This window comes from Streptomyces sp. NPDC002754 (assembly GCF_053592315.1).
In genome coordinates, this window is record NZ_JBSFVM010000022.1 from 1 (window position 1) to 55,062 (window position 55,062).

Here is a 55,062-nt window from a genome sequence, read left to right on the forward strand (position 1 = left end):
ACCTCCTCGCCTGGAAAGATCGCCTCAATCGCCGGCGGGGCTTGAATTATCACGCCCCGCCGGCGATTGAGGCGCGTCTTTCCAGCCCCTGCGGCGATTGAGCAGGCCTTTCAAGCCGGTGCGGCGGTACGAGCATTTCAAGCCGGTGCGGCGGTACGAGCATTTCAAGCCGGTGCGGCGGTACGGGTATTTCAAGCCCCTGCGGCGATTGAGCAGCGGGGTCCGGGGCGGAGCCCCGCGGCCGTAACGACGGGTGGGCCCAAGGGGCTACGGGCGGCCGAACAAGGGGGCCAGGATCATGTGGGCCGCGCCCACCACCGCCTGGGTTTCGCCGCCACGGGCCGCCCGCACGGGCACCGCGGAGCCACGTGCCGCGACGACCCGTTCCACCCCGCGTACGAAACGCTCCTCGTGCGCCACCACCACCCGCCCCCCAAGCAACACCGCATCGATATCCAGGAGGCTCACCAAATTCGCCGCCCCCTCCCCCAGCACCCGCGCCGCCTCATCGAGCCCCCGCCCCGTGCCGGAGGCAACCGCCGCGAGGCAGATCGCCTCGATACAGCCCCGGTTGCCACAACCGCAAAGCGGACCGTCCAGCTGGATCACCTGGTGGCCGAACTCCCCCGCCCCGGTACGCGCACCCCGGTACAGCGCACCGTCGAGGACGAGCCCCGCACCGAGCCCCGTACCGAGGTGGAGGTACGCGAAGGAGCGTTCCCCTTCGCCCTCCCGCGCGAGGCCCAATGCCGCCGCGTTCGTGTCCTTGTCCACGACGACCGGCAGACCGAGCCGCTCCGCGAGCGCGTCCCGCAGCGGGAAACCGTCCCACTGCGGGAACCCGGTGACCCGGTGCAGCACCCCGTCGGCATGGTCGAGCGGCCCCGGCACCGCGACGCCAACGCCGAGGACGGTCCGCCCCCCGTCCGCTTCGAGCAGCGCGTCGACCTCACAGACGGCGGCCCCGAGCACCGCGTCGGCCCCCGCCCCGAGGTCGAGCGGGACCCGCCGCGCCGCGACGACGGTGCCCGACAGATCGGCGAGCACGGTGAGCAGCTCGTCGCGGTCCAGGTGCAGGCCGACCGCGTGCGCGGCGCCCGCGAGCAGCCGCAGGACGGTGCGCGGCTTGCCCCCGGTGGAGGCCCGGCGGCCGGCTTCCACGGCGAGGCCGTCCTCCCTGAGCCGCGCCGTGATCTTGCTGACGGCCTGCGGGGTGAGCCCTGTGCGCTCGGCCAGCTCCAGCCGGCTTATCCCCGCTTCCCCCGCCGTACGCAGCAGATCGAGCACCAGCGCCGCGTTGTGCCCGCGCAGGGCGCTCAGGTTCGCGCCCACCGTCGCCGCCATGGTCCTCCTCACATCTATAGCCACCAGTCCATTGTCCCCCGCGCTTGCACTTTGGCAACACCGTTGCTTAAGTGGAGGCATGACTGGTACGAGTGCTGCCCTCCGCGTGGGCCTGGTCGGCTACGGCCTGGCCGGCTCCGTCTTCCACGCCCCGCTGATCGCCGCTACCGAGGGCCTGACCCTGGACACGGTCGTCACCTCGAACCCCGAGCGCCAGGCGCAGGCCCGCGCCGAGCACGGTGACGACCTGCGCTTCGTCGCCTCCCCCGACGACCTGTGGGAGCACGCCGACGACCTCGACCTGATCGTCATCGCGTCCCCGAACAAGACACACGTACGGCTCGCGAAGGCCGCCATCGCGGCGGGCCTCCCGGTCGTCGTCGACAAGCCGGTCGCGGGCACCGCGGCCGAGGCCCGCGAGCTGGCCGAGCTCGCCGACAAACAGGGCGTGCTCCTCTCCGTCTTCCAGAACCGCCGTTGGGACAACGACTTCCTGACCCTCCAAAAGCTGCTCACGGACGGCGAGTTGGGCGACGTCTGGCGCTTCGAGTCGCGCTTCGAGCGCTGGCGCCCGCACCCCAAGGGCGGCTGGCGCGAGTCCGGCGACCCGGAGGAGATCGGCGGCCTCCTGTACGACCTCGGCAGCCACGTCGTCGACCAGGCCCTGGTCCTGTTCGGCCCGGCCGTCTCCGTCTACGCCGAGTCGGACGTGCGCCGCCCCGGCGCCGAGGCCGACGACGACACGTTCCTCGCGATCACCCACGCGAACGGGGTGCGCTCGCACCTCTACGTCTCCGCCACCACCGCCCAACTCGGCCCACGCTTCCGCGTATTGGGCTCGCAGGCGGGCTACGTCAAGTACGGCCTCGACCCGCAGGAGGCGGCGCTGCGCGACGGCAAGCGTCCGGCGGCCGGTGAGCCGTGGGGCGCCGAGGACGAATCGCTGTGGGGCCGGGTCGGCTCCGGCGAGTCCCCGCTGACGGGTGGCGGCCGCCCCCTCGCGACGGTCGACGGCGACTACCCCGCGTACTACGCCGCCATCGCCGCGGCACTGCGCGACGGCACCCCGAACCCGGTGCCCGCCACTCAGGCCGCCGCCGCGCTCGACGTCCTGGAGGCGGCCCGCGTCTCGGCCCGCGACGGTGTGACGGTGACCCTGTGACGACCCCTCAGAAAGCGAACCCCGAAAACGCCCCGCAGATCCCGGAGTTGGAGGACCAGGAGCGCCGCCTGGCCCTGAACTCCTTCACGTACGACGACGCCTGGACCCTCGGCAACCTCCTCGTCGACCTGGCCCGCGAACGCCGGGCGCCGGTCGCCATCGACATCACGCGCGGCGGCCAGCAGCTGTTCCACGCGGCACTCCCGGGCTCGGCCCCGGACAACGACGCGTGGATCGCCCGCAAACGCCGCGTCGTCGAGCGCTACCACGCCTCGTCCTACCTGGTCGGCAGCCGCTTCCGGGCCAAGGGGACAACCTTCGAGGCCGCCTCCCGCCTCGACCCGGACACCTACGCGGCCCACGGCGGCGCATTCCCGATCACGGTCCGCGGAGCGGGAGTCATCGGCACGGTGGCGGTCTCCGGCCTCCCTCAGATCGAGGACCACAAACTGGTGGTGACAGCCTTGGAGCGATTCAGCAAATCAAGCCCCGACGGCACTTGAGCCATTCAGACCCCGGCGCCGGTTCAGCAATTCAGACCCCGGCGCCGGTTCAGCAATTCAGACCCCGGCGCCGGTTCAGCAATTCAGACCCCGGCGCCGCTTGAGCAATTCAAGCCCCTCCGGCGATTGAGGAGCGGGGTCCGGGGCGGAGCCCCGATCTTTCAAGCCCCGCCGGCGATTGAGGCGCGGGGTCCGGGGCAGAGCCCCGAAACCCCGGCGCGGCGAGCGCCTACGCGCCCTTCAGCTCCTGCCGCTGCCGCCCCAACCCATCGATCTCCAGCTCCACCACATCACCCGCCCGCAGATACGGCTTCGGCTCCGCCTGCCCCATGGCAACCCCCGCCGGCGTACCGGTATTGATGACGTCACCGGGATACAAGGTCATGAACTGGCTGACATAGCGCACCACTTCGGCCACCGGAAAGATCTGGTCGGCCGTCGTACCGTCCTGCTTCAGCTCACCGTTCACCCACAACCGCAGCCCGAGCGCCTGCGGGTCGGCGACCTCGTCGGCGGTCACCAGCCACGGGCCGAGCGGGTTGAACGTCTCGCAGTTCTTGCCCTTGTCCCACGTGCCGCCGCGCTCGATCTGGAACTCGCGCTCGGACACGTCGTGCGCGACCGCATACCCGGCGACGCACGCGAGCGCGGCCTCGTGGGACTCGACGTAGCGGGCCGTATGCCCGATGACGATGGCCAGCTCGACTTCCCAGTCGGTCTTCACGGAGCCACGCGGCACGAGCACCGTGTCGTCGGGCCCGACGACCGTGTCGGCCGCCTTGAAGAACACGACCGGCTCGGCGGGCGGCTGGGCGCCGGTCTCGGCCGCGTGGTCGTGATAGTTCAGCCCGATGCACACGACCTTGCCGATACGGGCCACCGGCGGGCCGATCCGCAGCCCCGACGCGTCGAGGACGGGCAGTTCCCCGGCCGCGGCGGCGGCCCGTACGCGCTCGATCGCGGCATCGTCGGCGAGCAGCTCCCCGTCGACGTCCGTGACGAGTCCCGACAGGTCGCGCAGGGTTCCCTCGGCGTCGAGCAGCGCGGGGCGCTCGGCTCCGACGGGACCGACTCGCAGCAGCTTCATGGTGTAACTCCCTCTGCAGTAGGAGGAGCCTCCACGGCCCGGTGCGGCGTGCAGCCATCGGAGGACTGGTCGATCCTCCAAGGAGAACGTCCAGTCCGCAATACCCCGTTCACGGACTGGACCCGGATCTCGGCGGCTACAGGGCGGGGGCCGGCGCCCCGACACCGTAGGGAATGTCCCGGTAGAGCACGGCCCGCTCGATCGAACTCCACGTCGTCGACGTGACGACGTACAGCGCGGCGGCGAGCGGCACGAAGGCCACCGTGAAGAGGGTGAAGAAGGACATCAGCGGCATGAATTTGCCCATCGCCGCCATGCCCGGAACCTGCGGCTGCCCGTCCCCGCCCGGCTTGGGCGCGGCCGCCATCTGCCGCTTGGTCCGCCGGTAGTTGAAGGTCGCGACGGCGGCGACGAGCACGAACAGCGCCACGTAGACGAGCCCCTGCTCCCCGAAGAGCCCGCCGTGCGCGAGCGCGTCGTGGAACCGGCCGCCGAGCGGGGCCGCGCCGAGGGTGTGGCCGAGCAGCGAGTTGGGCTCGTCGCCGATGCTGCTGTTGGAGAACAGGTGGTAGAGCAGGAAGAACGCCGGCATCTGGAAGAGCATCGGCAGACAGCCGGTCAGCGGGGAGACCTTCTCCTCCTTGTGCAGCTCCATGATCGCCTTCTGCAACTTCTCGGGGCTGCTCTTGTGCTTCTTGCGCAGTTCGGCGATGCGGGGCTGGAGCTTGGCCCGTTCACGCTGCCCGCGGGCCGCGGCCCGTGACAGGGGGTGGACGAGGAGGCGTACGAACGCGGTGAACAGGACGATCGCGGCGGCCGTGGCCGAGGCGTGCAGCAGCGGCTGGAGGAGGTCGGCGAGATGCTCGACCAGACTGGCGAAAACGGACATGAACGACGACATGGGGTGAGCCCTCCGAGGGTCTCGTCGTGCCGACTGCATCTCTCGGGGGACAACCCCCGAACCCCCGGCCGAACAAACGGACCGGAGCGGCGGGCAGCGGCAGAAGATGACGGGATTCGGCGTGACGGACTGCGGCCCGGTGCGCTTACGGCAGGTGCGCTCGCGGCAGGGGCTTCAGCAGGCCGTCGGGACGAGACGTCCCGGTGCTCGGGGCCTTGGACGGCCCGAGGCGTCGGGATCGCGCTGCGGCAGGAACGCGGTGCGCCGCTCGCGGTCGCGAATCGCGGTGCGGATACGGGTGCGCGCCACGGCGGGCGCGGAACGCGCGGCCAGGACGGCGCAGGCGGTGAGCGCGGAGCCCGCAGCGGCGGTCGCGGCGAGCGCGACGGCGCCGACGAGGCTGCCGGTGTCGACGAGCACCGAACCGAGGAGGACGAAGAGCAGCAGGGCGACGGGTCGCAGCGTCACGGGCCCGCTCACGGACCCGCTGGTCGTGCGTGCCATGCGCCTGCCCCCTTCGCCCACTCGCGTCCTGCTCGCGTCATACGTGCCATTGCCAGTTATACAGGCTCGGCCACACAGCCACACAGCCTCGGTCACACAGCTATACGGCCTCGACCACGAGCGGCTGGAGCAGGAGCCGGGGCGCGAGCAACGCTCGGCTGACGGGATCGACGGGGTCCGGGTCGAGCCCGGCGCCCGGCCGCATTTCCACTTCCTCCAGCGGCGCGAGGCCCCCGCAGGTCGCGCACTCCCCTGCGACGCCGAGCTCGGTGCCGCATGTGGCGTGCCGGAACTCACGCCTCGGCAGGGTCCCCGGGACCGTCCGCCCCCACGCGCCGAGCGAGTGCAGCACCGGGTACAGCCCGCGCCCTAGCTCGGTCAGGACGTACTCGTCGCGCGGCGGCGACTCCTGGTAGCGGTGCTTCTCCAGGACCCCGGCGGCGGTGAGCGCCTGGAGCCGGGAGGCGAGGACGGCGCGCGGGATGCCGAGGTGGACGAGGAAGTCGTTGTAGCGGCGCACGCCGTAGAGGGCGTCGCGTACGACGAGGAGCGTCCAGCGTTCGCCGACGATCTCCAGCGCGCGGGCGATCGAGCACTCCTGGGTCGCGTAGTCCTTGCCGAGAGCCATGACCCCACTGTAGCCATTCACCTGCCCTAGGTTCAATGACCGAACCTGCCGTGCTACGTTCATGCCGCCCGGTAAGTTCATTCACTGAACCTAAGACTGGATGAGTCCACCCATGTCTCAGCACCTCCTCGAGCAGACCCCCCGGACCCCCACGGCCGCCCGCCCCGCCGCCACCCTCGCCCTCACGAGCGCGGCGACCGCGGTGACCCTGATGACGTACGCCGCACCGGCGGTCACGCTCGCCGACACCGCCGCGTCCCTGCACACGGGGCTGTCCGCCCAGGCCTGGCTGCTGAACGGCACCCCGCTCGGCCTCGCCGCGCTGCTGCTGGTCGCGGGCAGCCTCGCCGACGACTACGGGCGGCGCCGCGCGTTCATCCTCGGCACCGTCGCCCTCGGCATCACGACGATCCTGGGCGCACTGGCCCCCACCACCCTGCTCTTCACCCTCGCCCGGGTCGCGCAGGGCGCCGCGTCGGCCGCGATCCTCGCCGCGAGCCTGGGCCTTCTGGTGCACGCGTTCCCGACCCCGGCGGGCCGCGTCAGGGCGACCGGCGTGTGGGGCGCGTGCGTCAGCGTCGGCATCGCGGTCGGCCCCCTGGTCGCGGGCTGGGTGGCCCAACTCGCGGACTGGCGCTGGTCCTACGCGGTCCTGGGCGCGGCCGCGCTCCTCGTCTCGGCCTTCGCGCCCCGGGCCCTGATCGAATCGCGTTCACCGCGCGCCGGCCGCCCCGACCTGCTCGGCGCCCTCACCCTCGGCCTCGCGCTGGTCGCCCTCCTCGCCGCGCTCACGCTCGGCCGCGACGGCTGGCTGCGCGCACCCATCGGCGTACTCCTCGCCGCAACTGCCGTACTCCTGGCGGGATTTGTCGCAGTCGAGCGGCGCAGTGCGACACCCATGCTCGACCTCTCGCTGCTGCGCCGGCCCCTCTTCCTCGCCGCCACGGCGGGCGGCCTGTTCACCGGTCTGTCGGTCATCGCGCTCTTCAGCTATCTGCCGACGCTCCTCCAGCACACGATGGGCGTGACCCCGACGGGCGCGGCCGCGCTGTTCGTGCTCTGGTCCGGCACGTCGTTCCTCGTCGCGCTCCAGACGCGGCGCCTGGCGGGCCGGGTCTCGCCCCGCCAACAACTGGCCGTGGGTTTCGCCCTGCACGCGCTGGCCGTCGCCACGATGCTGGGCGCGGCGGGCTCGGGCCTGTGGACCCGACTGCTGCCGGGCCTCGTCATCTCCGGCATCGGCAGCGGACTCCTCAACGCCGCGCTGCCGCTGCTCGCCGTCGAGTCGGTCCCGGCCGGACGCGCGGCGATGGGCTCGGGCGCCAACAACACGGCCCGCTACATCGGTTCGGCCGCCGGGGTGGCGCTGATGATCGCGGTGTCCACGTCGACCGGCTCGTCGGCGCACGCGCTGGCCGGGGGCACGAACACGGCACTGATCGCCTCCGGTGTCCTGGCCCTGGTGGCGGCGGGAGTGCTGCTCGCGCTGCGGGACCGTCGCCCGGCGCCCGCGCAGAACTGAACCCGCGCCCCCGCTGCGGGGGTTCTCCCCACCCCGCACACGGGCGCCACTCCCATGGGCGCACACGACCCAAGTCCATAGCGTGAACCGGGAGTTCACGCGAAGGGGACGAGGGGATCAGGGGACATGTGGAAGCTGGCCAGGCGCACCATCCGGTATCGGGGGAAGAGCCTCACGGCCACCTTCCTCGCGCTCTTCCTCGGCACGGTCACCGTGATGACCTGCGGCGGCCTGCTGGAGACCGGCGTACGCAACAACGCGCCCGCCCAACGGCTCGCGCGGGCCGACCTCGTGGTGACGGGCGACCGATCGGTGGCACCACCCAACAAGAGCGACGACACCGAGGACCCGGCCGTCATGCCCGAGCGGGTGCCGGTGCCCGCCGCGGCGCTCGCCCGGGTGCGGGGCGTCGAGGGCGTCCGCGAGGCCGTCGCCGAGCGGACCTTCGACGCGGCGCTCGTCCGGGACGTACGAGGAGGCGGGGCCGCGCCGGTGAAGGCGCAGGCGCACGGCTGGGCCTCGGCCGCCTTCGCGCCGTACGGGATCGTCGAGGGCACGGCGCCTGCCCAGGACGGCGAGGTGGCGCTCGACGCCGGGACGGCGAAGGCCGCGGGCGTCGGTCCTGGCGACGAGGTCCGGATCGCGGCCGGGGACGGTACGCGGCAGTACACCGTGAGCGCGGTGGTGGAGGCCGGCCAACAGAGGGCCCACCAACAGAAGGCTCACCAACAGAACACCCGCCAACAGCAGACCCAGCAGCACATGGACCGGGCCGCACTGTTCCTCTCCGACGACCGGGCCGCGGCACTCGCCCCGGCGGTCGCGGACATCGCCGTGCGCACGGAGTCCGGCGCGGACCTCGGTGACGTACGCGACCGGGTCGCCGCCGCGCTCGACGGGCAGCCGCTCAAGGTCGTGTCCGGCGACGGCCGGGGCACCGTGGAGTTCCCCGAGGTGCTGACCGGCGGCAGCGATCTGGTCGCGCTGGCCGGGGTGTTCGGCGGCATGACGACCATCGTCGCGATCATGGTGGTGTCCGGGACGGTCGCGCTGTCGGTGGGCCAGCGGCGCCGGGAGTTCGGGCTGCTGCGGTCCATCGGCTCGACGCAGCGCCAACTGCGGCGGATGCTGCTGACCGAGACGCTGATGGTTGCCGTGGCCGCGGCGGGCGCGGGCTGGTTCGCGGGACCGCCGGTGGGCCGGTGGCTGTTCGGCGAGTTCCAGGACACGGGCTTCGTCTCCGACTCCGTGACGTACGCGCAGGGCTGGATCCCGGCCGTGGCCGCGGGCGGCGCGCTGCTGATCACCGCGCTCATCGGAGGCTGGCTCGGCGCCCGGCGCGGCGTGAACGTCAAACCGGTGGAGGCACTGCGGGAGGCCGAGGTGCAGCTGCGCTGGGCGCACCCGCTGCGGATCGTCCTGGCCGTCCTGTTCCTGTCCGGGGCCGCCGCACTGGCGATCCTCACCGTCCTGCTTTTCGACGGGCCGATCGCGGGCAGCACCGCAGGGCCGACCGTGCTGTGCGCCGTCATCGGGTTCGCCCTGCTCGGACCGGGTCTCACCAAGGTGATGGCGTGGCTGATCGGCGGCCCGGTGCGCCGGCTCACCGGAGCCGGCGGGAAGCTCGCCGTCTCGCACGCCCGGGTCCGCGCCGTGCGGATGGCCGCCGCGGTGACGCCGCTGATGCTGGCGACGGGCATGGCCACCGGCAACATCTACCTCCAGACCACGCAGATCGAGGCCACGAACACGGCGTACGCGGCCAACCTCCGGGCGGACGCGGTGCTTTCACCGGCGGCGGGCGGCGTCTCGGACGCCCTCCTCGCCGAGGTCCGCCGCACCAAGGGCGTCGAGGCGGCGAGCGCCTACGCCACGAGCACGGGCTTCATCGACGGAGTGACCGGCGAGGACGGCATCCCGCTGCAAGGCGTCAGCGGGCGTCAAGGCTCGCTCACCACAGCCGTACGACCGGTCACGGGCAGCCTCGCCGCACTCGAAGGCAACACCGTGGCGCTGACCACCGAGCGGGCGCACAAGCTGCACAAGGCAGTTGGCGACAGCTTCACGCTCCGCCTCGGCGACCGCGCCGAGGTCGACGTCCGCATCGTCGCGCTCTTCAAGGGCCACCCCGGTTACGAGACGGCCTTCCTACCCGCAGGTCTGCTCGCGGCCCACACGGACCTGGGGCGCCCCGCGCAGATCCTGGTCCGGGCGCCGGCCTCGGCCGTCCCCGCGCTGGCATCCCTCGCGCCGGGAGTCGACGTCACCGACCGCCACTCGCTGATCGAGGCCAACGCCGAGGACGCGCAGACCCAGGCCTGGATCAACTACCTGCTGATCGCGATGATCGTGGCCTACACCGTGCTCGCGGTGGTCAACAGCCTGGTCCTGTCGGTCGGCAACCGCCGCAGGGAGTTCGCCCTCCAGCGTCTTGTCGGCTCCACGAAGGGCCAGGTCATGAAGATGCTGACCATCGAGGCCCTGATCGTCGCCGCCATCGGCCTGCTGCTCGGCACGGCGGCCGCGAGCACCTCGCTGATCCCGTTCGCCCAGGCCGCGGCGAACACCTGGATGCCGTCCGGGCCTTGGTGGATCTACGGAGCGATCGTCGCCGGCGCCGTCACACTGTCCCTGACCGCCACACTCCTACCGGCCTGGACGGCACTGCGCACCCGCCCGGTGGAGGCGGCCGGCGCCCAGGAGTAAGCGGGGGTTACCCCGCCGCACCGACCGGGTCCCGCGCCAGCACGACTTCGTCCGGCCGCTCGTCACGATCGGCCGGACGGACGTACGTCACCACCAGCGTCACGACGAGGTTGGCGGCGAGCGCGACGATCCCGGCGTTCACCCCGAACACGGGATCGCGCCCGCTGAACACGAGCCCGCACACCACACCGACCCCCACCACGAGCCCGCTCACCGCCCCGACGAAGCTCAACCTCCGCCACACCAGGCCCACCAGCAGCATCGGCACGAGCTGCGCCATCCCCTCGTACGAGATGAGGGAGAGCCGTACGAGGGTGTTGGGCGCGGCATACGTGAGGACGAGCGCGACCGACCCGGCGACCACGACGACGACCTGCGACCCGGCCTTCTGCGCCTGCGAGGACGCACGCCAGCGCGGGAACAGGGACAGCACGCTGCTCCCCCACATCGTCCCGATGACCAGCATGAACACGGCCATCGGCACGATCGACGACAGCGCGGCCGCGACCCCGACGATCCCCACGACCCACGCCGGAAGGGAGTCGACGACGAGCTTGAAGAGCGCGAGGTTCGAGTCGGCCCCGGTGAGCCCAGGAACGACGAACAGGGCCGCCATCCCGAGCAGCATCGGCACGAACAGCAGCACGTTGTAGGCGGGCAGCCACATCGCGTTGCGCCGCAGCGCGTCGGCGCTCCTGGCGCCCAGATACCCGGCGACGGTGGTCGGGAAGATGACGACGGTGAGCGCGTTCAGGAAGGTCGTGGTGGCGAACCACCCTCCCCCGTAAGGCGATCCCCCGCTCCCCGGCAACGTCAGCCACGCACTCTTCTCCTCGACGAGCCGGTCGAGGAACGGCCCGTAGCCCCCGAAGTAGTGCGCGGGAACGTAGAAGGCGAGAAAAGCGAGCGTGACGATGACGAGCAGATCCTTCATCACGGACACCCACGCACTCCCCCGCAGCCCACTCACCACGACGAAGACGGTCGTGACCGCGAAGCCGATGAAATAGGCCCAGTTGAGGCTGACGGCGCCGTACGAGATCGTCGAGACGACGACGCCCATCCCCGTGATCTGCAACTGGATGTAGGGAAGCAGGAAGATCGTCACGAGGACAGCGACGGCGGCACCGAGCCACGGCCGCCGATACCGGTGGGCCACCATGTCGGTGATGCTGACGAGCCCGTGCTGCCGCGCGTACGACCAGAGCAGCGGCCCGACGACGTAGCCGATGGCGTACCCGCAGGACATGTAGGCGACGACGTACAGCACGGGCGCGCCGTAGTTGTACCCCCACCCGGCGGCGCCGAGGTACGAGAAGCTCGTGTACCCCTCCCCCGCCATCAGCACCCACACGAACACGGCCCCCAGCGACCGCCCGCCCACGGACCACTCGGCGAGCCCGCCCCCGCTGCCCCGGCCGCGTACGGCGAGCAGTCCGAGGGCGACGGTGGCGACCATGAAGGCGCCGAAGAGGGTGGTGGCGACGGCGGCGTCACTCATGACCGACCCCGCACGGGGCTCTGGCCCCGCTTGATCCGCTGGTTCCGCTTGATCCGCTGGTCACCGCGCCAGGTGAGCCAGGTGGCGACGGGAGTGAGCAGCGTGGCACCCAGCAGCCACACGAACAGGAACGGCAGCCCGAACACGACGGGTTCGACGCGGTTCACGAAGGGCAGCGCGCCGATGTAGAGCACGAAGGGGACGAGGAGCCAGAGCAGATGGGGCCTTTTGATCACGAAACGGCAGCCTAACGGGGACGCCCTGTCTATCGGGGGCTCATCCTGCTCAGCTTCCCCCACACCACGAGCCGGTACTTGGACGTGAACTCGGGCGTACAGGTGGTGAGGGTGATGTAGTAACCGGGACTTCCATACCCGGCCCCCGACACGACGCGACTCCGCGGCACGGGATCGATGACACCCCCGTCACCGGCCGAGGTCTGTGCGAGCGTCTTGTCGACGACGTACGTGTACGTGGCGGTCTTCGTCCCGACGGTGAGGGTGTCGCCGGGGCGCAGCCGGTTGATGTACCGGAAGGGCTCCCCGTGCGTGTTCCGGTGCCCCGCGAGCGCGAAGTTCCCGGCGCCGCCGGGCTGGGCGGTGCCCGGGTAGTGGCCTACGTAGCCGTGGTTGAGGACGGCGGACTTGCTGATCCCCTGGGCGACGGGGGCGCGGAGGCCGAGGCGGGGGATGCCGAGGACGGCGTAGGCCTGGTCCCAGTTGGGGCGGGGGGCGGGTTTGGGGCGGGGGGTGTTCGGGGTGCCGGTGGGATCGGCGGTACCGGCGACAGGCTCGGTGGACTCAGGGGACTCGGTGGACTCATCGGGCTCGACGGAACCGCCCGAGGACTGATGTCCCCACTGCCGCTCCAGGGCCTGCACCTGCCGGTCGGCGCCGGCCCTGGCCTGCCGGTTGGTCCACCACAACTGGTGCACGACGAGCAGCAGCACGACGAGGCCGAGGGTGACGGCGACCTCGGCACCGTTCCACAGCACGCGGCGGGTGGCGGATCTGCGGGTCCGCCCTTGGGTGACGACAGCAGGCCGATCGGTACGCATACGCTGCAACAGCACGCGCGCAAGATAGATCGCGGGGCGCGAACTCACCAGAGGCAGCACACGGAAGCCGTGGTTGCGCCCGACCGCCCGACCCACGCCCGGGAGCCGTGGTCGCGCCCGACCCGATCGGGCGGGTCCCTCGCCAAGGTTCCGGCAGTACGGTGTCCCCCATGCGCCCCGACACCCCTGCCACGCCCGCCGAGACCGACCGTGCGAACCATGTCGCGGAAGCCGAGCGCCTGGAGCGCACGGCGGCGATGTACCCGGAGGACGCCGAGCACCTGCTCCTCCAGGCCGCGGCCCACTACGAACTGGCCGAGGCCCGCGACCGCGCGACGGCCCTCTACGACGGCCTGCTGTCCGCCGAGGCCTCCCGGTCCCCGGCCCAGTCACCCGCCCTGATCCGCGCGCTCAAGGCGGCGAACCTGTGGGAGTACGGTCACGAGGCGGAGGCCCAGGCGATCATCACGGGTGTCCGCACGGCGGCACCGCGGGACCCGGCGCCGTGGGTGATCGTGGCGGAGTCCCTCGAATCCCACGACGAGCTGGAAGAGGCCCACGCCACATTCACGGAGGCGCTGGACCTCCTGGTCCCGGAGTCGGAACGGGCCGCGGGCGGCCCCGGCATCCCCCTCGCCAAGCACGCCCTCCTCCTCGGCCGCCACCGGGTCCGCCGCCTCCTCGCGATCGACCACGACTCGTGGGACGCCCTCGCCGACGAGGTCAACCGCGCCTCCGTCTCCCTGGACGAACTCCACGACCCGAAGCGCGTCTGGGCCCTCGGCTCGGAGAACCCGGCGGAGTTGGCAGCCGAAATCGCCCGCCTCCGCGCGGAGTTGGGCTCGTACCGGGAGGCACTGTCCCGCCCCTTCCCGGTGGCGGTCCTGCACTGGCCGTCCCCCGAATACACGGAACTCCTGTCGGCGTACCCGTCCCTCTCCGCCGAATACCCTTCGTACGAGGCCCATTTGGCCTCCCTGGAATCCTCCCTCCGCGACCTCTCCACCTCCGGCACCCCCAACGTAGGCATCGTCACAGGCACGGTCCCCTCCTACGAGGCCTTCGCGGCGTCAGAGGGCTCTTCACCGGAGGACGTATCGCTGCTGCCGCAGTACGCGACGACGTTGGCGGCACGGGGGCGTGCGGTGGGGTGGCCTCCGGCTGGTGGGGCGGAGTGCTGGTGTGGGTCGGGGGTGGCGTATGGGGAGTGCCACGGAGTTGGAGCGTAAAGCCCGCGGCGCTGGGCGATTCGGCTAGAGCCCCTGGCTCCTGTCAGCCCAGCGCGATCGGTGCTGCATCAGGAACGCTACGTCTATGCGGTGTCGAGGCCTCTCGACATGGAGCCTCCCCACCACTTGCCGGGTAAAGCCATCGACGATGTCCAAGTCATCGGTGATCAGTAGCGCCCCGTTGTCGAACCTGACGTGGCAGTTCGGGCAAAGGCAAAGGATGTTAGAAGCCACATCGGGACCGTGATGCGGTTCACCTAGAGCGTGTATATGCGCCCCTTCGCTATACCGCTCTCCATCCGCTCCCACGACCACAGGGATTCGACACACCTGGCAGGTATTGGCGTAGATCGACTTGACCTTGCGCGATGCCCTGGTGTTGCGGACCCGCCGCTGGGACGTGACGTAGCGAGCCGTCGCCCGCTCCAACTCCGTCATGTCGGGGTCCAGCTCAACTTCCACGTCCGCTGGAACGCTTTCACCGAGATCCCTGACAAGGCGGAATTGCCACATCAGGTGACCCTGCGCAGTTCGCGAGCACCAATGGTCCTCTACACGGTAGAGCCCCGCATAACTATAACCGCCCCTGGCTTTACCGCTACGAATATCCAAGCCGCGAACGAAACGTACGGGGAGCCCTTCGTTCCGATTGAGAACTAGCCCCGCGTTGCGCCCTATGAGTTCCTGATCCTTGGTTATGTGACCGTCCTTATCTGGATCGCCACCCATCGCCGTGTAAATCACGACGTCCCCTTCATCCCTATCTGCCGCATAGCCACCGCTTGCGACGATTGAGTCCACGCCCTCGTGTGCTGTGCCGGAGATGCCACGACCGCGGAAGCGGTGGACGCCAGCAGCGTGCAACTCGGTGTGCCCCTTGAACCACTGGCCAGGAATCACCCCCGGCGGAGGGCCGAAGTAGATGCTTTTGGAGGGTTGGCGTGAAGAGGTAGGCATGCCGGCACTCTGACAAGTTGCAGCATGCAGTTCAGCTACTTTGGGCTCAATTTGGCGACAGTCGATCACTTCAGGGCTGAAATCAGTCGTTGGCTGCCAGGGCTCGCCTGGCATCACCTACCCCTTGACTGTCAGTGGCTCTTGCTAGAACTGAGCCACTACCGATCTGCGATCGAGAGCACCCAGGGGGACAGATGGCCAAGCCACACCAGTCAGGACCGCTCGAGCCAGGGGTACACGAGAGGCTCATCACCCGAGCTCTTCGAGGCGACATGATGCGGCTCCAGGCTGCGGGCTGGAAGGCCATCGAAGGAGAGGTGACCACGGAGTCAACTCCGCACGTCCTGGCACATCATCTCGGCGAAGCAATCGGTCGGCGCCTCCAACAACTGCCACACGACCAGCAGGTCGCGACAGCCAACACGATCATGGCTGCCTTGGAGTCGGCAGCCCCCTCGGACGACTCATATGCGGACACGCAACAGATTGAGGACGGCCCGCATCAGCTGCTCGCCCTCGCCAAGCAAGAGGCGCCCGGGGTCTATGCGGTGCGCCCGCTGACACCACTCTCTGAAACGGCCCTCATTACGAACTCGCCCGAAGATCCCAGCCTCGGAGCGGAGCTCAGGGCTGAACTAGCCGTGGCCGACCGCATCGACCTCCTCTGCGCCTTCGTGAAGTGGTACGGCATCCGCGTGCTGGAGAACTCCCTACGCGAGGCCGCCGCACGCGGTGTACCCATCCGTGTCGTCACCACGACCTACATGGGTGCCACCGACCGCCGCGCCCTGGACCGTCTCGTTCGCGACTTCGGTGCCGAGGTGAAGGTGAACTACGAGACACGGTCCACGCGGCTGCACGCCAAGGCCTGGCTGTTTCGCCGGAACAGTGGATTCGACACCGCCTACGTCGGCAGCTCGAACCTCTCCAAGTCCGCATTGCTCGACGGACTTGAGTGGAACGTACGGCTGTCGTCGGTGGCTACACCTGCCGTCTTGAAGAAATTCGAGGCGAGCTTCGACTCGTACTGGAACGACATTTCCTTCGAGACCTACGACCCCGACCGCGACGCCGCCAAGTTGGACGAAGCGCTCGGGGTGGCTGGCGGCTCAACGTCTGGCGATGACCTCAAGATCAGCCTCTCCGGGCTGGAGGTCCGGCCCTATCCGCATCAGGCCGACATGCTGGAGCGCCTTCGTGTAGAGCGCGAAGTGCGGGGCCATGACCACAACTTGTTGGTCGCAGCCACAGGGACGGGGAAGACCGTCATGGCCGCCCTGGACTTCCGCAACCTTCATCAACAGTGGGGTGGCAAGGAGCATCCGCGGCTCCTCTTCATCGCGCACCGCAAGGAGATCCTGAAGCAGTCGCTGCGTAAGTACCGAGAGGTGCTCGACGACGCCTCGTTCGGCGAGCTGCTCTTCAGCGGCGAACTCCCCCGCGACTGGAAGCACGTCTTCGCCAGCGTCCAGTCCCTCACCGACCAGCGACTCGACCAGTTCAGCCCCGAGCACTTCGACATCATCGTCGTCGACGAGTTCCATCACGCCACGGCCACGACGTATCGCCGCGTACTCAACCACTTCAAGCCCAGGCAGCTTCTAGGACTCACCGCCACCCCGGAGCGGGCGGATGGGCTCAATGTGCAGAGCGAGTTCTTCGGTGGTCGCATCGCCGCCGAGATGCGGCTCTGGGAAGCCCTCGATAACGACCTCCTCTGTCCGTTCCACTACTTCGGTGTCCCTGACGGAACCGACCTGAGCCGCCTCAGCTGGCGTTCCGGAACGTACGACCAGAGTCAGCTCGGCGAACTCTTCTCGGCGGACCACGCCCGCGCCCGTATCGTCATCAAACAAATCCGGGACAAAGTGTCCGACCCGGGGAGCATGCGGGCGCTCGGCTTCTGCGTCTCTCGCAAGCACGCTCACTTCATGGCCAAGTGCTTCCAAGAGGCCGGCTTCCAGGCCAAGGCGCTGGACAGTGAGTCGAGGCCTGAGGTCCGGGAGCAAGCTCTAGATGACCTCAAGTCAGGGAGGATCCAAGTCCTCTTCTCCGTCGACCTCTTCAATGAGGGCCTGGACATTCCTGACGTCGACACGTTGTTGCTCTTGCGCCCGACGAGTAGCGCCACCGTGTTCCTCCAGCAGCTCGGCCGCGGCCTCCGCCGCACACCGAACAAGCCGGTTCTGACGGTCTTGGACTTCATCGGGCAGCACCGCGCCGAGTTCCGGTTCGAGGAGCAGTTCCGCGCGATGACGAACCTGTCGCGTAACCGCCTCCTTGAGCACGCCGAGCACGACTTCCCACAGTTGCCCTCTGGCTGCCAGATCATCCTTGAGGGGAAGTCCAAGGACCTGGTGCTGGACAACATCCGCACGCAGATCAAGGCCACGATTCAGACGCTGGCTAAGGAGGTCAGCGCCTACAGCACTCCACGCCTCGCCGACTACTTGAGAGAGAGCCGACGCGAGATCAAGGAGTTGTACAAGTCCAGCAACTCGTGGACCACCGTCCTACGCCGAGCTGGGCTTGCAGACACCTCCGAACAATCAGGGGAGAGCGACTTGCTGAAGCGCGTCCACGCGTTCCTCCACGTCGACGACCCAGAACGTGCGGCGGCCTACAAGCGTGTCCTGGGCGACGATGCACCTGTCTACGAGGCCCTGAACGCGACGGACAAGACGTTCGCACGCATGCTGTTCTTCACCCTGTGGGACAAGGCCGGGGGCTTCAGCTCCTACGAAGAAGGCCTGGCATCGCTGCGCGGGCAGACGGCCCTACGCGATGAGTTGCGCCAGGTACTCGACTACGTAATGGACGAGGCCGACCACTTCCCCATCCCGCTGGAAGGCCCGCACGCGCATCTGCCCCTGAAGATCCACAGCGCATACAACCGCTCAGAGATCCTGGCTGCCCTCGGCGTAGCCCGGTTCGGCGGCCAGATGCCCGGATCATTCGCCCAGGGCGTCCTATGGGATGAGGCCAACCAGACGGACACGCTCCTGATCACCCTCGAAAAGAACGAGAAGGACTTCTCTCCCACGGTCCGTTACAAGGACTACGCCCTGAGTCCAAGCCTCTTCCATTGGGAGTCGCAGAACGCGACCGCAGACACTTCCCGTACCGGGATGCGCTACAAGCAGCACGCCCAACGCGGAAGTCACATCCTCCTCTTCATGCGTCGCTACAAGGACACAGACACCGGCAAGGCGCAGCCATGGATGCTGCTCGGCCCGGCTACGTACGAGTCCCACTCCGGAAGCAAGCCCATGTCCATCACATGGCGTCTCCACCACGAACTTCCTGCGGACGTGTGGACATACGCGTCGGCCGTTGCCTAGCTAATGCCCGTCCCTCGTTGACGAGTTGGCACGGCAAGTGCCAACTCATCTACGCGTACGCATCTCGCTCTCGCAACGCAGTTCGGCGCTCTCCACCACCTCATCTACGTCGAGCCCGTGTGCGTCAGCCCAGCACAGCATGTCGGCGATGACCTCGACCGCCGTCTGCCCGGACAACCCGAGCAGCGCGGCCGCTCGATCAACGTTCGCATGCGCCAGATGACCTTTCGCGTCGACGAGCCCAGTGGCCAACTCACACCAGACCACCTTCCGGTCAGCCTTGAGGAGAACGCCCCAGCGGTCCGTCACGGCGTCGACGAGGCGCATGCCTCGACCGGTCTCCGAGTCGAGCGCCCCGACCAGCAGCGTCGGAAGCGCCCGCAAGTCCGGGTCCAGTACCTCAATGCGTAGGTACGTGCCGCTCATGGAGAGCGTCAGCTCTGTAGGCGTCCCGGGCCCCACGTGCCCGATGACGTTCGCCACCATCTCGGTCACGCAGAGCTCTACCGCTTCATCCAGGTGATTCAGGCCCCACAACCTCAGGTGCATCCGCGCGATGCGCCGCAGGGGCGCCAGCTCCTCAGGCTCGGCCGCGAAGGCCAGGCTCCAGGGCTTGCGGAGCATGCAGTGTTGCTGGATCACGAGCACTCCCTCTCCATTGAGGTTCACGACCGCTGGGGCGCCATGCACCAACTGCCGGCGACGCTCAGCGAGTTCATTGCTCTCGACACGCTTCCAATCGCACTACCAGAGTGACGTCGAAGCATCCCTACTTGCAATTTGCAGTACGGGATTCCCACCTTCGAGTGATTGGCAAGCACGGGCGTTGGCGCGGAGACTGATCCTCGCTAGCGAGGAGGGTGTCGAGATGGCTGGATCTCCGACTGCACGACGTCGGCGACTGTCGTTTGAGTTGAAGAGGCTTCGTGAGTCAAGTGGCATGACCTGCGCGCAGGTTGGAGCCGCGGTGGACTGGAGCGGCTCCAAGGTGAACCGGATGGAGACCGGTCACGGGCGGGTTCAACCGTCCGACGTGGAGGCACTTTGTCGGCTCTACGAGACCACCGACGAGCTGCGGGAGTTCCTGAAGTCCCTTGCGCGGCAAGCCAAGACGAAGGGCTGGTGGCAGGTTCATGGGACAGGCGTCCCGGAGTGGTTCAACATCTACATCGGCCTGGAACAGGAAGCGTCTTCGTTCCGGCAGTACCAGTGCGAGATCCTGCCCGGATTGATGCAGACACCCGCCTATATCCGGGAGTTGCACTTCGCCGGCTCGCACATGAAGCCGGACGACGCTGAGCGAGCTGTCCACGTACGTCTCGAACGCCAGCAGATGCTGACAGGTGAGGACGCCCCGGACACATGGTTCGTGGCCAGCGAAGCGACGCTGCGGAACGTGATCGGAGACCGTGCGGTCATGCGTGAGCAGCTGGAACAGCTGGCGGTGGTAGCGCAATTCCCTTCGGTCACCTTGCAGGTTCTGCCATTCGACGCGAGTACGTACCCTCTGACCGGATCCTTCACGATCCTGGGCTTCCCCGACCAGGAGGACCCTGACGTCGTATATCGAGACGGCATCACCGACGCCACGTACCTCGAAGGGGAGCACCATGTTCGGGAGTACACGAGAGCCTTCGACGGGCTTCGGGCTGCTGCACTGAGTCCGCAACGTTCCCTTCAAATGATCCAAAGCATCACCAAGGAGTACGCACGGTGACGACCAACGCACGCCAGTACACGTCTGGCGAGGACACCCACCAGCTCAATTGGTTCAAGGCGTCCTACAGCAACGGTGCCGGTGGCGAGTGCCTGGAGTGTGCGATGGAGTCCAGCCACTCTGTCCTCGTACGCGACTCCAAGTGCACGGACGGAGCCGTCATCCCCTTCGGCCCCCGCCCCTGGGCCCACTTCCTGCTCTCCCTCCAGGTCCCCGCCCCCCACGCCCCTCGGGCCCAACCGTAGAACCCCCGCCCCGCCGCGCCGGGTTGACGACCAACGCAGGTGCCGGACGGCGCCCCGCCGCGGCCAGCGCCGCACGAATCTCACCCGCCACCCCCTCCGCCCGCCCCCGCAGGTCCTCCGCCGTGATGGCCAGCACCCGCAGCCCCGCGCCGGCGAGGCGGTTGCGCTGCGAGAGGGTGCGGCGCCAGGAGGCCGGGTCCAGGTGGTACTCGCGGGAGTCGACCTCAAGGGCGAGGCCCTCCGCCGGCCAGTACGCGTCCGGGCGGGCCAGGAAGGCGCCGGTCAGGGGGTCGTGGAGGTTCGGGTTCCACAGGGGTTCCGGGAGGGCGTAGGCGTGGATGAGTGCGCGGGCGTCCGCCTCCAGCGGTGAGTGGACGCCCGCCGTCAGGTGGTCCGTCGCCCGCGCCACGTGCGGGGCGTAGCGGCGCCGCGACGCGGCCAGTTCCGCCAGCAGCTCCTCCGGCGTGCAAAAGCCCCGCTGCACCGCCTCCGCAAGGAGCGCCGTCACGTCTCGTTCGCACGCCAGGCCCGGCACCGCGTCCGCCACCGCCCGCGCGACGGCCGCGCAGCGCAGGCCCGCCATCGGGTGGTTCTCCGGCAGGCGCCGCGTGCGGTGCACCTTCACGTACGACGTTCCGCGCGCGCCCGCCCCCTCGTACGGAACCAGTACGTCCACCCACCGCAAGCGCTCCGGGCGCGGGGCCGCGCGGAAACCGTGGGTCGCCAGTGCCGCGTGCCCGGTCAGCAGGGCGTGCTCACCCGCGTACAGGAGCGCCGCGCGCATGCGTTGGCGTGGGGACGGGGTGCCGGAGTGGAGGAGGTGGACCCGCGGCAGCAGCCGCTGCCACGGGCCACCGCGGCGGCAACGGTGGTTCGTGGTCGAGTTCGCGCAGCCGAGTTCCATCAGCTGTTCGCGCGTGAGGAGTTGGTCCTGGGTGAGTGCGAGCGGGTGGCGGGCCAAGGCGCGCACGGAGGCGGTGTGGTTCACGTTGGGTTCGTCCCCGCCTCCGTGCGCGCTCACCTCTCCGTATCCGGCCCGTGGCAGGGCTCGGACCGGACTGTGACGGCTCAGCACCACCGCGTCGCCATTTCGCGTCACAGTCCCGCCGAGGCGTGAGACCCAGATCACATTCTGGGGTGTCACACTCGCGCTCTCGGCTCCGTCACATCTACGTAGCCATCAACAAGGCCCGCGCAGGGCGTACACGAGGAGACCGCCATGGAAGCCCGCCTCAACCCCTTCACCAGCCCCCTCGCCGGGAAGGTCATCAAGCACATCAACTCCGCCGGGAAGGTCGTCGCCGACTCCTCGCTTCCCGCCGCCACGCAGGAGCTCGTGAAGATTCGGGCCAGCCAGATCAACGGCTGCGGGTTCTGCACCGACATGCACACCAAGGACGCCGCCCACGCCGGCGAGACCCAGCAGCGGCTCAACCTGATCGCGGCCTGGCGCGAGGCCACCGTGTTCAGCGACGCCGAGCGCGCCGCGCTCGAAATGACCGAGCAGGGCACGCGGATCGCCGACGCGGCCGGCGGCGTGCCGGACGAGGTGTGGGCGAACGCCGCGAAGCACTACGACGAGGAGCAGCTCCTCGCGCTCGTCTCGCTGATCGCGATCATCAACGTCTACAACCGCATGAACGTGATGGTGCAGATGCCCGCCGGGTCCTACCAGCCCGGCCAGTTCGCCTGACGGACCCAGGGCGTAACCTCACAAATGGGCGGGTCCCGGCCCGCCCACCGGACACCACTCCCGGACACCACTACGCAGGAGGTTCACCCCATGGCCCGCGCCCTCCCCACCGCCCCGATAGCCGCCGCCGGACTCGTCGGGGGTTACGCCACTGCCCGGTTCACCAAGAAGCGGCCGCTGGGCGGGGCCGTGCTCGCCGTGGCCGGGGCCGCCGCCGCGACGCAGTGGAAGCGGACGCGGGGCGGGAAGGTGGCGGGGGCGCTGACGGGTGCGTACGTCGTCGCCTTCGCGGGGTCGCACCCGCTGGCCAAGAAGGTGGGGGCGTGGCCCGCGGTGTTCGGCGTCGCGGGTGCTGTCGCGGCGGCGTCGTACGTACTCGTGGACCGCAAGGCCGTCTGACCTGCTGCTGGCTAAAGGTGCGTCAGGACGTTCACGACCTTGCCCTGCGGGTCCCGTACGAAGAAGCGGCGCACGCCCCACTCCTCGTCCCGCAGGTCGTGGACGATCTCGGCGCCCGCGGCGCGCATCGCCGCGTAGACCGCGTCGACGTCGTCCACCTCCACGCTGATGTCCGGCACCACCGGGGCCGTCGCCTCGTGCGTGAAGAACTGGATCTGGGCCGTGGGGTCGGAGGGTGAGACCAGGGTCATGATCCAGCCCATGTTCATGGCCACGCGGAAGCCGAGCGTTCCGTAGAAGTCGCGGTTCGTCTCCATCCCCGTCTCGTCGGGCACTTCCACATTCGGGACTGCTCGGCGGATGTGGGGGTGCACGTGGGGGTGGGTGTGCGTCTCGTCGGTCGGCATGGGTGTCATCGTCCCCGGAATGTGGTTCTGTACGCGCCCGGCGACACTCCCAGCACCGTCTGGAAGTGCTGTCGCAGCGATGTCGCGGAGCCGAAGCCCGTCTCCGCCGCCACGCGGTCCACGGTGTGGTCCGTCTGTTCCAGCAACTCCCTCGCCCGGTCGACCCGTTGGCGGTTCAGCCAGGTCATCGGGGTCAGGCCGGTCTCCTCGCGGAAGCGGCGGTTGTACGTGCGGATGGACATGGCGTCGCGGGCCGCCAGTTGGGCCAGTGTGAGGGGGTCCGAGAGGCGGCCCAGTGCCCACTCGCGTGAGCGGGACGTCGACGTCGAGCCGGCCGACTCCTCCAGTGGCACCGGGCGTTGGATGTACTGCGCCTGGCCGCCCTCCCGGTGCGGGGGCACCACCGTGCGGCGCGCCAGCTCCGCCGCCACCGCCGCGCCGTGGTCCTCGCGGATCATGTGCAGGCACAGGTCGATGCCCGCCGCCTCCCCGGCGGAGGTCAACACCCGCCCCTCGTCTACGTAGAGGACGTCCGCGTCGACCGTCACCGACGGGAACGTGCGGGCGAAGTGGGCCGAGGACATCCAGTGCGTCGTCGCCCGGCGGCCGTCGAGGAGGCCCGCCGCCGCCAGGACGAACGAGCCCGTGCAGATCGATGCCACGCGGCCCCGGTCGCGGGCCGCCGTCAGTGCGGCCGCCAACTCCTCGTCCAGGCCGCCTGGTTCGAGCTGCTCGTCCAGCTCGTGCGAGGCCGGAACGAGGACCGTGTTCGCCGCCGCCACCGCCTCCAGGCCGTGCTCCGCGTAGACCGGGAAGTCGGCATCCGTGCGGATGCGGCCGGGGCGGGGCGCGCACGTCGTCACCTTGTAGAGGCGCTCACCCGTGGCGGGATCGCGGGCCGTACCGAAGAGCTGGTGGACCAGGCCGAGCTCCATGGGCAGGACACCGTCCCGTACGAGGACCGCGACGGAGGTCGGGGCGGGCGCGCGTCGACCGTCGTTGAACCTCATGGCCAAATCCTTCCACGCCATGCCCATCCGGCCATCCCCGCCATCCCGGCCATCCCGGCCACCCGGGCCACCCGGGCCATCCAGCGGCGGGCCTCCTCGCCGCCTGTCAAGCCCCGCCGGCGATTGAGGCGCGGGGTCCGGGGCAGAGCCCCGTGGCCTGAGGGCGGGCGACCGACACACGCGGGGAACCCCGGCCACCCGACCCACCCCCGGCCGGACCGGCCCTACGCCCCCAGTGCCCGCGACACCGTGAAGATCAGCAGGCCCGCCAGGGAACCCACCACCGTGCCGTTGATCCGGATGAACTGGAGGTCGCGGCCGATGTGGGCCTCGATCTTGCGGGTCGTGTGCTCGGCGTCCCAGCCCGCGACCGTGTCCGTGATGAGGGACGTGATCTCCGTGCGGTACGTCGTGACGACGTAGACCGCGGCGCCCTCCACCCAGCCGTCGATCTTGGAGCTGACATCCGGCTCCTCCGCCATCCGGTGGCCCAGCGAGAGCAGCGACGCCCGTACGCGAAGGCGCAGCTCGCTCTGCTCGTCCTCGGCCGCCGCGACGATCATCTGGCGGACCGCGGACCAGGCCGACGCGATGATGTCCTGCACCTCGGGGCGGCCCAGGATCTCCGACTTCAGGCGCTCCACACGGTCCCGGGTCCCGGAGTCGGCCTGAAGGTCGGCGGCGAAGTCGGAGAGGAAGCGGTCGAGGGCGCCGCGCGCGGGGTGCTCGGGCATGTCGCGCATCTCCGTCACGAAGCGGAGGAGCTCCTTGTAGACGCGCTCGCCGACGCGCTTGTCGACGAAGCGGGGCGTCCAGCCAGGGGCGCCACCCTCCACCGCGTCCATCACCGAGTCCGAGTGCAGCACCAGCCAGTCGTGCGCGCGGGCGCACACCAGGTCGACGACGCGCTTGTGGCCGCCGTCCGCCACCACCTTCTCCAGCATCTTGCCGAGGCCCGGCGCGATCTCCGCGTTGTCCGCGCGGCGCGTGATCGCCTCACCGACGATCGCCTGCACGTCGGAGTCGCGCAGCACGGTCAGGGCGCCCCTGAGCGCCGTCGCGAGCTCCGCCGTCACCCGATCGGCGTGCTCCGGCTCCGCGAGCCACGAACCGAGGCGGCTGCCGATGCCGACGGCGCGCAACCGGTCCCGTACGACATCGCCCGACAGGAAGTTCTCGCCGACGAATTCGCCGAGCGACACCCCCAGCTGGTCCTTCTTGGTGGGGATGATCGCCGTGTGCGGAATACGCAGGCCGAGCGGGTGGCGGAACAGGGCGGTGACCGCGAACCAGTCGGCCAGCGCACCGACCATGCCCGCCTCCGCGGCCGCCGCGACGTAACCCGTCCAGGCGCCCGCGCCCGCGTGCTCCGCCCATGTGGCCAGTACGTAGACGAGCGCGACGAAGACCAGCAGCCCGGTCGCCATCAGCTTCATCCGGCGCACACCGCGCCGCTTCTCCTCGTCCGCCGCGGTGAACTCGGCAACGAAGCGGCGGGTGGGGTGGGCGGGGCCGGCAGGGCGTGTGGGGCCTGGGGGCGCGGCGGTTCCAGGGGCTCCGGGGGTTCCGGCGGTTCCGCCCGGGGTGGATTGGTCCGGTGTGGCGCGGGAATGCTGCTCGTTGTCCGGTTCAGAACCCTCGATCGCCTTATGCGTCACTTCGGCCTCTTCGACCGCCCTGCTCGCCCGGGTGCCCGCGGCCCCGCTCTCGGCGCCGCCCGCCCCTTGCGCCCCGCGCTTCACGTCGCCGTCCACTCAGCCCACTCCGCATCGGTCATCGGCCCGACTCGTCGACTTCGACTCGACTGTCATTCGCCTCACACATTGTCCCCTCCTGACCTACTCCCGGAACGAACCAAAGGTTCCCGGCGTCTACCTGTCCGGAGGGGGGCCAGTGTCGGCCTCCACCCGCCCCATGACGCATCATGGGTTCATCACATCGGAGCCTCGGGCTCCCCCTGCCCGAGGAGACACACACCGCATGACCAAGCGTCACGGTTATGCCTTGTTGACCGCACTTGTCGCGGTCGTCGTGGTGATCTCTGCCGCCATCTACGTGGGCTTCTCCGGAGTCTTCGGCGGCGACGACGACATACAGGCCGGCGGCGCGCACCCGCGCAGCTCCGCCGCCCCCGCCTCCACCGGTACGTGGGCCGGCACCTGGTCCGCCTCTCCCGCCGGCGGGGAGCCCGGCACGGAGACGAACGGGTTCTACGGTCACTCCATCCGGAACATCGTGCACACCACCGTCGGTGGCAACGCGGCGCGCATCACCCTGTCGAACCTGTACGGGCAGTCGCCGCTGCGCATCACGCACGCGTCGATCGCCGTGGCCTCGGCGCCCAACAATCCGACGGCCCTGTCCGACACTATGCGGCGCCTGACGTTCTCCGGGAACTCCTCGGTCGTCATCCAGCCCGGCCGGCAGGTCGTGAGCGACGCGCTGCGGATCACCGTGCCGAGCGACTCGGACATGCTGGTCACCACGTACTCGCCGACGCCGTCGGGCCCTGTCACGTACCACCCGCAGGCCCGCCAGATGTCGTACGTGGCCCGGGGCGACCGCACCGAGGAACCCAGCGGCACGCTCTACAACCAGCAGAGCCCGTACTGGCGCTACCTCAGCGCCGTCGACGTGCTCAGCAACGAGGCGCAGGGCACCGTCGTCGTCATCGGCGACTCCCTCACGGACGGCATCACCTCCACGATGGGCGCCAACCGCCGGTGGACGGACATACTCGCCGAGCGGCTGCGCACGGAGTCGGGTGCGCCGCGCTACGGCGTCGTGAACCAGGGCATCAGCGGGAACCGGATACTGGCCGACGGGTTCGGCCGGCCCGCGAACAACCCGAGCGGGCTCTCCCGCTTCGAGCGGGACGCGCTCAGCCGCTCCGGGGTGCGTGCCGTCATCATCGACCTCGGCATCAACGACATTCTGCGTACGCCGCAGCAGACCGATCCCGCGAAGATCGTGGGCGGGCTGCGGGAGATGACGCGGCAGGCGCATGCGCGGGGGTTGCGGGTGGTCGGGGCGACGCTCATGCCGTTCCAGGGGCACCCGGGGTATCGGCCGAACCTTGAGGCGGTTCGGCAGTCCGTGAACGGGGAGATCCGTTCCGGGAAGGTCTTCGACAGTTACGTCGACTTCGATCGGGCGTTGCGGGATCCGTACAATCCGCGGCGGCTGCTTGACCAGTACGACTCGGGTGACCATCTGCATCCGAGCGATGCGGGGTACCGGAAGATGGCGGAGGCGCTTGACGTGGCGTCGCTGCGGGGGTCGACCGGGGCGGAACTCTAGCCTCCGGCGGTCACCGGGAGCGTCCTCCCACGCCACGGGGCTCCGCCCCGGACCCCGCGCCTCAAACGCCGGCGGGGCTGGAAAGGCCTGCTCAATCGCCGCAGGGGCTTAATATGCGCGGCTCCGTCAGCCACGTCGCCTTGGGCGCTCTGCCGCCTTGGGCGGCAGGGTGGGCAAGGCGGCGCCACGGTGCGGCGCGCCCATGACGCGGGCCCAGGACCCGGTACCGGCCCACCCGGGGACCCGGTCAGTCGCGTCCCCGGCGTCGGTCGTGGCGGTCCTCCCAGCGGTCGAGGTGGTCCTCGATGGCCTCGCGGTGGCGCTCCAGGCGGTCCTGGTGGAGCTGATGGTGACGGCCCCGCCGTTCCAGCTTCTCGCGGCGGCGGTCCTCCTTGAGGCGTTGGCGTTCCGCACGGGTGACCTTGCGTTCCACGCCGACGCCGCCCCAGAAGGCGAAACCGGTGACCACCACACGTGGCGCGCCCGGGTCACCCGGCACGCCCTCCTCGCTGTGGTCGAAGCCGCCCATGATGCCGATGCCGCGCACCACGACCTCCACGCCCGGTGGCACGACGACGTTCATGCCGCCCATGACCGCCACGCAGTTGATCACGACCTCGCGCGCCTCGAAGTCCGCCTCGCGCAGATCGAGCTCGCCGCCACCCCAGAACGCGAAACAGTTGAACCGCCGCGGCGCCGTCCACCGCCCCTTGCGCTGGAACCCGGACATGATCCCGACGCCCCACGTGGAACTCGCCTCGCCCCGGATCCGCGAAGCCCAGTCGACGGCCCCCTCCGGCAGCGGCTCCTTCACGAAACTCACGGCCCCAGTAGAGCCTGCTCCCACCGGCAGGTCCTTCGTCAGCGGGGCCAACTCACCGTACGTACGCGCCTGATACACCGCGTCGAGCCGCTCGCCGAACTCCTCCATGTCGAGCCGGCCCTCCGCGAGGGCGTCCCGCAGCCGTTCGGCGACCAGTTCACGGTCGGCGTCGGAGGCGCGGAGTTCAGGGACCGGGGGCGTAGAGCCGGATTCGTCCGTCATAGGGGTCAGCGTACGGACGACTGCCGTCAAGGCGCTACGGAGGTGTCCCTCGCGTACATCCGCGCGATGACCGCCTCGATGTCCGGCTCGCGCACCGACAGGTCGGCCAGCGGGTAGCGTTCGGCGATTCGCGCAACCAGCGGCGCCGCCGACTGCCCGGCCGGGAACGCCAGCCACTGCCGCGCCCCCTCCACCTTCACGACCCGCGCGAACTCCACGTCCAGCGGCGGTAGTTCACGCTCCAGGTCCACGACGAGCGTGCGCTCCGCCGCCGCGCCGCCCGTCGCGTGCAGGCCCTCCAGCTCGCCGTCGTACATGAGCCTGCCGTGGTCGATGACCATCACGCGGCGGCACAGCTGCTCGATGTCGGTGAGGTCGTGCGTCGTCAGGAGGACCGTCGTGCCGCGGTCGGCGTTCAAGTCCCTCAGGAATCCGCGTACTTTGACCTTCGAGACGACGTCGAGGCCGATCGTCGGCTCGTCCAGGTACAGCACCTCGGGGTCGTGCAGCAGCGCCGCGGCGATGTCCCCGCGCATCCGCTGCCCGAGCGACAGTTGACGTACCGGCGCGTCCAACAGATCGCCCAGTTCGAGGAGTTCGACGCATCGGTCCAGGTTCTCCGCGTAGCGGCTCTCCTCGATGCGGTACATGCGGCGCATCAGGCGGTACGAGTCGATCAGCGGGAGGTCCCACCACAGTGTCGTCCGCTGTCCGAAGACCACGCCCATGCGCTGGGCCAGGCGCGCCCGTTCGCGTGACGGGTCGATGCCCGCGACCCGCACGCGTCCCGCGCTCGGGGTCAGGATGCCCGTCAGCATCTTGATGGTTGTTGATTTCCCGGCCCCGTTCGGCCCGATGTAGCCGACCATCTCGCCGCGCCGCACGCTGAAGCTCAGCGAGTCCACGGCCCGCACTTCACGCCGCTCCCGCCGCATGAAGCCCGTCTTGCGGCGTACGTCGAAGACCTTCTCGACCTCGTCGAGCCGGATGAACTCGTCACCTGTGGGCGCCACTTCAACTCCCCGTGCTGCGATACGTACGAAGCGCCGCCCGCCAGGCGAACAGCGCGAGGGCCAGACACGCGGCCGCGACCAAGGGCGGCGCGAACGCCACCCAGCGCGGCAGGTCGAGCGGGTAGGGGCGGCCCAGGATGTAGAGGCCGGGCAGCCAGTTCACGAAGGCCAGCGGCAGCACGAACGTGACACCGCGCAGCAGCGAGTCGCCGAAGACGGTGGGCGGGTAGCTGAGCATGGCGTTGCCGCCGAACGTCGCCGCGTTCTGCACCTCGGACGCGTCCTGCGCGACGATCTGGAAGGCCGCGCCCGCGATGAACACGGCCACGAAGATGGCGCCGCCGCTGACCACCAGGACCGGCACGAGCAGCACCTTCAGCGGCGTCCACGTCACGTCGATCGCCGTGAGAGCCCACCCCAGCACCACCACGCCCTGGGTCACCCGCCCCAGCCTGCGCAGCGCGAACCGGTCCGCCGCGACCTGCGCGAGCACCGGCGCCGGCCGCACCAGGAACGTGTCGAGCGTGCCGTCCCGCACCCGCTGCCCGAGCCGCCCCACCGACCCGAACGCCAGATCCGCGAGACCGAAGGACGTGCCCGCCGCCCCGTACAGGAAGGCGATCTCCGCGAGCCCGTACCCGCCGAGCCGGTCGACCTGCGAGAACATCAGCAGGATCCCGACGAACTCAAGGCCTGTCACCGCGAAGTTCCCGAAGACCGTCATCAGGAACGACGCCCGGTACGTCATCGTGGACCGGATCCACATCCCGCCGACGAGCCGGTACGTCCGCGCCGCCTCGCCCAGCGCCGTGCCCCGCTCAGCCACCCTGCACCACCACTCTCCGTGTCGCGGCGGACTGCAACAGCCGCCCGGCGCCGAGCAGCACCACCGCCCACGCCCCCTGGAACAGCAGCGCCCCGGCCAGGCCCCGCTCGCCGAGCAGCACATCCGCCGGCACCTGGAGGAGCGCCGACCAGGGCAGTGCGCGGGCGAACTCGCCGAAGGCGCCCGGGAACACGTTCAGCGGCAGCAGCATCCCGGACAGGAACGTCGACACGAGCCCCGACATCTGCACGATCCCGCTGCCGTCCATCAGCCAGAACGCGGACAGCGCCACCAGATACCGGATCGCGAAACTCACGGACGCCCCGGCGAGCAGCGTCAGCAGGAACGCCACCCACCTCAACGGATCGGCGGGCAGCGCGAGTTGGAAGATCGTCGCCCCCACCGCCATCGGCACGACCCCGCGCCCCAGGAACTGGAAGGCGGCCCGGCCCAGATCCTGCGCCAGCCACCAGCACTGCAGATCCACCGGCCGGTACAGGTCGACGGCGATGTCCCCGCTGCGGATCCGCTCCATCAGATCGGCCTCGAAACCGCCACCGATCTGCAGCACCATCACCGCGAACATCGCCTGCCCGACCCACACGAACGTCAGCGCCTGCGCCTGGTCGTACCCGCCGAGGTGCGGCCGCTCGTCCCACAGCGCCATATACGTACAGGCGATGATCAGGCCGAACACGGTGTTCGTGAAGACCCCGGCGAGGGTCGCGCCGCGATAGGTGGCGTATCTGCGGAAGCCCCCTGCGGCGACGGTCGCGTACAGCCGCACTGCTCCCACCAGTCCAGTCCCCCTCGCGAATTAGGCCGAAGCGCAGGAGCCTAGTCAGAGGGCGCGTCGCCTGCCACGGATTTTCCGCGCGATGTAGCAGTCTTAGAGGTCTTATGTGCCATAAGAGGCGTACGTGACGTACGACGCGGATCAGGAGTTCCACAGGACATGAGCAGCGACGAGCCGGAGCAGCCCGAGCAGCCGACGGAGCCCCAGGATCCGGGCAGGCCCGACGCAGGCGCCACGCCCGCCGCCGCAGGCAAGGCCAAGCGCCCCAAGCGCACCGGCTGGCGGCGCCTGATCCCCACATGGCGGATGGTGCTCGGCGGCCTCATCGGCTTCATCCTGCTGTGCGTCGGCCTCTTCGCACTCGGCTACTTCCTCGTCGACATCCCGGCCGCCAACTCGGCGGCGACCGCACAGAGCAACGTGTACCTGTACGCGAACGGCGACCAGATCGCCCGCGACGGCGAGGTCGACCGGGAGAACGTCAGCCTCACCCAGATCCCCAAATCGGTGCAGCACGCCGTGCTCGCCGCCGAGGACCGCGACTTCTACTCCGAGTCCGCCGTCGACCCGCAGGCCATGCTGCGCGCCGCCTGGTCCACGCTCACCGGCAAGGGCACGCAGGGCGGCTCGACGATCACCCAGCAGTACGTGAAGAACTACTACCTGGGCCAGGAGCAGACCGTCTCCCGGAAGGCCAAGGAGTTCTTCATCTCCATCAAGCTGGACCGCGAGAAGTCCAAGGACGACATCCTCGAGGGCTACCTCAACACCAGCTACTTCGGGCGCAACGCGTACGGCATCCAGGCCGCCGCCCAGGCGTACTACGGCAAGGACGTCCAGGACCTGTCGGCCGCCCAGGGCGCCTACCTCGCGGCCCTGGTGAACGCCCCCAGCGCGTACGACGTGGCCGCGCACCCCGAGAACAAGGACGCCGCCACCGCCCGCTGGAACTACGTGCTCGACGGCATGGTCAAGGAGGGCTGGCTCGACGCCTCCGACCGCAAGAACATGACGTTCCCGACACCCGACCGGGCAAAGGCGCCCTCAGGTCTCTCCGGACAGCGCGGCTACCTCGTACAGGCCGCGAAGGACTACATCACCGACAACAAGATCCTCGACGAGGACACCCTCGCGGGCGGCGGCTACCGGATCACCACCACGCTCCAGAAGAAGAAGCAGAACGCCTTCCAGAAGGCGGTCGACGACCAGCTGATGTCGAAGCTCGACAAGAAAGCCCGGGACATCGACAAGAACGTCCGCGCGGGCGGCGCCGCCATCGACCCGTCGAACGGCAAGGTGCGCGCCATGTACGGCGGCGTCGACTACACGAAGCAGTACGTCAACAACGCCACGCGCCGCGACTACCAGGTCGGCTCCACGTTCAAGCCGTTCGTGTTCACGTCCGCCGTCGAGAACGCCTCGACCACCCAGGACGGCCGCAGGATCACCCCCAGCACCATCTACGACGGCACCAACAAGCGCCCCGTACAGGGCTGGGACGGCGGCCGGTACGCCCCCGCCAACGAGGACGACCGCTCGTACGGCAACATCACCGTCTCCACCGCCACCGACAAGTCCGTCAACGCGGTGTACGCGCAGATGGCCGTCGACGTCGGCTCCGACAAGGTCAAGCGGACCGCCCTCGACCTCGGCATCCCCTCCGACACCCCGGACCTGACGGCCTCCCCCTCGATCGCGCTCGGCCCGTCCACCGCCTCCGTCCTCGACATGACCGAGGCCTACGCGACGCTCGCCAACCACGGCGAACACGGCACGTACACGCTGGTCGACTCGGTCACCAAGAACGGCGAGGCCGTCACCCTCCCCAAGAAGAAGACCCGGCAGGCCGTCCCCCGCGCGGCCGCCGACACCACCACGTCGATCCTCAAGTCCGTCGTCGACGGCGGCACCGGCACCGCCGCCAAGGCCGCGGGCCGCCCCGCCGCCGGCAAGACCGGCACCGCGGAGGAGGACAAGGCGGCCTGGTTCGCCGGCTACACCCCGGACCTCGCGACCGTCGTCTCGGTGATGGGCCAGAACCCGACCTCCGGCGCACAGGTACCGCTGTACGGGGCGACGGGCCTCGACCGGATCAACGGCGGCGGATATCCGGCGCAGATCTGGGCCCAGTTCACACAGGCGGCCCTGTCCGGCACCCCGGCGAACGACTTCGACCTCGACCTCCAGAGCGGGGCCGAACAGGAACCGCTGCCCTCGGACACCGCATCCGCGTCGGAAACGGAATCGTCGACCGAATCCCCCTCGGACACCACCTCCGCGACCCCCTCGGACGAGGAGACCCCGTCCGACGAACCGTCGAGCGAGACACCCCCGACCGAGGAACCGACCGGCGACGAAGAGACGCCCCAGCCCCCGGACACCGGCGGCCAGGACGGCGGCACGGAGCTGAACCCGCTCGGGGCCACCCTCAGATAGCCGAAAAGGGCTGGTGACCAACGGTCACCAGCCCTTGCTCACACGGGAGTACGACTACAAGTACGGCCACAGGTGCGGCTACAGATACAGCCCCGTCGAATCCTCGGAGCCCTCGAACCGGTCGGCCGCCACCGCATGCAGATCCCGCTCTCGCATCAGCACGTACGCGACACCCCGCACCTCGACCTCCGCCCGGTCCTCCGGATCGAACAGCACCCGGTCACCCGGCTCCACGGCCCGCACATTCTGGCCGACCGCGACAACCTCGGCCCAGGCAAGTCGCTTGCCGACGGCGGCCGTCGCGGGAATCAGAATGCCGCCACCGCTGCGCCGCTCCCCCTCCGAGGAGTCCTGCCGCACGAGCACACGGTCGTGCAACATCCGGATGGGCAGCTTGTCGTCGGGGCGGGTGCTGTGCTTATCGGGATTGGCGCTCACGCCGACGAACCTACCTGCACCACACGCACTTGTACGCCCCCGGGTCGCCCCTTGATACGCCCCCCGGGTCAGCGCTTACGCCGCCGCGAACCCACCACGAAGAGCCCGGCGACACCGACCACGACGAGCGCGACCGGCACGATCCGCTCCAGACGCGGCGCACCCTCCTCCGACACAAACTGCCCCCGCACCTCGGAGACCAGCCGGTTCGCCCCGACGTACGCCCGGCCGAGCGTGTGGTCGACCTGCGAGGCGACCTTGGCCTTCGCGTCACCGACGATCGTCTTCGGGTGCACCCGGACACCGATCTCGTCGAGCGTCTCGGCCAGGGTGACGCGACGGCGCTTGATGTCCGCCTCGATCTGAGCCGGGGTTCGCGTATCCGGGATATCCGGCGTGCTGGACATGTGCGACACCGCGCTGCCTCCAAGGTCGCTGCTCTCACTGCGTATGAGTAATGGACAGTCTGTCAGCTCACCGCCTCCGCCACCCCCCGGCACCCCCATTACGCTCAACGAGTCCACTTGTCACGACACCCCAGGAGGCCACCATGAGCGAGCGACTGCAGACCGGCGACACCGCACCCGCCTTCACCCTGCCCGACGCCGACGGCAACGAGGTCTCCCTCGCCGACCACAAGGGCCGCAAGACGATCGTCTACTTCTACCCGGCAGCTCTTACCCCCGGCTGCACCAAGCAGGCCTGCGACTTCACCGACAACCTCGACGTGCTCGCCGAGGCCGGCTACGACGTCATCGGCGTCTCCCCCGACAAGCCGGAGAAGCTCGCCAAGTTCCGGGAGAAGGAAAACCTCAAGGTCACCCTGGTGGGCGACCCCGAGAAGAAGGTCCTTGAGGCCTACGGCGCCTTCGGCGAGAAGAAGCTGTACGGGAAGGTCGTCACCGGAGTCATCCGCTCCACGGTCGTCGTCGACGAGGAGGGAAAAGTCGAGCGCGCCCTCTACAACGTGAAGGCCACCGGCCACGTAGCAAAGATCATCAAGGATCTCGGAATCTGAGAATTCCCGGCGCTCCCTGGACCGACTCCACGTGCGAAAGTTCGGGCATTGACGGAAGTTAGGGACGAAAGGTTGTGATGAAAGTCCCGAATGCTTGGGACTTTCGTTTGCGACCAACGCCCGTGAGCAGGTGGAACCTGGAAGCGCTTTGCAGTCAGAGAAGGGATCCACTCCATGACCACCGACACCGAGGAAGGGCTGGTGCCCGACCCGGAGGCGGTCAAGCGTCACCGCGCCTTGTTCCGCGCCGTGAAGCGGCGCAAGAACCCGCCGCTGCGCCGCACCGACATCACCGTCACCGACGACACCGCGGTGAAGCGCGCGGTAAAGGCGGCATCACTCGGTAACGCCATGGAGTGGTTCGACTTCGGGATCTACTCCTACCTGGCCGTCACCATCGGCCACGTCTTCTTCCCCTCCGGGAACGACACGGTCCAGCTGATCTCGTCGTTCGCGACCTTCGCGGTCTCGTTTCTCGTGCGCCCGATCGGCGGCATGGTCTTCGGCCCCATGGGTGACAAGATCGGCCGCAAGAAGGTCCTCGCGATGACCATGATCCTCATGGCCATCGGCACCTTCGCGATCGGCCTGATCCCGTCGTACGCGACGATCGGCTTCTGGTCACCCGTCCTGCTGATCCTCTTCCGCCTCATCCAGGGCTTCTCCACCGGCGGTGAGTACGGCGGCGCCTCCACCTTCATCGCCGAGTACGCACCCGACAAGCGCCGCGGCTACTTCGGCAGCTTCCTCGAATTCGGCACGCTCGCCGGCTACGTCGGCGCGGCCGGCCTCGTCACCATCCTCACGACGCTGCTCGGCAGCGACGGCATGGATTCCTGGGGCTGGCGCGTCCCGTTCCTGGTGGCCGGGCCCATCGGCCTGGTCGGCCTCTACCTCCGGCTCCGCCTCGACGAGACCCCCGCCTTCCAGAAACTGGAGGACGAGTCCTCGCACCGCGCGACCGACGCCGCCTCCTCCGTCGAGACGACCGCCAAGGGCGACCTCGCTAAGATCTTCCGCAACTACTGGCCGACGCTGATCCTCTGCATCTGCCTCGTCGGCGCCTACAACATCACCGACTACATGCTCCTCTCGTACATGCCGACGTACCTGTCGGACGAGATGGGCTACTCGGAGGCGCACGGCCTGCTGATCCTGATCGCCACGATGATCGTGCTGATGTGCATCATCAGCCAGGTCGGCAAGCTCTCCGACCACTTCGGCCGCAAGCCGCTCCTCATGGCCGGCATGATCGGCTTCTTCGTCACGTCGATCCCGTCCTTCCTCCTCGTGAAGAACGGCGCACTCTGGGCCGTCTCCCTCGGCATGCTGCTCCTGGGCCTCTCCCTGGTCTGCCTCCTCGGCACCATGTCGGCGGCGCTCCCGGCGCTCTTCCCGACGCAGGTCCGCTACGGCTCCCTCTCCGTCGGCTACAACCTCTCGGCCTCGATCTTCGGCGGCACGACCCCCCTGGTCATCACCGCCCTGATCGGCCTGACCGGCTCCGACATGATGCCCGCGTACTACTCGATGGCCGCGGCCCTCATCGGCGTCATCGCGGTGGCCTGCATGAAGGAAACCGCCCAAAAGCCCCTGGCCGGCTCCCCACCCTCGGTGGAGACGGACGAGGAGGCCGCGGAGATGGTCGAATCCCAGGCCCCTACGCCGAGGTTCTGACCGCACGCCTGTTCCATGTGGTCCGCCCACACAAATCGGACCGTCACGCAGTTCACGCGTGACGGTCCGATTTTCGTTTCGTTGCTCCGTACGAGGCCGCGAACTGGTGGCCGAGAACCGAGGGAGGGTTCCCATGGCGGGGCAGCGGTACACGCGAGAGCTGCTGGAGGAAGCGGCTCGCAACGCGCGGAGTTGGGATGAGGCGGTGCGGTTCTGTGGGGGTGAGGTGACGCGGTACAGCAGGCGATACCTGCGCCAGAAGATGGCGGCGGACGGGATCGACGTTTCGCACTTCCCCACACAATGGGTGCGGCACACCGAGGAGGCGCTGCGCGCGGCTGTCGCCGATTCGCACAGCATCAACGACGTGGTCCGCCACCTGGGCATCCGCAACGTGGGAGGCAACCAGGCTCACATCAGCCACCGGATCTCGGTGCTCGGCATCGACACCTCGCACTTCACCCAGGCCGAACGACGACCCAAGAAGTCACTCGGAGGCCTGCTGACCCTGCGGTCCCCGGACGACGGGCGGGTGCCAGGAGTACGACTCCGACGGGAACTGCTACGGCTCGGAATCCCGGAGCAGTGCGCCGTGTGCCGCCGCACGGAGTGGCAAGGAGAGCCCATCCCGCTGGAGGTCGACCACATCAATGGCGACTGGTGGGACAACCGCGCGGAGAACCTGCGCCTCCTGTGCCCCAACTACCATTCGGCAACGGACACTTACCGGGGCCGAAGGCGGCGGTCGTCGTGAACAAGTATCCGCGCAGTGTCCTGGAGGAGACCGCCGCCGCCTCTTCCAGCCTGGTCGACCTCATGCGCCGGGTCGGAGCGCCCATGGGGCAGCAAACCGCTGCGCTACCTACGCAATCGACTCACCCACTACGGCATCGACACCTCGCACTTCCGGGACGAGCCGCTGCCTGAACGTCCGAAGCGGTCGTACTCCAAGGAAATCCTGAGCGAGGGGGCGGCCTGCTCCACCAGCATCCGCGAGATGTTCCTGCACATGGGCATTCCGCCGGAGGACGGCCCGTACGAGCACGTGAAGCGGCGGATGAGGAGGTTCGGCATCGACACGCGCCATTTCAAGCCGCCACGGAGCACGCACCACACCGGCCTCTTCCCCGAGGAGGAGTTCACGCGGGCTGTCGCCGCGTCCATTGGCCTGGCGGACCTGATGCGCCGCTTGGGCCTGCCCGAGTTCAATGGGGCCGCACGCGCGAAAGCTCGGCGCAGCATCGACGAGTACGGCTTGTCGACCGAGCACTTCACCGGGCAGGGGCACTGCGCCGGGGTCCCGTCACCGACCCGCAAGTCTGCCGAGCAGATCCTGGTACGTCTGCCAACAGGGTCCTCACGCACGCGTACGGCACTACTGCACCGGGCACTCGACGAGATCGGCATCCCTCGGACCTGCATGGCTTGCGGGGTCGGCGAGGCTTGGCACGGTAAACGCCTGGTCCTGGAGATCGACCACGTCAACGGCGATCGCATCGACAATCGCCGCGACAACCTGCGGCGCCTGTGCCCGAACTGCCATGCGCTGACCAAGACTTGGAGTCGTCGGAAAAGGCGAACTCCCGTCGTGGGCGACACCGCCGTACACTGACGAGGCGGAGCGTGCCGGAAAGGCGCAATGTCCGTTTTGTCGCGGTCGTGATGGAATGGTAGACATGTCAGGTTTAGGTCCTGATGGGAGAAATCCCGTGAGGGTTCGAATCCCTCCGACCGCACGCGAAAGGGGCCGTCCGAATGGACGGCCCCTTGGCGTGTCGCCTCAGCCCAGCAACTCCCTCACCACCGGCACCAGCGCCCGGAACGCCTTCCCCCGGTGGGAGATCGCGTTCTTTTCGGGCGGGGAGAGCTCCGCTGCCGTGCGGGTGTCCCCGTCGACCTGGAGGATCGGGTCGTAGCCGAAGCCGTTCGTGCCGGACGGGGTGTGTCGCAGGACGCCCCGCATCCGGCCCTCGACGACGCGTTCCGTGCCGTCCGGGAGGGCGAGGGCGGCCGCGCAGGCGAAGTGGGCGCCGCGGTGGATGTCGTCGTCGATGTCGCCGAGTTGGGCGAGGAGGAGGTCCAGGTTGGCCTTGTCGTCGCCGTGGCGGCCCGCCCAGCGGGCGGAGAAGATGCCGGGGGCGCCGCCGAGTACGTCGACGCAGAGGCCGGAGTCGTCGGCGACGGCGGGGAGGCCGGTGGCCTGGGCGAGGGCGTGGGCCTTGAGGAGGGCGTTCTCGGCGAAGGTGACGCCGGTTTCGCGGACGTCGGGGATCTCCGGGTAGGCGTCGGCGCCGACCAGCTCGTGGGGCAGGCCGGCGTCGGCGAGGATGGAGCGGAGTTCGACGATCTTGCCGTTGTTGCGGGTGGCGAGGATGAGGCGGGTCATGTCTCCAGTGTCCCAGGGGCCGCTACGACGAGGTGCAGACCTTGGTCAGTTCGCCCGCGGAGTCCGTCACGGGGTTGACGTCCGGGGTCGCGTCGCCGTTCTTGATCGACGTACGGACGTTGTCCACTGCCTTGTTGAGGTCGTCGACGGCCTTCGAGACGTCGGCGTTGTCGGTCTTGTCGCCGATGTCGTCGAGGTTCTTGTCGATCTTGTCGAGGGACTTGTCAGCCTGCGTCGGGTCGTCGGACGCGTTCTCCACGGCCTGCTGGAGGTCGGCCACGCTGTCGGCGATGGAGTCCGCGGTGCGGGCGCAGTCGAGCGCCTTGTCGACGGCCGAGCAGCCGACGGTGGCCGGGATCGCGACGAGTGCGGCGGTGGCGGCCAGTATGGCGAGACGGTGGGGGCGCGCGGGCATGGAAGGGTCCTCCCCTGAAGTACGGACGGGCGGACGGCAGTTGGTGTCGTACGCCGTCCGTCCACCCGTAGTGACGCAGTCCGCGGCTGTGCGGTTGCTGTGCCACACCACCCTACTTGGGGAGTTCTTTACCCAGGTGGGGGCCTAGGAGAGGGTCTCTTCCAGGGCCTTGCGCTGGATGGCGGCGAGCTCGTCGCAGCCTGAAACGGCGAGGTCCAGAAGGGAGTTGAGCTCGTCGCGGGCGAAGGGCTCGGCCTCGGCGGTGCCCTGGATCTCGACGAAGCGGCCGTCGCCGGTGCAGACGACGTTCATGTCGGTGTCGGCGCGCACGTCCTCCTCGTAGGGGAGGTCGAGCATGGGGACGCCGCCGATGATGCCGACGGAGACGGCGGAGACGGTGCCGGTGAGCGGCTTGCGTCCGGCCTTGATGAGCTTCTTGCCCTGGGCCCAGGTGATGGCGTCGGCGAGGGCGACGTAGGCGCCGGTGATGGCGGCGGTGCGGGTGCCGCCGTCGGCCTGGAGGACGTCGCAGTCGAGGACGATGGTGTTCTCGCCGAGGGCTTTGTAGTCGATGACGGCGCGCAGGGAGCGGCCGATGAGGCGGCTGATCTCGTGCGTGCGGCCGCCGATCTTGCCGCGGACGGCTTCGCGGTCGCCGCGGGTGTTCGTGGAGCGCGGGAGCATCGAGTACTCGGCGGTGACCCAGCCCTCTCCGCTGCCCTTGCGCCAGCGCGGGACGCCTTCGGTGAAGGAGGCGGTGCAGAAGACCTTGGTGTCTCCGAAGGAGACGAGGACGGAGCCTTCGGCGTGCTTGCTCCAGCCGCGTTCGATGGTGATCGGGCGGAGCTGTTCGGGGGTGCGGCCGTCGATGCGAGACATAGGGAGGAGCGTATCGGGTGTGCCGAAGGCCCCGCCCGGGTGTGTGGGGCGGGGCCTTCGGTGGTGGACCGTGCCGGTCAGTGGCGGGTCACATCATGTCTTCGATGTCGGCGGCGATGGGGTCGGCGTCGGTGCCGATGACGACCTGGATCGCGGTGCCCATCTTGACGACGCCGTGGGCGCCGGCGGCCTTGAGTGCGGCCTCGTCGACCTTGGACGGGTCGATGACCTCGGTGCGCAGGCGGGTGATGCAGCCCTCGACTTCTTCGATGTTGTCGAGTCCGCCGAGGCCGGCGACGATCTTCTCTGCCTTCGTGGCCATTTCGTTCTCCCTGTGTTCTCCGGGCCCGCCTCTGGGCCGCTTTGTCACGGTAACCCACGGTTGGCCCATCTTCGCGGGCGGTGAACCCACCCGTGACGAAAGATGACGAGCACGGACCGACCCGTCCCCGCGACTGGTCTACACCAGTATCCAACTACTGCCAAACGTGGCTTGTTCCGGGAGGACGCCCATGAGCGCGAACGCTGCCGCCGCACCACGACCGAGCCCCTGGAGCAACTTCTTCCAGGGGCTCCAGAAGATGGGGCGCAGCCTTCAACTGCCCATCGCCGTCCTCCCGGCGGCGGGCATCGTCAACCGTCTCGGCCAGCCGGATGTCTTCGGCGATGACGGTCTCGGCTGGACCAATGTCGCCAAGGTCTTCTCGGGCGCGGGTGGTGCGCTGCTCGACGCCGACCTCGGTCTGCCGCTGCTCTTCTGCATCGGTGTCGCGATCGGCATGGCCAAGAAGGCGGACGGTTCGACGGCTCTCGCGGCGGTGGCGGGTTTCCTCGTCTACCGGGGCGTGCTGCACCAGTTCCCGATCGACTGTCCGGGCGGGACGAAGACGGTGGCGACGGGTTGCCTGGCGGACGGGGCCGTGACCGCTTCGACGTTCCAGAATCCCGGGGTGTTCGGCGGCATCATCATGGGGTTCCTGGCCTCGTTCTTCTGGGTCAGGTACCACCGCACCAAGTTGGTGTCCTGGCTCGGCTTCTTCAACGGCCGCCGGCTCGTCCCGATCATCATGGCCTTCGTCGGCATTCTCTTCGCGGCGCTGTGTCTGTGGATCTGGCCTCCGATCGGTGACGGCCTGGAGAGCTTCTCGAACTGGCTGGAGAGTCTGGGCGCGATCGGTTCGGGCATCTTCGGTGTCGCGAACCGGGCGCTGCTGGTGATCGGGTTGCACCAGTTCCTCAACGTTCCGCTGTGGTTCCAGTTCGGCTCGTACACGAAGCCCGACGGGACGACCGTGCACGGCGACATCAACATGTTCCTGAGCGGGGATCCGAGCGCGGGCATCTATCAGTCGGGCTTCTTCCCGATCATGATGTTCGCCCTGCCTGCGGCGTGTCTGGCGATCGTCCACTGTGCGCGGCCCGAGCGGCGCAAGGTGGTGGCGGGCATGATGCTGTCGCTCGCGCTGACGTCGTTCGTCACGGGTATCACCGAGCCGATCGAGTACTCCTTCGTCTTCATCGCGCCGGCGTTGTACGCGGTGCACGCGGTCCTGACGGGTGTGTCGATGGCGGTGACCTGGGCGCTCGGGGTGCACGACGGGTTCAGCTTCTCCGCGGGTCTGATCGACTACTTGATCAACTGGAATCTGGCCACCAAGCCATGGATGATCATTCCGATCGGCCTGGTCTTCGCCGTCCTCTACTACGTGATCTTCCGGTTCGCGATCACGAAGTGGGACATCAAGACACCGGGCCGCGAGCCCGAGGAAGAAGTCGAGGACATCACCAAGGCATAACGCTTTCGGCTCGTCCACGGGCTTCTCCGCGAAGGGCCCCCTGACCACTCGGTCAGGGGGCCCTTCGGGTGCGGGATTCGAGGGTTCCTTATCCCGCCTTCATCGTGCTACAACATGGTCTACACCACTGAGTGGTGTAGACCATCTGCTTTTCATGGAGGAAGTTGATGAGCACCGCCAGCGCTACGGCGGCCCCCGCGAAGAAGCGGGGTTCCGGCCTGTTCCAGGGCCTCCAAAAGGTGGGCCGCAGCCTGCAGTTGCCGATCGCGGTGCTTCCTGCCGCGGGCATCATGGTGCGGCTCGGCCAGGACGACATCTTCGGCAAGGACGGCCTCGGCTGGGACAAGGTCGCCGCGGTCTTCAACAACGCGGGCAGTGCCCTGACCGGCGCCCTGCCGATCCTGTTCTGCATAGGTGTGGCCATCGGCTTCGCCAAGAAGTCCGATGGCTCGACGGCGCTCGCCGCCGTCGTCGGATTCCTCGTCTACAGCAAGGTCCTTGAAGCCTTCCCGGTCACCGAAGCGGTGGTCAAGAAGGGCGAGGACGTCGCCGCGACGTACAACGATCCGGGTGTCCTCGGCGGCATCATCATGGGTCTGCTCGCCGCGATCCTGTGGCAGCGCTTCCACCGCACCAAGCTGGTCGACTGGCTCGGCTTCTTCAACGGCCGCCGGCTCGTCCCGATCATCATGGCCTTCGTCGGCATCGTCATCGGCGTCTTCTTCGGACTGGTCTGGGAGCCCATCGGCAACGGCATCTCCAGCTTCGCCGACTGGATGACCAGCCTCGGCGCCGGTGGTGCGGCGCTCTTCGGCGGAGTGAACCGCGCGCTCATCCCCGTGGGCATGCACCAGTTCGTGAACACCGTCTCCTGGTTCCAGCTCGGTGACTTCACCGACTCGGCCGGCCAGGTCTGGCACGGCGACATCCCGCGCTTCCTGCACGGCGACCCGAGCGCCGGCATGTACCAGTCCGGCTTCTTCCCCATCATGATGTTCGGCCTGCCGGCCGCCGCGATCGCCATCGCGCACTGCGCGCGGCCCGAGCGCCGCAAGGCCGTGATGGGCATGATGGTCTCGCTCGCGCTGACCTCGTTCGTCACCGGTGTGACCGAGCCGATCGAGTTCTCGTTCATGTTCATCGCGCCGGTCCTGTACGTGCTCCACGCGGTGCTCACGGCGGCGTCCATGGCGATCACGTGGGGCCTGGGCGTACACGACGGCTTCAACTTCTCGGCCGGCTTCATCGACTACGCGCTGAACTGGAACCTGGCGAGCAAGCCATGGATGATCATTCCGATCGGCCTGGTCTTCGCCGTCCTCTACTACGTGGTCTTCCGCTTCGCCATCGTGAAGTTCGACCTCAAGACCCCGGGCCGCGAGCCCGAGGAGGAGGTCGAGGACCTCACCAAGGCGTGAGCCTCACCGGCAGGGCATGCGCGAAGGCCCCGGAACCCGATGGGTTCCGGGGCCTTCGCGCATGCCCGCTCAGATCTCGTACGTACGTCCCGGCGCCGCCAGTTCCACCGGGCCGTCGTACACCGCGCGCGCGTCCGCGAGGTTCACCTGCGGGTCGGTCCACGGCGGGATGTGCGTGAGGACGAGCTTGCGGGCGCGGGCGCGCTGCGCCGCCTCCCCCGCCTCTCGGCCGTTGAGGTGCAGCGCCGGGATGTTCTCCTTGCCGTGCGTGAACGCGGCCTCGCACAGGAACAGGTCGCTGTCCTCCGCCAGTTCGTCCAGCGCGGCGCACGGCCCGGTGTCCCCGGAGTACGTCAGGGCGCGCCCGCCGTGCTCGATCCGGATCGCGTACGACTCCACGGGGTGGCACACCTTCTCCATGCGGACGGAGAACGGCCCGATCTCGTACGAGCCCGGCTTCACGGTGTGGAAGTCGAAGACCTCGCTGAACGCGGAGGCCGAGGGCGTGTCGGCGTGCGCGGTGGTCAGGCGCTGCTCGGTGCCCTCGGGTCCGTAGACGGGCATGGGCTCGCAACGGCCGCCGTCGTGGCGGTAGTAGCGCACGACGAAGTACGCGCACATGTCGATGCAGTGGTCCGCGTGCAGGTGGGAGAGGAAGATCGCGTCGAGGTCGTAGAGACCGACGTGGCGCTGCAACTCGCCGAGGGCGCCATTGCCCATGTCGAGAAGCAGCCGGTAGCCGTCGGCCTCGACGAGGTAGCTCGAGCAGGCCGAATCCGCGGACGGGAACGACCCCGAGCAGCCGACGACGGTGAGCTTCATAAGAGCCTTCAACCTCCGCGCTGGCGGTCGGAAATGCGGGGTGGAGCCATGGGCCGTCAGGCCGGGGCCTGTGCCGGGGCAGGCCCGAGGGGGTCAGTCGAGCGTAAGGCGCAAAAGGGCGGGTGGCTCCTCCGTCACGGGCTGTTGTGGGCGAACTCACCTGTGCTGTCACCGGTTCGGAGGGCTTTCGGCCCGCTTACGGGCCGCTTACGGGCCGCGGGAGCACCCCGCGGGTCCCACCGGTACCGTCATGCCTATGGACACGTCCTGGTGGCTCGCGCTCGCTGCCGTCGTACTGCTCGCGCTCGTCGCGACGCTGGTCGACGGGTGGGGGCGCGGCTCCCGGCTCCGTCGCCGGGATCGGCATGTGCCGCGTGACGCGCACGCGCGGGGGCCCGAGCCGGGTGACATCTGGTGGGCCCTTGTGCCGTACGAGGACGGGCCCGGTGGGAAGGACCGGCCGTGTCTGGTGCTGTCCGTACGACGGGGCGTGGCGACCGTCGCGAAGATCACCAGTCGGTATCACGACGAGCGGCCGGGTGTGATCGCGTTGCCGCCGGGGTCCGTGGGGGATGCGCACGGGCGGGCGAGTTTCCTGGAGACGGATGAGCTTCGCTCGGTGCCGGTGGGGGATTTTCGGCGTCCGGCCGGGGTGATCGATCCGGGGTTGTGGGACCAGGTGCGGCACCTGGGCCGTTAAAAGCCCCTCCGGCGATTGAGGAGCGGGGTCCGGGGCGGAGCCCCGCGTCCTCAACCACGGAAAGGCGGAAACAGTGGGCTACGCCCACAACTGGCCGTGCAGGACCTCGATCGCTTCTTCCGTTGTCGCGGCCGTGTAGACGCCCGTCGACAGGTACTTCCAGCCGCCGTCGGCGACGACGAACACGATGTCGGCGGACTCGCCCGCCTTCAGCGCCTTCTTGCCCACGCCGATCGCCGCGTGCAGCGCCGCCCCCGTGGAGACGCCCGCGAAGATGCCCTCCTGCTGGAGGAGGTCGCGCGTGCGGGTCACCGCGTCGGCCGAGCCGACCGAGAAGCGGGTGGTCAGGACGGACGCGTCGTACAGCTCCGGGACGAAGCCCTCGTCCAGGTTGCGCAGGCCGTAGACGAGGTCGTCGTAGCGCGGCTCGGCCGCGACGATCTTGACGTCGGGCTTGTGCTCGCGCAGGTACCGGCCGACGCCCATGAGCGTGCCGGTGGTGCCGAGACCCGCCACGAAGTGTGTGACGGACGGGAGGTCGGTGAGGACCTCCGGGCCGGTCGTGGCGTAGTGCGCGCCCGCGTTGTCCGGGTTGCCGTACTGGTAGAGCATCACCCAGTCCGGGTGCTGCTCGGCCAGCTCCTTGGCGATGCGGACCGCCGTGTTGGAGCCGCCCGCGGCCGGCGAGGGGATGATCTCGGCGCCCCACATGGCGAGCAGGTCGCGGCGCTCCTGCGAGGTGTTCTCCGGCATGACGCAGACGATGTCGTAGCCCTTGAGGCGGGCGGCCATCGCGAGCGAGATGCCGGTGTTGCCGGAGGTGGGTTCGAGGATGGTGCAGCCAGGGGTGAGCCGGCCGTCCTTCTCGGCCTGCTCGATCATGTGGAGCGCGGGGCGGTCCTTGATCGAGCCGGTCGGGTTGCGGTCCTCCAGCTTCGCCCAGATCCGTACGTCGTCGGAGAGCGAGAGCCGCGGCAGGCGCACCAGGGGGGTGTTGCCCACCGCGGCCAGCGGGCTGTCGTAGCGCATGAGCCCGCTCAGCGCATTCCGCCGGCCACGGCCGGCAGGATCGTGATGCTGTCGCCGTCGGTGAGCTTGGTGCTGATGCCGTCGAGGAAGCGGACGTCCTCGTCGTTCAGGTAGACGTTCACGAAGCGGCGCAGCTGGCCGTTGTCCACGATGCGGTCGGCGATGCCCTCGTGCCGGGTGTTCAGGTCGGCGAAGAGTTCGCTGAGGTTGTCCCCGGCGCCTTCGACGGCCTTCGCGCCGTCGGTGTAGGTGCGGAGGATGGTCGGGATGCGGACCTCGATGGCCATGCTGGGCTCCTGTCGGGAGTCGGAAGTCGTGTGGGTGAGCGCGCCGGGGCGCGGGCGGTTCCGGTCAGGTGCGTGGGTGGCGGGAGCTGCGGGTCCTCGAGGGGTGCCCGGCGGTCCGGCTCAGCGCGGACAGATGGCGCTGGCGAGGCGGCACAGGTCGACGTGCAGCCGCGCCACGAGCAGCATGCCCGGCGTCTTTTCGCTCACGTCGTGGGAAACCATGGGCTCATCGTATCGATTCCCGGTCCGGATCCCGGAATGTGATCTCACCATGCGGTCGAAATGCGTCCGGTGGATGAGAACTCCGAGGTCGGGGTCGTCTCTCGGGCGGGGTTCGGGGCCGTCTTTCAGGCGGTGATCTCGACTTCTTCCTCGGTGATCTCGCCCTCGACGATGCGGTACGAGCGGAACTGGAAGGGGCCCGCGTCGTCGGCGTCGGCGGTGGAGACCAGCACGTAGTGGGCGTGCGGCTCGTTCGCGTACGTGACGTCGGTGCGCGAGGGGTACGCCTCGGTGGCCGTGTGCGAGTGGTAGATGACCACCGGCTCCTCGTCGCGGTCGTCCATCTCCCGGTAGAGCTTCAGCAGGTCACCGGAGTCGAACTCGTAGAACGTGGGCGAGCGGGCGGCGTTCAGCATCGGGATGAAGCGCTCGGGGCGGCCCTCACCGACCGGGCCGGCGATGACGCCGCATGCTTCGTCGGGGTGGTCCTTGCGGGCGTGCTCGACGATCTGGTCGACGAGGGTCTGGGAAATCTTCAGCATGCGGCCAGGATAAGCAGAGGGCCGCCGCATACCGGATCCCGGTATGCGGCGGCCCAATGGGTGAGACGAGAGCGTCAGGTGCGCTTCGCGAAGGCGGCGCTCTGCGGGTTGCGCTTCTTCAGGAAGAAGTACGCGACACCGAGGATCGCGGCCCAGACCGGGGCCGCGTACAGGGAGACGCGCGCGTCCGGGTCGATGCCCATCAGGACGATGACCATGAAGATGAACGCGAGCGCGAGGCCGCTGACCCAGATGCCCCAGGGCGCGCGGAACTCGGACTTCGGGAGCTCGCCGCGGTCGGACTTGAGGCGGTAGCGGATCTGGCAGATCAGGATGATGATCCAGGCCCACATGCCGGAGATGGTGGCGAAGGAGACGACGTAGTTGAACGCCTCGCCGGGCCACTGGTAGTTGATCCAGACGCCGACCAGCATCATCGCGGCGGAGAACGTGGTGCCGATGACGGGCAGACCGTTCTTGCTGAGCTTCGTGAAGAAGTTCGGGCCCTGGCCGTTCTGCGCGAGGTCGCGCAGCATGCGGCCGGTGGAGTACATGCCCGAGTTGCAGGAGGACAGCGCGGCGGTCAGCACGACGAAGTTGACGATGGCGGCGCCGACGCCCAGGCCCATCTTGTCGAAGGCGTGCACGAACGGGCTCTCGCCGGCCTTGAAGGACGTCCACGGCACGACCGAGAGGATCATGATCAGAGCGCCGACGTAGAAGACGGCGATGCGCCACGGCACGGTGTTGATGGCCTTCGGCAGGACCTTCTTGGCGTCCTTGGCCTCGCCCGCGGTGACACCGACGAGCTCGACCGCGAGGAACGCGAACATCACCATCTGCAGGGTCATCAGCGTCGAGCCGATGCCGTTCTCACCGGCGAAGAAGCCGCCGACGTCCCACAGGTGGGTGAGGGAGGCGGTGTCACCGGCGTCGGAGAATCCGATGGTGAGGATGCCGGCGCAGATCAGGATCATGCCGATGATGGCGGTGACCTTGACGGTGGAGAACCAGAACTCCAGCTCACCGAAGAGCTTCACAGAGATCAGGTTGGCGCCGTAGAGAATGACGGTGAAGACGAGTGCGGACGCCCATTGCGGGATGTCCCACCAGAACGTCATATACGTGGCCGCCGCGGTGACCTCGGTCATTCCGGTGATGACCCAGAAGAGCCAGTACGTCCAGCCGGTGGCGAAGCCCGCGAAGGGGCCGATGAACTCGCGCGCGTACTCCGAGAAGGAGCCGGACACGGGGCGGTACATGAGGAGCTCGCCGAGAGCCCGCATGATGACGAAGATGACCACGCCGGCGACCGCGTACGCCAGGATCAGGCTGGGCCCCGCCTTGGAGATGCCCTTGCCCGCGCCGAGAAAGAGGCCGGTCCCGATGGCGCCGCCGATGGCGATCATCTGGATCTGCCGGGCCCCGAGTCCCCGCTTGTAACCCTCGTCGGTCTCGGCCTGCGCGGCCTCATTGCCGTCGTGCTGCTCGTCGACCTGCACTGAGGTCATTTGTGCGCCTTTCTCCATGCCGATCCGTGCCGTACTCGGCTCGGATCGACTGTGACGATCCTTTGGGGTCTGGGCCCCTGGATGGATGGAGCTTTGTGCCTACCGGCGGTCGGCCGGTCGGGGCGCCCTCTGACAGGACAGGGGTGGCGTCCGTCAGGTGGTCGTGAAGATTTATCACGGCGTTCTTCGGGGTCGGCCGAGGCGCGTGTGGCGCATGCCACTGGAAGAACAGGACAAAACAAATCACCGCTCCGCAATGTGGGTGGGTGCGGTGACGGGATCGTTATACGGATTTGAGGGCCCGCTGAGCGAACAGCACAACCTGACCGGCCGTCGGTTCGTCAGGGCCCCGACGTCAGGCCGTCAGGGTCTCGACGAGGGTCTCCTGGAGCCCGCCGAGCCACAGGTACGCCATCACCATCGGCTTGCGCGCGTCGTCGTCCGGGAGCCGGTAGAGGAGGTCCGTGTCCTCCTCGTCCGTGATGTCGAGGCGGGTGCCGATCGCGAGGCGCAGATCGTTGAGCGCGCGCATCCACTGGACGGACTCGGCCTGCGAGAGCTTGAGGACCGCTCCCCCGTCGCCCGCCGGGCTGAGCAGGTCGAGCGTGCGGATCACGGCGAGGGCGTCCTCGCGCTTGCCGGCCCGCAGATCGTTCTCGGTGAAGCGGCGGAACTCCGAGGAATGGGCGCGCAGTTCGTCGGCGTCCTCGGCGCTTTCGCCCTCGGCGCCCGGGCCGCCGTACGCGTCGGGGAAGAGGCGGCGCAGGACCGCGTCGGAGGGCGGTTCGCTCGGCCCCTCGGCGAAGAGTTCCGCGAGCGGGTCCTCGCTCACCTCGCCGCCGGGTCCGGGACCGACCAGCTCGAGGAGCTGCACCGCGAGCGAGCGGATGATGGAGATCTCGACGTCGTCGAGGGCGACGGCCGCGCCGCCGCCGGGGATCGGTTCGAAATGTCCTGGCATCGGGATGCTGCTACTTCCGATCCTGTTGAAGCGTGGCCCACAGCCCGTATCCGTGCATCGCCTGCACGTCGCGTTCCATCTCCTCGCGGCTGCCCGCGGAGACGACGGCCCGGCCCTTCTGGTGCACGTCCATCATCAGTTTGGTGGCCTTGTCCTTGGAGTACCCGAAGTACGACTGGAAGACGTACGTCACGTAACTCATGAGGTTCACCGGATCGTTGTGGACGAGCGTGATCCAGGGGACGTCCGGCTCGGGGACGACGGACACGTCCTCCGTCGTCTCGGGCCTTTCGATCTCAAGGGGTGCTGGAGCCGTCACAGGGCCCATGCTGCCACCACCACCCGCCCCACGCACAAACGGACCAGAAATCGTCACCTTGACGTTAATCGGGGGTAGCATCCCTCGTATGAACACAGCGGACCTGGGCCTGCCGGTGGACGTTCCGTCGACGGCGCTCTTCACCGACCACTATGAGCTGACGATGCTGCAGGCGGCGCTGCACGCGGGCACCGCCGACCGGCACTCGGTCTTCGAGGTATTCACCCGGCGCCTGCCCGAGGGGCGCCGCTACGGCGTCGTCGCGGGCACCGGGCGCGTCCTGGACGCCGTCGAGAACTTCCGCTTCGACGCGGCCATGCTCGACTTCCTGCGCGAGCGCGACGTCGTCGACGAGCCGACGCTCCGGTGGCTCGCGGACTACCGGTTCTCCGGCGACATCTGGGGCTACCCCGAGGGCGAGGTCTACTTCCCCGGCTCCCCCGTGCTGCGCGTCGAGGGCTCCTTCGCCGAGTGCGTGCTCCTGGAGACGGTGATCCTCTCGATCCTCAACCACGACTCGGCGATCGCCGCGGCCGCGTCCCGGATGTCCTCGGCCGCCGGCGAGCGGCCGCTGATCGAGATGGGCGCGCGCCGCACGCACGAGCTGGCCGCCGTGGCCGCCTCGCGCGCCGCGTACGTGGGCGGGTTCGCGACGACCTCCGACCTGGCGGCGGGGTTCCGGTACGGGATCCCGACCGTCGGCACCAGCGCGCACGCCTTCACGCTGATCCACGACACCGAGCGGGACGCCTTCCGGGCCCAGGTCGACTCCCTGGGCAAGGGGACGACGCTGCTCGTGGACACGTACGACGTGCAGGAGGCGGTCGCGCTGGCCGTCGAGATCGCGGGGCCGGAGCTGGGCGCCGTCCGGATCGACTCCGGTGACCTGCTGCTCGTCGCACACCGGGTGCGCCAGCAGCTGGACGAGCTGGGCGCCGAGAACACCAGGATCGTCGTCACCTCCGACCTCGACGAGTACGCCATCGCCTCGCTCGCCGCCTCGCCCGTGGACGCGTACGGGGTGGGTACGCAGCTGGTGACCGGGTCCGGGCATCCCACCTGCTCCATGGTCTACAAGCTGGTCGCGCGCGCGGAGTCCGCCGACCCGGAGGCGCCCCTGGTAGCCGTGGCGAAGAAGTCGGCGGGCGGGAAGACGTCGGTCGGCGGCCGCAAGTGGGCCGCGCGCCGGCCGGACGCGGACGGGGTCGCGGAGGCCGAGGTCATCGGCACGGGGGCCGTCCCGGCGGAGCTGGCCGACCGGCAGCTCCTCGTCGAGCTGGTCAAGGGCGGCGAGGTGCTGTCCCGCGAGCCGCTCGACGCGGTGCGCGAGCGGCACATCGCGGCGCGCGATCTGCTGCCGCTGTCGGCCACGCAGCTGTCGCGGGGCGAGCCGGTGATTCCGACCGAGTACGTCTAGGACTCGTCCAGGGCCTGTCGTCCTCTGAGCGCCCCCCCATGCCCTCTCCCGCAACGCACTTGAAGCTTCTACGCTCGTAGTCTCCAAGCAGAAGGACAGCAATCATGCGTCGCGCCCTGATCGTCGTGGATGTGCAGAACGACTTCTGCGAGGGCGGCAGCCTCGCGGTGGCGGGGGGTGCCGATGTCGCTGCCGCGATCACCGATCTTGTCGGGCAGGCCGGCGGCGGGGGCTACCAGCACGTCGTCGCCACGCGTGACCATCACATCGACCCCGGTGAGCACTTCTCGGAGGCGCCGGACTTCGTGCACAGCTGGCCGCGGCACTGTGTCGCGGGGACGGAGGGGGTGGGGTTCCATCCGAACTTCGCCCCCGCGGTCGCCTCCGGCGCGATCGATGCCGTGTTCGACAAGGGGGCGTACTCGGCCGCCTACAGCGGGTTCGAGGGGGCGGACGAGAACGGGGTGCCGTTGGCGGAGTGGCTGCGTCGGCGGGAGGTGTCCGAGGTGGATGTGGTCGGGATCGCGACGGATCACTGCGTTCGGGCCACTGCCGTGGATGCGGTGCGAGAGGGGTTCCGTACGAAGGTGCTGCTCGACCTCACGGCCGGGGTTGCGGCCTCCTCCACGGAGGCGGCACTCGACGAGCTGCGCTCGGCCGGCGTGGAACTCACAGGCAAGCCCGTCGTCGCTTGACACCACGGGGCTCCGCCCCGGACCCCGCGGGCTCTCGTCACAAGAGCGGGGCTATTTATAGCCCCTGCGGCGATTGAGCAGGCCCGCCCGGCAGGGCTGCTTACAGCCCCTGCGGCGATTGAGCAGGCCCGTCCGGCAGGACTTTCGGGAAGGGGTGGGGTGGGGGATTGATCAGGCGCCTGCCGCGCTGACCCTTCCCGGGAGGAGCGCGCGTATCGGGTGCCAGAGCTCGCCCGAGCGGGCGTCCGGCGCCGTGCGCCAGATGAGGCCGTCGGGGTGGTGGAGGACGGCGGTTATCTCGTCCGGGGTCGGCGGGTGCGCGTTGCCGCGGAGGTAGACCGCACGCAGCCCCAGATTGCGCAGACGGGTCAGGGCCCGGGGCCGGTTCGCGGCGTGCACCAGAACCCGCACAGCACCGTCGGCGGAGCCGGGCGCGGGCAGCGTCAGAGCGACCACCACGGTGCCTCCCGGCAGCTTGCAGAACCCTCCTGCGGACATGACTGTCACACCCCCGTGAGACGTAGTGTCAATAAGGAACTCACAGGACGCACCTAAACACGACCGGCCGCGACCCCGCTAGAGGGTCGCGGCCGATACGTTTCTGACCTGCGGGTTTACCGTTCTACTTGCCCGAGGGGCCCACCTTGATCGTCATCGAGGAGCCGTCCCGCGGCTGCTTCACGACGCTGATCTTGGTGTTGGTGTCAGTTGTGCGCACGCTCCCCGTGGGGTTCTCCTCGTACCAGTACGTGCCCTTGTGATCGTCGAAGACCGGCGTTCCCGACTGCGCCGGGATCTTGGTCTCGACGCCCAGCTTGTGGAGCTTCATACCGGGGACCGGGTAGTGGCCGAAGGCGGCGTCGTACGGCGTGATCTTGTTGGTGATCAACTTGCCGTCGGACCACTTCAGCGGCTTCGCGTGCGCGTCGACCGGCAGGATCAGCCCCTTGCCGGGGTGCTGGCCGACGTTGTTGTTGCGCTGCGAGGTGTCCCACTGCCAGATCATGAGGCCGGGCCGGTACGCGTAGTGCTCGACCCAGTTCTGCTTGGCCCCGCCGTCGCGCCAGCCGAAGTTGTACGGGCCGACCTCGAGGGTCTTGTCGTACGAGACGTACTGGCGGTTCTCGGCGATGTAGAACTGCGGGTAGTCGCCGGAGATGGACGCGCCCACGCGGGAGAAGCCCCGTGCGGTCCAACCAGCCTGCTCCGTCTCGGCGTTGTCGGTGAAGAGGTCCGCGCCGTCCGCCTTGACCGTGAAGTTGTCGAAGGCGAAGCCCATTTGAGCCACTCCCCCGTCGGTCTTGTAGCGGAAGCGGACGTCGACCTTCTGGCCGGCGTACTCGTCCAGCGGGTAACTCAGGTGCTGGAACTTGCCGTTGGTGCCCGTGAGCGCCGGCTTGTCGCCGCCGTCGCGCGGGATCGGCTGCCCGTCGGCGGTGCCGTCGACGGTCTTCCAGCTCGCGCCCGCGTCGGTGGACACCTGTGTGTAGAGGTAGTCGTAGTCCTTCTCGATGTCGTACCAGCCGTCGAGTTCGAGGGACCCGGTCTTCTTGCCGGTCAGGTCGACCGTGCGCGACAGCGTGTTGTCCAGGTCGTCGCCGTAGTCCGACCACCACTGCTGCGCACCCTCGGTGGGCTTCACGATGTCCGTGGTGACGTTCTTCTTCGGCAGTTCGACGACGAGCGCCTGCTTGAGCTTGGTGTTGTACTCCGAGACACCCAGCTTGTGCGTCGATTTGGTGGCGGCCTTCGCCTTGTCGTAGTTCAGCCAGCCGAGCTGGAGCTTGTCCCAGGCCGTCATGTCGCCCGGCATGTCGCCGATCGACTCCTTGCCGGTGCCGAGCCAGGACCCCGCCGACATCAGCGACCAGAAGCCGACCGAGTTCTCGCCGGTGTACGTCGTGTCGTACAGGTCGGGCAGGCCCAGGTCGTGGCCGTACTCGTGGGCGAAGACGCCGAGGCCGCCGTTCTCCGGCTGCATCGTGTAGTCGCCGACCCAGATGCCGGTGTCGCCGATCGGGGTGCCGCCCGCCTTGAAGCCGGACGGACCCTTCTCGCCGTCGTCGCGGGAGTAGGCGTAACCGCGGTGCGCCCAGAGGGAGTCGCCGCCCTGCGCGCCGCCGCCCGCCGAGCCGTCCTCGCCCGCGTGCACGATCTGGAAGTGGTCGATGTAGCCGTCGGGCTCGTTGAAGTCGCCGTCGTTGTCGTGGTCCGTGCGGTCCCACTGGTCGTACTGGGCCATGTCGACCTTGATGTCGGCGTCCGACTTGCCGGCCGCCTTCTGCTGCGCGACCCAGGCGTTGACGCCGTCGCGGACCAGGTCCTCGACGTTCGGGCAGTTGTCGGCGCCGCAGTAGTTGGAGCCGTAACGGGCCTCGTTCCAGTCGACCTTGACCCAGTCGGAGACCTCGCCCTCGACCGAGTAGCGGCCCGAGGAGGTCTTCTCGTAATAGGTCTTGAGGGACTCGGCGCCGTTGCCGGAGGCCGGCCTGCCCGAGGCCGTCTTGCCCGAAGCCGTCTTGCCGTCGCCGAAGTAGAGGTCCTTGAAGTGCTGGGAGTTGTAGTCCTTCTGCCAGGCCGTGCTGTTGTCCTTGGCACGGTCCGGCTCGGCTATCTGGTTGTGCAGCGGGCCTGGCGTGCCACCGTACTTGGGCTTCAGCTCGTCGGTGTCGTCGTCCGCGCGGTCCACCAGGGTGGTGTTGTCGACCTTGTCGCCGAACTCGGCCAGGATCGTGAAGATCTTGTCCGTGCGCTCGCGGCCCAGCTCGACGTACTTGCCCTTCGACAGCTCCACGACCTTGGAGCCGTGCTTCTCCTGGACCTTCGACGAGCCCTGGAGGACCTGCTGCAGCGCGGCCTGCCGCTGCTTCTCCTGCTGCTTGCTGAACGGGCCGTCGAAGACGTGCCCCTTCCCCCCGTACGTCTTTCCGTCGGAAGTCGCGCTTGTCGCGGCCGGGGTGTCGGCCTGGGCGGTGGTCGCCGCGAGCGAGCCCGTGGCCGCGGTGGCGGCGAGGGTCGCGAGCACGGCGACCGATCTCAACGCCCGTCTCTTGATGGTCACTTGAGTGGTCCCCTCCTCCGTGGCGTGTGCGCCACGCGTCACAAGTGACGCTATTTGAGCGGAAGTAGAGGAGAAATAACAGACCTTGACTGAGGCGATCGTTCTGCACTATGCAGAGCGCCCGGTTCGAAATACGGACG

54 protein-coding genes and 1 tRNA gene are annotated in these 55,062 nt (G+C 68.9%); 21 read left to right on the forward strand and 34 right to left on the reverse strand.

The features are described from left to right. Window positions 1-267 precede the first annotated feature (267 nt). Window positions 268-1,344, reverse strand: a complete 1,077-nt coding sequence (locus ACWD2L_RS30415; RefSeq protein WP_351339831.1) for an ROK family transcriptional regulator — start codon at window positions 1,342-1,344, stop codon at window positions 268-270. Window positions 1,345-1,423: 79 nt separating this feature from the next. On the opposite strand from ACWD2L_RS30415, the gene ACWD2L_RS30420 reads away from it, so the two are divergent. Both ACWD2L_RS30420 and ACWD2L_RS30425 read left to right on the forward strand, forming a co-directional pair. After that, window positions 1,424-2,506, forward strand: coding sequence for a Gfo/Idh/MocA family protein (locus ACWD2L_RS30420; protein WP_351339834.1), 1,083 nt, complete (start codon window positions 1,424-1,426; stop codon window positions 2,504-2,506). Then, window positions 2,503-3,009 (forward strand): heme-degrading domain-containing protein, encoded by a 507-nt coding sequence (locus tag ACWD2L_RS30425; protein ID WP_351339836.1) that lies wholly within the window; start codon window positions 2,503-2,505, stop codon window positions 3,007-3,009. The genes ACWD2L_RS30420 and ACWD2L_RS30425 overlap by 4 nt, the downstream gene beginning before the upstream one ends. A gap of 229 nt (window positions 3,010-3,238) precedes the next feature. Here ACWD2L_RS30425 and ACWD2L_RS30430 read toward each other — a convergent pair whose 3' ends face one another. The 4 genes from ACWD2L_RS30430 to ACWD2L_RS30445 all read right to left on the reverse strand — a co-directional run bounded on the left by ACWD2L_RS30430 (window position 3,239) and on the right by ACWD2L_RS30445 (window position 6,129). Continuing rightward, complete coding sequence (locus ACWD2L_RS30430) at window positions 3,239-4,096, reverse strand: fumarylacetoacetate hydrolase family protein (protein ID WP_351339839.1); 858 nt, start codon at window positions 4,094-4,096, stop codon at window positions 3,239-3,241. A 136-nt stretch (window positions 4,097-4,232) separates the two neighbouring features. Continuing rightward, entirely contained in the window at window positions 4,233-4,997 is a 765-nt protein-coding gene (locus ACWD2L_RS30435; protein ID WP_351339841.1) for a YidC/Oxa1 family membrane protein insertase, read from the reverse strand. A gap of 174 nt (window positions 4,998-5,171) precedes the next feature. Next, window positions 5,172-5,501 (reverse strand): DUF6412 domain-containing protein, encoded by a 330-nt coding sequence (locus tag ACWD2L_RS30440; protein ID WP_351339843.1) that lies wholly within the window; start codon window positions 5,499-5,501, stop codon window positions 5,172-5,174. Window positions 5,502-5,601: 100 nt separating this feature from the next. After that, window positions 5,602-6,129, reverse strand: a complete 528-nt coding sequence (locus ACWD2L_RS30445) for a winged helix-turn-helix transcriptional regulator (RefSeq protein WP_351339845.1) — start codon at window positions 6,127-6,129, stop codon at window positions 5,602-5,604. A gap of 112 nt (window positions 6,130-6,241) precedes the next feature. Here ACWD2L_RS30445 and ACWD2L_RS30450 point away from each other — a divergent pair, with 112 nt between their 5' ends. Together ACWD2L_RS30450 and ACWD2L_RS30455 are read left to right on the forward strand one after the other, a co-directional pair. Continuing rightward, window positions 6,242-7,651 (forward strand): MFS transporter, encoded by a 1,410-nt coding sequence (locus ACWD2L_RS30450; protein WP_351339847.1) that lies wholly within the window; start codon window positions 6,242-6,244, stop codon window positions 7,649-7,651. A 126-nt stretch (window positions 7,652-7,777) separates the two neighbouring features. Next, the gene (locus ACWD2L_RS30455) at window positions 7,778-10,357 is read left to right on the forward strand and encodes an FtsX-like permease family protein (RefSeq protein WP_351339849.1); all 2,580 of its coding nucleotides are present in this window, start codon (window positions 7,778-7,780) and stop codon (window positions 10,355-10,357) included. 7 nt (window positions 10,358-10,364) lie between these two features. Here ACWD2L_RS30455 and ACWD2L_RS30460 read toward each other — a convergent pair whose 3' ends face one another. From ACWD2L_RS30460 to ACWD2L_RS30470, 3 genes are read right to left on the reverse strand one after another with little or no spacing between them, the layout of a single operon-like run. After that, entirely contained in the window at window positions 10,365-11,858 is a 1,494-nt protein-coding gene (locus ACWD2L_RS30460) for a sodium:solute symporter family protein (protein ID WP_351339852.1), read from the reverse strand. After that, window positions 11,855-12,094: a DUF3311 domain-containing protein gene (locus ACWD2L_RS30465; RefSeq protein ID WP_451192606.1), complete on the reverse strand. Its 240-nt coding sequence runs from the start codon at window positions 12,092-12,094 to the stop codon at window positions 11,855-11,857. Before ACWD2L_RS30465 ends, ACWD2L_RS30460 begins: the two co-directional genes overlap by 4 nt. Before the next feature lie 29 nt (window positions 12,095-12,123). After that, a complete protein-coding gene (locus ACWD2L_RS30470; RefSeq protein ID WP_351339920.1) occupies window positions 12,124-12,915 on the reverse strand; it encodes a class E sortase in 792 nt (263 codons plus the stop codon). A gap of 170 nt (window positions 12,916-13,085) precedes the next feature. Here ACWD2L_RS30470 and ACWD2L_RS30475 point away from each other — a divergent pair, with 170 nt between their 5' ends. Beyond that, on the forward strand, window positions 13,086-14,144 hold the full coding sequence (locus ACWD2L_RS30475; RefSeq protein ID WP_351339855.1) for an SEC-C metal-binding domain-containing protein: 1,059 nt from the start codon (window positions 13,086-13,088) through the stop codon (window positions 14,142-14,144). Between the two features lie 24 nt (window positions 14,145-14,168). On the opposite strand, the gene ACWD2L_RS30480 is transcribed toward ACWD2L_RS30475, so the two are convergent. After that, the gene (locus ACWD2L_RS30480) at window positions 14,169-15,215 is read right to left on the reverse strand and encodes a YDG/SRA domain-containing protein (protein ID WP_351339857.1); all 1,047 of its coding nucleotides are present in this window, start codon (window positions 15,213-15,215) and stop codon (window positions 14,169-14,171) included. Window positions 15,216-15,295: 80 nt separating this feature from the next. Here ACWD2L_RS30480 and ACWD2L_RS30485 point away from each other — a divergent pair, with 80 nt between their 5' ends. Continuing rightward, window positions 15,296-18,442, forward strand: coding sequence for a DUF3427 domain-containing protein (locus tag ACWD2L_RS30485; RefSeq protein ID WP_351339859.1), 3,147 nt, complete (start codon window positions 15,296-15,298; stop codon window positions 18,440-18,442). A 45-nt stretch (window positions 18,443-18,487) separates the two neighbouring features. Here ACWD2L_RS30485 and ACWD2L_RS30490 read toward each other — a convergent pair whose 3' ends face one another. After that, window positions 18,488-19,090: an ATP-binding protein gene (locus ACWD2L_RS30490; protein ID WP_351339862.1), complete on the reverse strand. Its 603-nt coding sequence runs from the start codon at window positions 19,088-19,090 to the stop codon at window positions 18,488-18,490. A 220-nt stretch (window positions 19,091-19,310) separates the two neighbouring features. Between ACWD2L_RS30490 and ACWD2L_RS30495 the strand changes: the two genes are divergently transcribed. Next, window positions 19,311-20,159 (forward strand): helix-turn-helix domain-containing protein, encoded by an 849-nt coding sequence (locus ACWD2L_RS30495; protein WP_351339864.1) that lies wholly within the window; start codon window positions 19,311-19,313, stop codon window positions 20,157-20,159. A 159-nt stretch (window positions 20,160-20,318) separates the two neighbouring features. On the opposite strand, the gene ACWD2L_RS30500 is transcribed toward ACWD2L_RS30495, so the two are convergent. Next, entirely contained in the window at window positions 20,319-21,425 is a 1,107-nt protein-coding gene (locus tag ACWD2L_RS30500) for a hypothetical protein (RefSeq protein WP_351339867.1), read from the reverse strand. 198 nt (window positions 21,426-21,623) lie between these two features. On the opposite strand from ACWD2L_RS30500, the gene ACWD2L_RS30505 reads away from it, so the two are divergent. Both ACWD2L_RS30505 and ACWD2L_RS30510 read left to right on the forward strand, forming a co-directional pair. Next, a complete protein-coding gene (locus ACWD2L_RS30505) occupies window positions 21,624-22,097 on the forward strand; it encodes a carboxymuconolactone decarboxylase family protein (protein ID WP_351339869.1) in 474 nt (157 codons plus the stop codon). A gap of 90 nt (window positions 22,098-22,187) precedes the next feature. Beyond that, window positions 22,188-22,496, forward strand: a complete 309-nt coding sequence (locus ACWD2L_RS30510; RefSeq protein ID WP_351339871.1) for a hypothetical protein — start codon at window positions 22,188-22,190, stop codon at window positions 22,494-22,496. Between the two features lie 11 nt (window positions 22,497-22,507). Here ACWD2L_RS30510 and ACWD2L_RS30515 read toward each other — a convergent pair whose 3' ends face one another. From ACWD2L_RS30515 to ACWD2L_RS30525, 3 genes are all read right to left on the reverse strand, one after another. Further along, window positions 22,508-22,903 carry a VOC family protein gene (locus tag ACWD2L_RS30515; RefSeq protein WP_451192609.1) on the reverse strand — a complete coding sequence of 132 codons (396 nt, stop codon included), beginning with the start codon at window positions 22,901-22,903 and terminating at the stop codon, window positions 22,508-22,510. A gap of 5 nt (window positions 22,904-22,908) precedes the next feature. Then, window positions 22,909-23,913: a GlxA family transcriptional regulator gene (locus tag ACWD2L_RS30520; protein WP_351339873.1), complete on the reverse strand. Its 1,005-nt coding sequence runs from the start codon at window positions 23,911-23,913 to the stop codon at window positions 22,909-22,911. A gap of 224 nt (window positions 23,914-24,137) precedes the next feature. Continuing rightward, window positions 24,138-25,556, reverse strand: a complete 1,419-nt coding sequence (locus ACWD2L_RS30525) for a DUF445 domain-containing protein (RefSeq protein ID WP_451192642.1) — start codon at window positions 25,554-25,556, stop codon at window positions 24,138-24,140. Window positions 25,557-25,893: 337 nt separating this feature from the next. Between ACWD2L_RS30525 and ACWD2L_RS30530 the strand changes: the two genes are divergently transcribed. Beyond that, window positions 25,894-27,213 (forward strand): SGNH/GDSL hydrolase family protein, encoded by a 1,320-nt coding sequence (locus tag ACWD2L_RS30530; protein ID WP_351339879.1) that lies wholly within the window; start codon window positions 25,894-25,896, stop codon window positions 27,211-27,213. 247 nt (window positions 27,214-27,460) lie between these two features. Here ACWD2L_RS30530 and ACWD2L_RS30535 read toward each other — a convergent pair whose 3' ends face one another. From ACWD2L_RS30535 to ACWD2L_RS30550, 4 genes are read right to left on the reverse strand one after another with little or no spacing between them, the layout of a single operon-like run. Continuing rightward, window positions 27,461-28,258 carry a DUF1707 SHOCT-like domain-containing protein gene (locus ACWD2L_RS30535; protein WP_351339881.1) on the reverse strand — a complete coding sequence of 266 codons (798 nt, stop codon included), beginning with the start codon at window positions 28,256-28,258 and terminating at the stop codon, window positions 27,461-27,463. A 26-nt stretch (window positions 28,259-28,284) separates the two neighbouring features. After that, complete coding sequence (locus tag ACWD2L_RS30540; RefSeq protein WP_351339884.1) at window positions 28,285-29,271, reverse strand: ABC transporter ATP-binding protein; 987 nt, start codon at window positions 29,269-29,271, stop codon at window positions 28,285-28,287. Window position 29,272: 1 nt separating this feature from the next. Beyond that, window positions 29,273-30,037, reverse strand: coding sequence for an ABC transporter permease (locus tag ACWD2L_RS30545; protein WP_351339923.1), 765 nt, complete (start codon window positions 30,035-30,037; stop codon window positions 29,273-29,275). 52 nt (window positions 30,038-30,089) lie between these two features. Next, complete coding sequence (locus ACWD2L_RS30550; protein WP_351339925.1) at window positions 30,090-30,884, reverse strand: ABC transporter permease; 795 nt, start codon at window positions 30,882-30,884, stop codon at window positions 30,090-30,092. Window positions 30,885-31,052: 168 nt separating this feature from the next. Here ACWD2L_RS30550 and ACWD2L_RS30555 point away from each other — a divergent pair, with 168 nt between their 5' ends. Further along, complete coding sequence (locus tag ACWD2L_RS30555) at window positions 31,053-33,329, forward strand: transglycosylase domain-containing protein (RefSeq protein WP_351339887.1); 2,277 nt, start codon at window positions 31,053-31,055, stop codon at window positions 33,327-33,329. Window positions 33,330-33,407: 78 nt separating this feature from the next. On the opposite strand, the gene ACWD2L_RS30560 is transcribed toward ACWD2L_RS30555, so the two are convergent. Together ACWD2L_RS30560 and ACWD2L_RS30565 are read right to left on the reverse strand one after the other, a co-directional pair. Then, window positions 33,408-33,710 (reverse strand): GroES family chaperonin, encoded by a 303-nt coding sequence (locus ACWD2L_RS30560; RefSeq protein WP_266718636.1) that lies wholly within the window; start codon window positions 33,708-33,710, stop codon window positions 33,408-33,410. Window positions 33,711-33,835: 125 nt separating this feature from the next. Next, window positions 33,836-34,174: a DUF3618 domain-containing protein gene (locus ACWD2L_RS30565; RefSeq protein WP_351339890.1), complete on the reverse strand. Its 339-nt coding sequence runs from the start codon at window positions 34,172-34,174 to the stop codon at window positions 33,836-33,838. Between the two features lie 143 nt (window positions 34,175-34,317). Here ACWD2L_RS30565 and bcp point away from each other — a divergent pair, with 143 nt between their 5' ends. From bcp to ACWD2L_RS30590, 5 genes are all read left to right on the forward strand, one after another. Next, window positions 34,318-34,785, forward strand: coding sequence for a thioredoxin-dependent thiol peroxidase (gene bcp / locus ACWD2L_RS30570; protein WP_351339893.1), 468 nt, complete (start codon window positions 34,318-34,320; stop codon window positions 34,783-34,785). A 174-nt stretch (window positions 34,786-34,959) separates the two neighbouring features. Further along, a complete protein-coding gene (gene proP, locus ACWD2L_RS30575; RefSeq protein WP_351339896.1) occupies window positions 34,960-36,462 on the forward strand; it encodes a glycine betaine/L-proline transporter ProP in 1,503 nt (500 codons plus the stop codon). 133 nt (window positions 36,463-36,595) lie between these two features. After that, the gene (locus tag ACWD2L_RS30580; RefSeq protein WP_351339897.1) at window positions 36,596-37,216 is read left to right on the forward strand and encodes an HNH endonuclease; all 621 of its coding nucleotides are present in this window, start codon (window positions 36,596-36,598) and stop codon (window positions 37,214-37,216) included. A 243-nt stretch (window positions 37,217-37,459) separates the two neighbouring features. Further along, window positions 37,460-38,074, forward strand: coding sequence for an HNH endonuclease signature motif containing protein (locus tag ACWD2L_RS30585; protein WP_351339900.1), 615 nt, complete (start codon window positions 37,460-37,462; stop codon window positions 38,072-38,074). A gap of 41 nt (window positions 38,075-38,115) precedes the next feature. After that, a tRNA-Leu gene (locus ACWD2L_RS30590) sits at window positions 38,116-38,198 on the forward strand. A gap of 44 nt (window positions 38,199-38,242) precedes the next feature. Here the strand turns inward: ACWD2L_RS30590 and rdgB are convergent. The 4 genes from rdgB to ACWD2L_RS30610 all read right to left on the reverse strand — a co-directional run bounded on the left by rdgB (window position 38,243) and on the right by ACWD2L_RS30610 (window position 40,464). Continuing rightward, entirely contained in the window at window positions 38,243-38,848 is a 606-nt protein-coding gene (rdgB, locus tag ACWD2L_RS30595; protein WP_351339903.1) for an RdgB/HAM1 family non-canonical purine NTP pyrophosphatase, read from the reverse strand. A 22-nt stretch (window positions 38,849-38,870) separates the two neighbouring features. Continuing rightward, window positions 38,871-39,263 (reverse strand): hypothetical protein, encoded by a 393-nt coding sequence (locus ACWD2L_RS30600; protein WP_351339905.1) that lies wholly within the window; start codon window positions 39,261-39,263, stop codon window positions 38,871-38,873. A gap of 144 nt (window positions 39,264-39,407) precedes the next feature. Next, window positions 39,408-40,142: a ribonuclease PH gene (rph, locus tag ACWD2L_RS30605; protein ID WP_351339908.1), complete on the reverse strand. Its 735-nt coding sequence runs from the start codon at window positions 40,140-40,142 to the stop codon at window positions 39,408-39,410. 88 nt (window positions 40,143-40,230) lie between these two features. Beyond that, entirely contained in the window at window positions 40,231-40,464 is a 234-nt protein-coding gene (locus tag ACWD2L_RS30610) for a glucose PTS transporter subunit EIIB (RefSeq protein WP_100593980.1), read from the reverse strand. Window positions 40,465-40,654: 190 nt separating this feature from the next. Here ACWD2L_RS30610 and ACWD2L_RS30615 point away from each other — a divergent pair, with 190 nt between their 5' ends. Further along, window positions 40,655-41,938, forward strand: a complete 1,284-nt coding sequence (locus ACWD2L_RS30615; protein ID WP_351339912.1) for a PTS transporter subunit EIIC — start codon at window positions 40,655-40,657, stop codon at window positions 41,936-41,938. Window positions 41,939-42,105: 167 nt separating this feature from the next. Next, complete coding sequence (locus ACWD2L_RS30620; RefSeq protein WP_351339914.1) at window positions 42,106-43,356, forward strand: PTS transporter subunit EIIC; 1,251 nt, start codon at window positions 42,106-42,108, stop codon at window positions 43,354-43,356. Between the two features lie 69 nt (window positions 43,357-43,425). Here ACWD2L_RS30620 and ACWD2L_RS30625 read toward each other — a convergent pair whose 3' ends face one another. Continuing rightward, on the reverse strand, window positions 43,426-44,178 hold the full coding sequence (locus ACWD2L_RS30625) for an MBL fold metallo-hydrolase (protein WP_351343869.1): 753 nt from the start codon (window positions 44,176-44,178) through the stop codon (window positions 43,426-43,428). A 256-nt stretch (window positions 44,179-44,434) separates the two neighbouring features. Between ACWD2L_RS30625 and ACWD2L_RS30630 the strand changes: the two genes are divergently transcribed. Continuing rightward, window positions 44,435-44,878, forward strand: a complete 444-nt coding sequence (locus tag ACWD2L_RS30630) for a type II toxin-antitoxin system PemK/MazF family toxin (protein WP_351343872.1) — start codon at window positions 44,435-44,437, stop codon at window positions 44,876-44,878. Between the two features lie 78 nt (window positions 44,879-44,956). Here ACWD2L_RS30630 and ACWD2L_RS30635 read toward each other — a convergent pair whose 3' ends face one another. From ACWD2L_RS30635 to clpS, 7 genes are all read right to left on the reverse strand, one after another. Then, window positions 44,957-45,907 (reverse strand): PLP-dependent cysteine synthase family protein, encoded by a 951-nt coding sequence (locus ACWD2L_RS30635; protein ID WP_351343875.1) that lies wholly within the window; start codon window positions 45,905-45,907, stop codon window positions 44,957-44,959. An 8-nt stretch (window positions 45,908-45,915) separates the two neighbouring features. Next, a complete protein-coding gene (locus ACWD2L_RS30640) occupies window positions 45,916-46,194 on the reverse strand; it encodes a MoaD/ThiS family protein (protein WP_351343878.1) in 279 nt (92 codons plus the stop codon). A 120-nt stretch (window positions 46,195-46,314) separates the two neighbouring features. Next, a complete protein-coding gene (locus ACWD2L_RS30645; RefSeq protein ID WP_323179532.1) occupies window positions 46,315-46,416 on the reverse strand; it encodes a putative leader peptide in 102 nt (33 codons plus the stop codon). A 125-nt stretch (window positions 46,417-46,541) separates the two neighbouring features. After that, window positions 46,542-46,958, reverse strand: coding sequence for a M67 family metallopeptidase (locus ACWD2L_RS30650; protein WP_351343882.1), 417 nt, complete (start codon window positions 46,956-46,958; stop codon window positions 46,542-46,544). Window positions 46,959-47,032: 74 nt separating this feature from the next. After that, window positions 47,033-48,469 (reverse strand): amino acid permease, encoded by a 1,437-nt coding sequence (locus ACWD2L_RS30655; protein WP_351343885.1) that lies wholly within the window; start codon window positions 48,467-48,469, stop codon window positions 47,033-47,035. 355 nt (window positions 48,470-48,824) lie between these two features. Further along, complete coding sequence (locus ACWD2L_RS30660) at window positions 48,825-49,430, reverse strand: DUF2017 domain-containing protein (protein WP_351343888.1); 606 nt, start codon at window positions 49,428-49,430, stop codon at window positions 48,825-48,827. 10 nt (window positions 49,431-49,440) lie between these two features. Then, window positions 49,441-49,758, reverse strand: coding sequence for an ATP-dependent Clp protease adapter ClpS (gene clpS / locus ACWD2L_RS30665; protein WP_351343891.1), 318 nt, complete (start codon window positions 49,756-49,758; stop codon window positions 49,441-49,443). Between the two features lie 79 nt (window positions 49,759-49,837). On the opposite strand from clpS, the gene ACWD2L_RS30670 reads away from it, so the two are divergent. Together ACWD2L_RS30670 and ACWD2L_RS30675 are read left to right on the forward strand one after the other, a co-directional pair. Then, window positions 49,838-51,166 (forward strand): nicotinate phosphoribosyltransferase, encoded by a 1,329-nt coding sequence (locus ACWD2L_RS30670; protein ID WP_351343893.1) that lies wholly within the window; start codon window positions 49,838-49,840, stop codon window positions 51,164-51,166. Between the two features lie 104 nt (window positions 51,167-51,270). Next, window positions 51,271-51,861: an isochorismatase family protein gene (locus tag ACWD2L_RS30675; protein ID WP_351343895.1), complete on the forward strand. Its 591-nt coding sequence runs from the start codon at window positions 51,271-51,273 to the stop codon at window positions 51,859-51,861. A gap of 171 nt (window positions 51,862-52,032) precedes the next feature. Here the strand turns inward: ACWD2L_RS30675 and ACWD2L_RS30680 are convergent, their stop codons facing one another. Beyond that, window positions 52,033-52,359, reverse strand: coding sequence for a hypothetical protein (locus ACWD2L_RS30680; protein ID WP_351343898.1), 327 nt, complete (start codon window positions 52,357-52,359; stop codon window positions 52,033-52,035). Between the two features lie 124 nt (window positions 52,360-52,483). After that, on the reverse strand, window positions 52,484-54,922 hold the full coding sequence (locus ACWD2L_RS30685; RefSeq protein WP_351343901.1) for an immune inhibitor A domain-containing protein: 2,439 nt from the start codon (window positions 54,920-54,922) through the stop codon (window positions 52,484-52,486). Window positions 54,923-55,062 lie beyond the last annotated feature (140 nt).

Bases quoted from the DNA above. Each gene is read 5' to 3' on its own strand.
- ACWD2L_RS30415 (WP_351339831.1), bottom strand. From the start codon at position 1,344: ATGGCGGCGACGGTGGGCGCGAACCTGAGCGCCCTGCGCGGGCACAAC.
- ACWD2L_RS30420 (WP_351339834.1), top strand. From the start codon at position 1,424: ATGACTGGTACGAGTGCTGCCCTCCGCGTGGGCCTGGTCGGCTACGGC.
- ACWD2L_RS30430 (WP_351339839.1), bottom strand. From the start codon at position 4,096: ATGAAGCTGCTGCGAGTCGGTCCCGTCGGAGCCGAGCGCCCCGCGCTG.
- ACWD2L_RS30435 (WP_351339841.1), bottom strand. From the start codon at position 4,997: ATGTCGTCGTTCATGTCCGTTTTCGCCAGTCTGGTCGAGCATCTCGCC.
- ACWD2L_RS30440 (WP_351339843.1), bottom strand. From the start codon at position 5,501: ATGGCACGCACGACCAGCGGGTCCGTGAGCGGGCCCGTGACGCTGCGA.
- ACWD2L_RS30445 (WP_351339845.1), bottom strand. From the start codon at position 6,129: ATGGCTCTCGGCAAGGACTACGCGACCCAGGAGTGCTCGATCGCCCGC.
- ACWD2L_RS30450 (WP_351339847.1), top strand. From the start codon at position 6,242: ATGTCTCAGCACCTCCTCGAGCAGACCCCCCGGACCCCCACGGCCGCC.
- ACWD2L_RS30455 (WP_351339849.1), top strand. From the start codon at position 7,778: ATGTGGAAGCTGGCCAGGCGCACCATCCGGTATCGGGGGAAGAGCCTC.
- ACWD2L_RS30460 (WP_351339852.1), bottom strand. From the start codon at position 11,858: ATGAGTGACGCCGCCGTCGCCACCACCCTCTTCGGCGCCTTCATGGTC.
- ACWD2L_RS30470 (WP_351339920.1), bottom strand. From the start codon at position 12,915: ATGCGTACCGATCGGCCTGCTGTCGTCACCCAAGGGCGGACCCGCAGA.
- ACWD2L_RS30475 (WP_351339855.1), top strand. From the start codon at position 13,086: ATGCGCCCCGACACCCCTGCCACGCCCGCCGAGACCGACCGTGCGAAC.
- ACWD2L_RS30480 (WP_351339857.1), bottom strand. From the start codon at position 15,215: ATGCCAGGCGAGCCCTGGCAGCCAACGACTGATTTCAGCCCTGAAGTG.
- ACWD2L_RS30485 (WP_351339859.1), top strand. From the start codon at position 15,296: ATGGCCAAGCCACACCAGTCAGGACCGCTCGAGCCAGGGGTACACGAG.
- ACWD2L_RS30495 (WP_351339864.1), top strand. From the start codon at position 19,311: ATGGCTGGATCTCCGACTGCACGACGTCGGCGACTGTCGTTTGAGTTG.
- ACWD2L_RS30505 (WP_351339869.1), top strand. From the start codon at position 21,624: ATGGAAGCCCGCCTCAACCCCTTCACCAGCCCCCTCGCCGGGAAGGTC.
- ACWD2L_RS30510 (WP_351339871.1), top strand. From the start codon at position 22,188: ATGGCCCGCGCCCTCCCCACCGCCCCGATAGCCGCCGCCGGACTCGTC.
- ACWD2L_RS30515 (WP_451192609.1), bottom strand. From the start codon at position 22,903: ATGCCGACCGACGAGACGCACACCCACCCCCACGTGCACCCCCACATC.
- ACWD2L_RS30520 (WP_351339873.1), bottom strand. From the start codon at position 23,913: ATGAGGTTCAACGACGGTCGACGCGCGCCCGCCCCGACCTCCGTCGCG.
- ACWD2L_RS30530 (WP_351339879.1), top strand. From the start codon at position 25,894: ATGACCAAGCGTCACGGTTATGCCTTGTTGACCGCACTTGTCGCGGTC.
- ACWD2L_RS30535 (WP_351339881.1), bottom strand. From the start codon at position 28,258: ATGACGGACGAATCCGGCTCTACGCCCCCGGTCCCTGAACTCCGCGCC.
- ACWD2L_RS30545 (WP_351339923.1), bottom strand. From the start codon at position 30,037: ATGTGGATCCGGTCCACGATGACGTACCGGGCGTCGTTCCTGATGACG.
- ACWD2L_RS30555 (WP_351339887.1), top strand. From the start codon at position 31,053: ATGAGCAGCGACGAGCCGGAGCAGCCCGAGCAGCCGACGGAGCCCCAG.
- ACWD2L_RS30560 (WP_266718636.1), bottom strand. From the start codon at position 33,710: ATGTTGCACGACCGTGTGCTCGTGCGGCAGGACTCCTCGGAGGGGGAG.
- ACWD2L_RS30565 (WP_351339890.1), bottom strand. From the start codon at position 34,174: ATGTCCAGCACGCCGGATATCCCGGATACGCGAACCCCGGCTCAGATC.
- bcp (WP_351339893.1), top strand. From the start codon at position 34,318: ATGAGCGAGCGACTGCAGACCGGCGACACCGCACCCGCCTTCACCCTG.
- proP (WP_351339896.1), top strand. From the start codon at position 34,960: ATGACCACCGACACCGAGGAAGGGCTGGTGCCCGACCCGGAGGCGGTC.
- ACWD2L_RS30580 (WP_351339897.1), top strand. From the start codon at position 36,596: ATGGCGGGGCAGCGGTACACGCGAGAGCTGCTGGAGGAAGCGGCTCGC.
- ACWD2L_RS30585 (WP_351339900.1), top strand. From the start codon at position 37,460: ATGTTCCTGCACATGGGCATTCCGCCGGAGGACGGCCCGTACGAGCAC.
- rdgB (WP_351339903.1), bottom strand. From the start codon at position 38,848: ATGACCCGCCTCATCCTCGCCACCCGCAACAACGGCAAGATCGTCGAA.
- ACWD2L_RS30600 (WP_351339905.1), bottom strand. From the start codon at position 39,263: ATGCCCGCGCGCCCCCACCGTCTCGCCATACTGGCCGCCACCGCCGCA.
- rph (WP_351339908.1), bottom strand. From the start codon at position 40,142: ATGTCTCGCATCGACGGCCGCACCCCCGAACAGCTCCGCCCGATCACC.
- ACWD2L_RS30610 (WP_100593980.1), bottom strand. From the start codon at position 40,464: ATGGCCACGAAGGCAGAGAAGATCGTCGCCGGCCTCGGCGGACTCGAC.
- ACWD2L_RS30615 (WP_351339912.1), top strand. From the start codon at position 40,655: ATGAGCGCGAACGCTGCCGCCGCACCACGACCGAGCCCCTGGAGCAAC.
- ACWD2L_RS30620 (WP_351339914.1), top strand. From the start codon at position 42,106: ATGAGCACCGCCAGCGCTACGGCGGCCCCCGCGAAGAAGCGGGGTTCC.
- ACWD2L_RS30625 (WP_351343869.1), bottom strand. From the start codon at position 44,178: ATGAAGCTCACCGTCGTCGGCTGCTCGGGGTCGTTCCCGTCCGCGGAT.
- ACWD2L_RS30630 (WP_351343872.1), top strand. From the start codon at position 44,435: ATGGACACGTCCTGGTGGCTCGCGCTCGCTGCCGTCGTACTGCTCGCG.
- ACWD2L_RS30635 (WP_351343875.1), bottom strand. From the start codon at position 45,907: ATGCGCTACGACAGCCCGCTGGCCGCGGTGGGCAACACCCCCCTGGTG.
- ACWD2L_RS30640 (WP_351343878.1), bottom strand. From the start codon at position 46,194: ATGGCCATCGAGGTCCGCATCCCGACCATCCTCCGCACCTACACCGAC.
- ACWD2L_RS30645 (WP_323179532.1), bottom strand. From the start codon at position 46,416: ATGGTTTCCCACGACGTGAGCGAAAAGACGCCGGGCATGCTGCTCGTG.
- ACWD2L_RS30650 (WP_351343882.1), bottom strand. From the start codon at position 46,958: ATGCTGAAGATTTCCCAGACCCTCGTCGACCAGATCGTCGAGCACGCC.
- ACWD2L_RS30655 (WP_351343885.1), bottom strand. From the start codon at position 48,469: ATGACCTCAGTGCAGGTCGACGAGCAGCACGACGGCAATGAGGCCGCG.
- ACWD2L_RS30660 (WP_351343888.1), bottom strand. From the start codon at position 49,430: ATGCCAGGACATTTCGAACCGATCCCCGGCGGCGGCGCGGCCGTCGCC.
- clpS (WP_351343891.1), bottom strand. From the start codon at position 49,758: ATGGGCCCTGTGACGGCTCCAGCACCCCTTGAGATCGAAAGGCCCGAG.
- ACWD2L_RS30670 (WP_351343893.1), top strand. From the start codon at position 49,838: ATGAACACAGCGGACCTGGGCCTGCCGGTGGACGTTCCGTCGACGGCG.
- ACWD2L_RS30675 (WP_351343895.1), top strand. From the start codon at position 51,271: ATGCGTCGCGCCCTGATCGTCGTGGATGTGCAGAACGACTTCTGCGAG.
- ACWD2L_RS30680 (WP_351343898.1), bottom strand. From the start codon at position 52,359: ATGTCCGCAGGAGGGTTCTGCAAGCTGCCGGGAGGCACCGTGGTGGTC.